This window comes from Candidatus Polarisedimenticolaceae bacterium (assembly GCA_036376135.1).
GTDB lineage: Bacteria > Acidobacteriota > Polarisedimenticolia > Polarisedimenticolales > DASRJG01 > DASVAW01.
Map to the genome: position 1 here is coordinate 1 of DASVAW010000094.1, position 54,483 is coordinate 54,483.

Genomic DNA, 54,483 nt, shown 5'->3' on the forward strand with positions numbered 1-54,483 from the left:
TGGTGCTGGTCGTCCAGATCCTCCTGATCGTGGGCGTCTTTTATTTCCTCGTGATCCTCCCGGCGCGCAAGCGCCAGAAGCGCCATCAGGAGATGCTCGACAATCTGAAGAACGGCGACCGTGTCGTCACCACCGGCGGCATCTTCGGAACGGTGGTCGGCGTCGAGGAGCAGAAGGTGCAGCTCCGGATCGCCGACCAGGTCAAGATCGAGGTCGCGAAATCCGCCATCTCCGGAATGCAGGAGCGGCCGGAGTAGGCCGGAGGTCCGTCGATGAAGCCTCTTCACTGGAAACTCTCGCTGATCGGAGGGCTTCTCGCCCTCTCCGTCTTCCTCTTCTACCCGCCCGAGGAGAAGATCAGCCTCGGCCTCGACCTGCGCGGCGGCTCGCACATCGTCATGCAGGTGGACACCGAGTCCGCCGTCACGAACGAGGTGAGCCTCAATGTCAGCCGCATCGGCCAGGCGCTCAAGGAGAAGGGAATCGCCTTCGGTTCGGTCGCCTCACCGGAACCGGGAGTGATCGAGGTCGTCGGCGTCGATGCCGCCCGGATGGCCGACGCGGACCAGATCATGAAGGACTGGGTGGGCCAGTGGAGCCTCGGCGCGACCGCCGGCGGCCTGCGCGCCGAGATGCCGCCGACGCTTCGCACGGCGACGGAGCGCCTCGCGGTCGACGCGACTCTCGAGACGCTTCGGAACCGCGTGGACGCGCTCGGCGTGAAGGAGCCCATCGTCCAGAAGCAGGGAGCGGCGGGCGACCGCATCCTCATTCAGCTCCCGGGCGTCGAGGACCCGCAACGCGCCAAGGAGATCCTGCAGGACCCGGCCCGGCTCGAGTGGAAGGCCGTCATCTACCCGCCGGGAGTCGTCGACTACGGCCAGTGGATCCCACCGGCCTCCGAAGAAGCCGTACGCCAGATGTTCGGGGGCTCGCTGCCCGCGGGCGTCGAGCTGATCGGCCAGCGTTTCGCGTCCGCCGAAGGCGGCGGCACGGCCCAGATCTACTGGCCGCTCAGCTCCGTGTCCGTCGTCGTCGGGAACGATCTCCGCTCGGCCAATCGCGGCGCCGACCAACTCGGGCGCTCGACGGTCGACTTCCAGCTCACGCCCGAAGCCGGCCGCCGTTTCGGCTCGGCGACCCGCGAATACGTCGGCAAGAAGATGGCGATCGTCCTCGGCAACAGCCTCCGACGCGAGGTGATCTCGGCGCCGGTGATCCGCGACGAGATCCGGGACCGCGGCCAGATCTCCGGCTCCTTCGACGTCAAGTCCGCCGAGGACCTGGCGCTCAAGCTGCGCTCCGGCGCGATCCCGGCGAACGTCTCCATCATCGAGGAGCGCACCGTCGGGCCGTCGCTCGGCCGCGACTCGATCCGGGCCGGCGTGCTGGCGTCGATCGTGGGCTTCGTGGGCGTGGCGGCGTTCATGTTCATCTACTACCGGCTGTCCGGGGTGAACGCGGTCGTGGCGCTCCTGATGAACGTCGTGCTCCTGCTCGGGGCCCTCGGCTACTTCGGCGCGACGCTCACGCTTCCCGGGATCGCCGGCCTGATCCTGACCGTCGGAATGGCCGTCGACAGCAACATCCTCATCTTCGAGCGCATCCGCGAGGAGCTGCGGGCGGGCAAGGTGGTGCGGTCCGCGATCGAGCAGGGATTCCAGCGCGCCTTCGGGACGATCATCGACACGCACGCCACGACCCTCATCTCCGCCTTCTTCCTCTTCACGTACGGCACCGGCCCCGTCCGCGGGTTCGCGGTGACGCTCGTGATCGGCCTGATCCTGTCGATGTTCACCGCGGTCTTCGTGTCGCGCGTGATCTACGACCTCGTCCTCGGCGACCGAAAGGTCGAATCGCTGAGCATCTAGCGACGGCGGACCGGAGGTTACCGTGTTCGAGTTCTTCCATGAACCCAAGTTCGACTTCGTCGGCAAGACCAAGATCTGGGCCGGCGTCTCCATCGCCATGGTGGTCCTCGCCGTGGCGGTGCTGTCCACGAAGGGTCTCCACAAGGGGATCGAGTTCACGGGCGGCACCGAGGTCCAGGTCCAGTACGCCTCGAAGCCCGACATCGGCGCGGTCCGCGCGATCCTCGAGCGCTCGGGGTTCACCGGCGCGGTCGTGACCTCCATCGGCAAGGCCGAGGAGAACGAGGTCTACATCCGTGTTCCCCTCGCCGAGGGGAGCGCGGAGCGGGACATCTCCAAGGAGATCGTGACCGCGCTGCAGCGGGACGGCGCCCAGCTCGCGCTCCGCGGTCAGTCGTATATCGGACCGGTCATCGGCGAGGAGATCGTCACAAAGGCGATGTGGGCGATCTTCGGGTCGCTCGCCGGAATGCTCGTGTACATCTGGATCCGGTTCGAGTTCCAGTGGGGCGCCGCCGCGGTCATCGCCCTCGTGCACGACACGATCGTGACGCTGGGAATGTTCTCGTTGTTCGACTTCGAGATGAGCCTGCCCGTCGTCGCCGCGTTCCTGACCCTGATCGGCTACTCGGTGAACGATACCGTCGTGGTGTTCGACCGCGTTCGCGAGAACATCAAGCTTCGAGGGGGCGAGTTGCCGACCCTCCGGGTCCTCATCAACGACTCGCTGAACCAGACCCTGAGCCGGACGATGCTGACCTCCTCGTTGACGTGGATCTGCTGCCTGTCGCTCTTCTTCCTCGGCGGCCCGGCGCTCCGCGACTTCTCCATCGTGCTCGTGATGGGGATCGTGATCGGGACATACTCGTCGATCTACGTCGCGTCGCCCGTGCTCGTGGCGTGGCGCGAGTGGATCTCGCGCCGCGCGACGGAGGGCGGCAAGACGGGGGCGGCCGCGCCCGCGAAGCCGGCCGCCCGGAAGGTGCGGACGTCCGGGAAGGCCTGACGCGTTCGTCCGGCGCCTGCCTATAATCCCCCTCGGGAAGGCAGGGACGCCGCGTGCGCCGGTTCGAGGACATCGTCGAGCGGGTCGAGTCGTACAGCCCGCAGGCGGACCTTTCGCTTCTGCGGAAGGCGTACGTCTTCTCCGCGCGCGAGCATCGCAACCAGGTCCGACGGTCGGGCGAGCCCTACCTCATCCACCCCCTCGAGGTGGCGTACATCCTGGCGGAGCTCCACCTCGACGTCTCGAGCGTCGTCGCCGGGCTCCTCCACGACGTGGTCGAGGACACCCTCACCACCCCCGAGATGGTCGCGTCGTATTTCGGGGCCGACGTCGCCCACCTCGTCGACGGCGTGACCAAGATCTCCAAGCTCCAGTTCCAGACGCGGGAACAGGCCCAGGCCGAGAATCTCCGCAAGATGATCCTCGCGATGGTGGACGACATCCGGGTGATCCTCGTCAAGCTCGCCGACCGGCTGCACAACATGAGGACGCTCGAGCACCTCGACGCGGACAAGCGGGAGCGCATCGCCCGGGAGACCGCCGAGATCTACGCGCCGCTGGCGAACCGCCTCGGGATCGGCCGCGTCAAGACCGAGCTCGAGGACCTCGCCTTCCGCTACCTGGAGCCCGAGGCCCACGAGTCGCTCCAGCGCGCCCTCGAGGCGCGGCGCAACGCCAGCGAGGCCTTCATCGGAGAGATCCGCGGGAAGCTCTCGGAGGCCCTCGAGGAGCAGGGGATCCGCGCCCAGATCTACGGCCGGGTCAAGAACATCGCCTCGATCCACAAGAAGATCCGGCGCCAGCGCATCGAGGTGGACCAGGTCTACGACTACGTCGCCTTCCGCATCCTCACCGACAGCGTCCGCGATTGTTACGGGGCGCTGGGCATCGTGCATTCGGTCTGGTCCCCCGTGCCGGGACGGATCAAGGACTTCATCGCGATGCCCAAGCCGAACATGTACCAGTCGCTGCACACCTCGGTCATGACCGAAGTCGGCCAGCCCTTCGAGGTCCAGATCCGGACGCACGAGATGCACCGGGTCGCCGAGGACGGCATCGCCGCGCACTGGCAGTACAAGGAGGGCGGCTCGGTCGCCGCACGCGACGGCGAGAACGTGACGTGGCTCCGTCAGATCCTCGAGTGGCAGAAGGAGACCAAGGACTCCCGCGAGTTCCTCGAGCTCGTCAAGGTGGACCTCTACCCCGAGGAGGTCTACACCTTCACGCCGAAGGGGAAGGTGCTCTCCTTCCCGCGCGGGGCGACTCCCGTGGACTTCGCCTACGGCATCCACACCGAGGTCGGCCACCGGCTCTCGGGCGCGAAAGTCAACGGTCGCATCGTGCCCCTGCGCACGGAGCTGCAGAACGGCGACATCGTCGAGATCCTCACGCAGCCCGCCGCGAAACCGAGCCGGGACTGGCTCGCGTTCGCGCGGACCTCCCGGGCGCGCGGGAAGATCCGCGCATGGCTCAACGCCAACGAGCGCGCCCGGGCGATCGACCTGGGCCGGGAGCTCGTCGAGAAGGAGTTCCGGAAGTACCGGCGGCCCGCGAAGGACCTCGATTCGGCGAGCGGGGAGGCGTTGCGGCGCATCGGCTTCTCGAGCCTGGACGACTACCTCGCCGCCGTCGGCTACGGGAAGGTCACCCCGCACCAGCTCCTCGCCTCGCTCGTTCCGCCGTCGGAGCTTCAGGCTCCCAAACCCGACGGCCCCGTGGCGCGGGTGGTGAAGCGGGCGCTGGGCATCGGGGACCGCGGGGTGAAGGTGCGGGGGCTCGACGACGCCCTCGTGACGCTGTCGAAGTGCTGCAACCCGGTGCGCGGCGAGGAGGTCGTCGGGTACATCAGCCGGGGCAGGGGCGTGACGGTGCATTCGGTCCACTGCCCGAACCTCCAGTCGCTCATGTACGACCCGGAGCGACGGATCGACGTCGAGTGGGACGGAGCGGAGGGCGACCGCGCGCTCTACGACGTCAAGCTCTCGCTCGACGTGCAGGACCGGCAGGGACTCCTCGCGAAGATCGTCTCGGCGATCGCCGACGAGAAGGCCAACATCCGCAACGTGGACGCGAAGACGTTCGAAGCGAAGGACGCCCGCATCGACCTGACCCTCGCGGTGGCCGACCGGCAGCAGATGGAGAGGGTCATGGCCCGCATCCGGAAGATCGAAGGCGTCCGGGACGTGGAGCGCGTGCTCCGCTGAGCGCGCCGCAGGGAGGTATCGTGAGACGACCCGTCAACACCCATCGGGCGCCCGCCGCCGTGGGGCCGTACACCCAGGCGATCGTCGCGGACAATCTCGTGTTCGTGTCCGGACAGATCCCGCTCGACCCCGCCTCCGGCCAGCTGGTGGACGGGGGTGTGGAGGAGCAGACCCGGCAGGTCCTGCGCAACATCGCGGCGATCCTGGCGGAGGCGGGATCGAGCATGGACCGCGTGGTCCGCGCGACCGTCTACCTCACCGACCTCGGCGAGTTCGAGGCGATGAACCGCGTCTACGGCGAGATGTTCACGGGGATGCGCCCCGCGCGGGTCACCGTCGAGGTGTCCAAGCTGCCGAAGGGTGCACGCGTCGAGATCGACGCGATCGCGATCCTGAAGTAGGGGAGAGGGGTCGCCTCAGCGGACGGTCTTGCGGATCGCGCCCGTGCGGATGCACCGGGTGCAGACGCGCATCCGGCGCGTGCCCCCGCGCTCGAGGTGAACGCGGACGCGCTGCAGGTTCGGCATGAACGTGCGCGAGCTCACGTTGTGCGCGTGGGACACGGTGTTCCCGAAGATCGTCTTCTTCCCGCAGAGCGTGCATACCCTGGCCATGGCTCGACTCCTGATTCCGCTCAAAAGCCGCGAAATCCTATTGGAGGGGTCCACGGTTGTCAAGACGGCCCGGGGGTCGCTCGAGGTCCGCGATTTGCGCGGCTCGCATGCCTAGGGCGATGACCGAATGCGTACAGTCGTCCGGACGCCATGTCCATGGTTGCTTTCGTCGAACCGCCTCCTATATTTGTGCCGCGTGCGATTGTGGAAGCTCCGTAAAAAGCCGACGGCGCCGCCAACCGATGGTCGCGGCGGAGGCGGAATTCTCCCGGCTCGAAGGTGCATGTCGAGGAGTGGAGCAGGGGTTGTTTTCGGCTTGACTCCCCGAGTTTCGGTGCCTTAGGTTTAGGCGACAGTTGGGGTTAGGGCTTTTCACCCCTGACTCGAACGCATGTGGAAGGGGCGAGGCAACCATGTTCTTCGGACGCAGCCGTAACCTGGTCGGACTGGACATCGGCGACAGTTCCATCAAGGTCGTCGAGCTGAAAGACCTAGGAAAAGGCCGGGGTTACGCCTTGGCCAAAGCCGGCTGGGAGCCGTTGTCCCCGGATGCCATCGTGGATGGCGCCATCATGGACTCCCAGATGGTGATCGAGGCCATCCAGCGGCTCTTCCAGAGGCTCCGGATCAAGAACAACCAGGTGGCAACCGCATTGTCGGGCCACTCGGTGATCGTCAAGCGGATCAGCCTGCCGACGATGAGCGAGGCGGAGCTCGCCGAGTCGATCCACTGGGAGGCCGAGCAGTACATCCCGTTCGACATCGAGGACGTCAATCTGGACTACCAGATCCTCGAGGGTTCCTCGCTCTCGGGCGAGGGGAACATGGACGTCCTGCTCGCCGCCTCGAAGAAGGACAAGATCAACGACTACACGAGCGTCGTGACGCAGGCCGGCCTCCAGCCGACCACGGTCGACATCGCCGCATTCGCGTTGCAGAACGCATTCGAGGCCAATTACGAGTTCGAGCCCCACCAGATCATCGCACTCGTGGACGTGGGCGCGGCGGTCAGCTCGATCTCGGTGCTCCACGGCGGGACCTCGGTCTACTGGCGCGACATCAACATCGGGGGCAACCAGTACACCGACGCCGTCCAGAAGGAGCTCAACCTCTCCGCCGAGCAGGCCGAGCGCCTGAAGAGGGGCGAGGAGATCGACGGCATCCCGTACGAGCGCGTCCTGCCGATCCTCTCCGGGGCCAACGAGGACGTCGGCTCCGAGATCCAGAAGACGCTCGACTTCTTCAAGCAGATCTCGGCGACGGACGAGCCCCTGGACCGTCTCTACCTCACCGGCGGCTCCGCCCAGGTCGTGCACCTGAAGGAGTCCCTGGGGGAGCGGCTCAAGACCCAGGTGGAGCTCCTCAACCCGTTCCGGAAGATCCAGCCCGCCGGCCGGGACGTGAGTCCGGAGATCGTTCACGAGATGGCGCCGACGGCCTCGGTGGCGGTCGGTCTCGCGCTCCGAAAGATCGGGGATTGAACCGATGATCAAGATCAACCTGCTCGCCGAACGGAAGGCCGCGAAGGCGAAGGCGCCCGGCGCCGGCCTGAAGCTCGAGGGATTCTCCGGCGGCTCGAACATCCTCCTGCTCGGCGTGTTGCTCGTCGGCGTGCTCGTCGCGGGCGGCTGGTACCTGATGACGAGCAACGAGCTGAAGGCCCAGCAGGAGCGCAAGCGCGAGGCCGAGGCCGAGGTGGCGCGACTGGTCGAGATCCGCAAGAAGGCGGACGAGTTCAAGCGCCAGAAGGAGCTGCTCGAGCGCAAGATCAACCTGATCACCGAGCTCAAGAAGAAGCAGAGCGTTCCGGTCCACATCCTCGACCAGGTGTCGCGGAACCTCCCCGACTTCCTCTGGCTCGACTCCATGACCGCCGCCTCCAACCAGGTCCAGATCGCCGGCAAGGCGACGACCTACAACGCGGTGTCGAACTTCTACGACAACCTCATCGCGTCGGGGCAGTTCCAGAACGTCGTCCTCGGGCGCACGTCGGAGATCACCGAGGGCGTCACGTTCAGCCTCACGTGCACCTACCAGGCTCCGGCCGAAGCCGCCGCGACGTCGGCACCGGCTCCCGAGGCGCCCGCGTCGACCCCGGCGCCGGCGACCAAGGGCTGACCCCGGGACGACGGGCGAAAGGACGAGGGAGTCGAAGCGATGCTGGAGAAACTTCCGTTCTGGGGCCAGGTGGCGCTCGCGCTGGCGTTGGCCGCGCTGATCGTCGCCGCGGTGTACTTCATGGGCATCCAGGGCATGCGCGAGGAGATCGCGGTCCTGCACGCCGACATCGAGCAGCTCGACGCGAAGATCCGCGAGGGTCGGGCGATCGAGCAGAAGCTCCCCGAGTTCGAGCGCGAGGTCGCGAACCTCCAGCGCAAGCTCGGCGACATCCAGCAGATCCTTCCGACCGGCACCGAGACCGGGGATCTGCTGCGCTGGATCAAGAACATGAGCGACCAGTCGAACCTGGAGCTGAAGGTCTTCGCTCCGGGGAATCTGGTGCCGCGCGACTTCTACAAGGACTTCCCGATCGACATGGACGTCGTGGGGCGCTACCACGACCTGGGCATCTTCCTCGATCGCGTCAGCAAGTACTCGCGCATCATCAACGTCGACAACCTGCGCATGGCCGCGACCCCGCCGGGGAGCGAGAAGACCATTCGCGCGACGTTCACCGCGACGACCTTCGTGTACGACGAACAGGCCGCCGTGGCTTCGGAGGGGCAGCGATGAGGGCCCGCAACGCGATGTTCTGGGCGGCCGCCGTCGTGCTCACGCTCGCCGCCGCGGCGACGACGCCGGCGTTCCCCCAGGGCGCCACGCCCGGCGCGTCGGCGCCGGAGCAGCAGGGGCAGGCGCCGTCGAGCGAGACGCAGAAGGAGGGGCAGCAGACCGTCGAGACGATCCTCCGGCAGCAGGAGGAGCTCCTGAGCGGTCAGCGCTTCTCCTACGATCCCGGAGGGCGGCGCGACCCGTTCCGCTCGCTGACCGACGAGATCAGCGCCCGGAAGAAGGGGCCTCGCCCGAGGGGCGTCGCCGGGATGCTCGTGAGCGAGATCGACCTCACCGGCATCGTGCGCGACGCTCAGGGTGGGAACGTGGCGGTCTTCATCGGTTCCGACAACAAGGGTTACTTCCTGCGCGCGGGCGACGAGGTCTACGACGGGACGGTGCTCGCCATCGATCCCGCGTCGGGAAGCGTGACGTTCCGGCAGCAGGTCGACGATCCGAGGCTCATCAAGCCGTACCGCGACGTGGTCAAGCGGCTGACGCCCGTGGACGTGGAAGAGGAGAAGGCCAATGAGTAAGTACGGCAAGTGGTTCCCGGCCGCGCTGGCCGCGTGCGCGCTGGCCGGCCTCGCGATCGCCGAGACCGGCGAGGCTGCCGCGCCCGCGACAGGGCCGCAGGCCGAAGCCGCGGCCGAGGGGAAGGCGGCCCGCGCCTCCGTCCTGAGCGAAATCGTCGTCGGCACGGAGGGTGAAGGCCGGCCGCGGGTGACGCTCGCCGGCGACGGCGCCTTCGCGTTCGACACGCAGACGCTCGAGAACCCGAAGCGCCTGGTGGTGGACCTGAAGGGGGTGACGAGCAGGCTCTCCGCCCCGCAGGTCGCCGTCGCCGAGGGCGGCGTGGTCCGCGTCCGCGCGGGCCAGTTCCGGCGTCAGCCGGACGCCGTCTCGCGGGTGGTCTTCGACCTCGAGGGGGACGTGGCGTGGACGATCCGCGAGGAGGCGTTCGGCCTCGTCGTGGAGTTCGCCCCCGCGGCGGCCGCCGTCGAGTCCGCCAAGGCGGCTCCGGCCGCCGAGCCGCCGGCCGCCGAGCCGGTCGCCGCCTCCCGCGCGCTCGCCCCGGAGGCCGTCGACGCGCTTCTCCGGCAACCGGCCCTCGCGGCGGAGCCCGAGTCCTCGGCGCTGCGCGTCCCCCAGGGGAGCTTCGACACCAAGACGATCTCGTCGGATGCCCCGGTCTACTCCGGCAAGCGCATCTCGATGAACCTCGTGGACACCGACATCAAGCAGATCTTCCGGCTGTTCCACGAGATCTCGGGCCTGAATTTCGTCCTCGACCCCGGCGTCGACGGCAAGGTCACGATCGTGCTCGACAACGTGCCGTGGGACCAGGCCCTCGACATCATCCTGAAGAACAACGGGCTCGACAAGGTCCTCGAGAACAACGTCATCCGCATCGCGACGACGCAGAAGCTCGCGTCGGAGGCTCAGGCGCGCAAGGCGCTCCGCGAGAACCGCGAGCTCGAGGTCGAACCGGTCACGATCACGCGGACCCTCTCCTACGCGAAGGCGAAGGACGTGGAGAACGTGATCAAGAACGGCGGCATCCTCTCGGCGCGCGGCAAGGTGATCGTCGACGAGCGCACCAACGCGTTGATCGTCAGCGACATTCCCAAGCGCATCGAGCCCCTCGACGTCCTGATCGACACGCTCGACGCCGAGACGCCGCAGGTCATGATCGAGGCGCGGATCGTCGAGACGTCCAAGGACTTCTCCCAGGACGTGGGCGTGAAGTGGGGCTTCAACGCGATCGCGGACGCCTCGCGCGGCACGGCGACCCGCCTCAATTTCCCGCGCAACGCATCCGTCAAGTACGCCCTGAATCTGCCCGGCGAGGGCGGCGCGAACGCGATCAACTTCAAGTTCGGCAACATCCTCGACTCGTTCACCCTCGACCTCGCCCTCAATGCGCTGGAGACCGAGGGCCGGGGCCGGATCCTCAGTTCCCCGAAGATCGCGACGCAGAACAACGAGAAGGCCGAGATCGAGCAGGGCGTTCGCATCCCCGTCGTGAACACGACCGCGACCGAGATCAACGTGGAGTTCGTCTCCGCGTCGCTGCGCCTGTCCGTGACGCCGCAGATCACCGCGGAAGGCACCGTGATCATGGACGTGACGGTCGAGAACAACCAGCCGGACTTCCTGAACCGCGTCGGCGACGTGCCCCCGATCACCACGCAGCGCGCCCAGACCAAGATCCTCGTCGGGGACGGCGGGACGGCGGTCATCGGCGGCATCTTCGTGGTCAACGAAGGCGTCAGCGACGTGGGCGTGCCCTGGTTCCGCAAGCTCCCCGGCGTCGGGTGGCTGTTCCGGAACAAGGTCGTGACCAACACCAACCGTGAGCTGCTCATCTTCCTCACGCCCAAGATTCTCAAGGTCGGCTAGGGAGGCCTGATCCATGCGCCATCAACTCCGCATCCTCTCGGTACTTCTCGCGGCCGCCGCGTTGCTCCAGCTTCCGGCGTGCAACAGCACCCAGCTCGACGACGGCGACAGCGCCGACGTCGTGCTCGAGACCGGCACGATCACGATCCCCCCGATCCAGGGGCAGATCGATCAGCTGACCGGCGTGTGCACCTTCACCGTCACCGACGCGACGGCCCAGCTGTTCAACAAGCCGAAGAACGAATTCGCGGTGACGTCGCCGTTCAACGACATCCGGAACCTGTACCTGCAGGTCGCCTACACGTGGGATGACGCCCTCGTCGCCCCGACGCCCGATCGCGTGATCCTCCTCCCGGGCACCGTGCCCGCGAACGGGTCGTTCACCACGCAGTTCAGCGCGATCCTGCTGGGCGATCTCACGCCCGACAAGGAAGGGCACACCGCGAACCTGTACATGCGCTTCCACGGGGAGACCGTGGACGGCACCCCGGTGAGCGCCCTCGGCCTGGGCCGGACGCTCTCGATCGGTTCCTGCCAGTAGCGTTGCGTCCGATTCCCCGGGGCCCCTCCGCGAGCGAAGCTCGCGGAGGGGCCCGTCGTTTCAGAGCGAGGTGAGGCGCGTTGTCCGGCTTCGAGACGCTCACCCACGCCCGGATCCGCGCCGCTCAGGGCGACCTGACGGGGGCGCGCCGCATCGCGCGGGCGATCCTCGATCGCGACCCCGAGGACTCCGCCGCCCGCGAGCTGCTCACGACGCTGGGATCGCACGGCGACGCGCCGTCGCGAGAAGCGGACGAGCCCGTTCCCGACGCGCCGACGACCGCGGCCGCCGACGACCTTCGTGAGAGTTTCCGCGCCCGACTCGGCCTCGCGCCCGCGCTCGGCCCCCGGGAGCGGCTGACGGCATGGCTCGAGCGCGTGCGCGCCAACCGGAGCGGGAACGCATGAACTTCGATCGCCCTCTGGAGAAGCTGCGCAAGGACTCCCCCGAGGTCCGTGACGCCGCGCTGATCGGCCTCGACGGCGTCGTGATCGCGCGCGCCGGGAGCGGCGACGGCGACGCGGTCGAGGCGGCCGCCGCGGCGCTGGCCGACGTCCTGCGCAAGGCGGCGGCGGCCCATCGCGTCGCCGAATTGGGGGAGCCCGAGGAGATGGTCCTGGCCACTCCGGACGGGACCGTCGTCGTCCGGCCCGTCGGCACGGAATACGCGGTCCTCGCGCTGGTCGAGTCCGGCGGATTGTCCGGGCGCGCCCGACACGCCGTGCGGCTCGCGGCGGCGGCCTTCGAGCCCGAGCTCGCCTGATCCCCTTCCGCAACCGCCTTCGGAGCGTCGTTGCCCGCGCCGGGGAGCGGGTGGTACGCTTCGCCGCCGTTTTCCGCAGGAGGCGTCGGTGGAAGCCAGAGAGCTCCGCGATCTGATCGAGCTCATCTCGCGCAGCAACTTCTCGACCTTCGAGCTCGAGCGCGAGGGCTTCAAGCTCCGCCTCGTGAAGGGCGGGGGGGCGGTCCCCGGGGCGCCCGCTCCGGAGGTCGTCGCGCCGGCGTCCTCCTCGGCGTCGCCCCTGCCCGCCGTGCCCCCGGCCGTGGCCGCCGCGCCGATCCTGGTGGAGTCGGGGCTCGTCGACGTCGCCTCGCCGATCGTCGGCACCTACTACCGTCAACCCAGCCCCGGCTCCGACCCGTTCGTCGAGGTCGGCTCCCGCGTCAAGAAGGGGCAGGTGCTCTGCATCATCGAGGCGATGAAGCTGATGAACGAGATCGAGGCGGAGATCGACGGCGAGGTCGTCGAGATCTGCGTTCAGAACGCCCAGCCGGTCGAGTTCGGGGAAGTGTTGTTCCGGATCCGACCGGCCTAGGGGCGCCGTCGTGTTCCGCAAGATCCTCATCGCGAATCGCGGCGAGATCGCCCTGCGCATCATCCTCGCCTGCAAGGAGCTGGGCATCCGCACGGTGGCGATCCACTCGACCGCCGACGCCGATTCCCTGCACGTCAAGTTCGCCGACGAGGACGTCTGCATCGGCCCCCCGCCCAATCGCGATTCCTACCTCAACGTGTCGGCGGTCCTGAGCGCCGCCGAGATCACGGGGGCGGAGGCCGTGCACCCCGGATACGGGTTCCTTGCGGAATCGGCGCATTTCGCCGAGGTCTGCCGGGAGTGCGGGCTCACCTTCATCGGACCGCCGCCCGACGTGATCCGGCGCATGGGGGACAAGGCCGAGGCGATCCGTACCGTGACCGCGGCGGGGGTTCCCACGATCCCCGGAAGCGGCGGCATCGTCGAGGACGAGGGGGCGGCCTCCGAGGTCGCCGATCGGATCGGGTATCCCGTGCTCATTAAGGCCTCCGCGGGAGGCGGGGGGCGCGGGATGCGGATCGTGCAGGAGCCGTCGGAGCTCGGGCGGATGTTCGATGCGGCCCGGACGGAGGCGGGGGCGGCGTTCGGCGTTCCGGACGTCTACATGGAGAAATACCTCGTCCAGCCTCGTCACATCGAGTTCCAGGTGCTCGGGGACACCCACGGGAACCTCCTTCACCTGTTCGAGCGCGAGTGTTCGGTGCAACGGCGGCACCAGAAGCTCGTCGAGGAGTCCCCGTCGACCGCCCTCGACGACGGGTTGCGCGCCCGCATGGCCGACGCCGCGCTGCGGGCCGCCGGGGCGGTGGGGTACGTCAACGCCGGCACGGTGGAGTTCCTGCTCGACGTCGACGGGTCGTTCTACTTCATCGAGATGAACACGCGCATCCAGGTGGAGCACCCGGTCACCGAGATGGTCACGGGGATCGACCTGATCAAAGAGCAGATCCGGATCGCGGCCGGCGACCCGATCTCGTTCACCCAGGAGGAGGTTCGTCTCCAGGGGCACGCCATCGAGTGCCGGATCAACGCGGAGGACCCGGACACGTTCGCCCCGAGTCCGGGGAAGATCCGCACGTTCCACGTCCCCGGGGGCCCGGGCATCCGGGTCGACACCGCCGCGTACGCGGAGGCGGTCATTCCTCCGTACTACGACTCCATGATCGCGAAGGTGATCGCGCACGGGAATACCCGCGGGGAGGCCATCCTCCGCATGCGACGGGCCCTCGAGAGCTTCGTCGTGGAGGGGATCAAGACCAACGTCCGCCTCCAGCAGCGGATCCTCACGGACGAGGACTTCGTCCGGGGACGGCTCTCCACGAGGTTCATGGACCGTTTCCTGCCGCCGCCCAAGAAATCCCCCGAGCCCGAGCGTGCCTGATCCTCCTGCGGATTTTTGTCACCCCGCAGGATTCCTTGACAGAAATTTTCACGGAACCTAGATTCCCGCTGTCCCGCGATAAAAGGCCGAAAACGCGGGAAATCTGGGCCAACTCGCCCCTTTCTTGCGGAGGTCCGGGCGCGCCATGGCGGTCAAGCTGGGTGAGATGCTGCTGAAGGCCGGGTTGATCTCCCAGGCCCAGTTGCAGGAGGCCCTTGAAGCCCAGAAAAAGAACGGGGGGAAGCTCGGCTTCAACCTCGTGAAGATGGGCTTCGTCAAGGAAGACGACATCACCCAGCTGCTGAGCGATCAGTACGGGGTGCCGTCGATCAACCTGCGGCATTTCGAGATCGACGAAGGGGTCGTCAAGCTGATCCCCTCGGAGGTGTCTCAGAAGTACCTCGTCGTGCCGGTGAACCGGACGGGGGCCACGCTCACGATCGCGATGGCCGACCCGACCAACGTGTTCGCGATGGACGACATCAAGTTCATGACCGGGTACAACGTCGAGCCCGTCGTCGCGAGCGAGGTCGCGATCCGGGAGGCGATCGACAAGTACTACGGCTCGACGCACGCCCTCGAGCTGAAGAAGGTCATGGACGAGATGGCCGAGGCCGACACCGAGGCCCTCGAGCTGATGGAGGAGGACGAGGAGCTCGACGTCCACAAGCTCGAGCAGGTGTCCGAGGAGGCGCCCGTCGTCCGCCTCGTGAACATCATCCTCACCGACGCCATCAAGCGCTCCGCCTCGGACATCCACATCGAGCCCTACGAGAAGGACTTCCGGGTCCGCTTCCGCATCGACGGCGTGCTCTACGAGATCATGCACCCGCCGATGAAGCTCCGGGACGCGATCACGAGCCGCCTGAAGATCATGGCGAAGCTCGACATCTCGGAGAAACGCCTCCCGCAGGACGGCCGCATCAAGGTCAAGATGAAGCTGCAGGGCAAGGCCAAGGAGATGGACTATCGCGTCTCCGTCCTGCCGACGCTCTTCGGCGAAAAGATCGTCATGCGGCTTCTGGACAAGGACAACCTCGTCCTCGACATGACCAAGCTCGGGTTCGAGACCGAGTCGATGGCGAAGTTCGAGCGCGCGATCCTCAAGCCGTACGGCATGGTGCTCGTGACCGGGCCGACGGGGTCGGGGAAGACGAACACCCTCTATTCGTCCATCGCGCGGGTCAACACCCCCGAAACGAACATCATCACCGCCGAAGACCCGGTCGAGTTCAATCTGCACGGCATCAACCAGTGCCAGATGAAAGAGCAGATCGGGCTGAACTTCGCGACCGCGCTGCGCGCCTTCCTGCGGCAGGACCCGAACATCATCCTCGTCGGCGAGATCCGAGACTTCGAGACCGCCGAGATCGCGGTGAAGGCGGCGCTCACCGGCCACCTCGTCCTCTCGACGCTCCACACCAACGACGCGCCCTCCACGATCAACCGCCTCATGAACATGGGCATCGAGCCGTTCCTCGTCGCGACCTCCGTGAACCTGATCTGCGCCCAGCGTCTGGTCCGCAAGATCTGCAAGGAATGCAAGGAAGAGATCCACATGCCCGCCCAGGCGCTCGTGGACGTGGGTTTCTCGATCGAGGAGGCGCCGCGCGTCAAGTTGTTCAAGGGGCGCGGCTGCGCGAACTGCAACAACACCGGCTACCGCGGCCGCGTCGGGCTGTTCGAGGTCATGGAGATGACCGACGAGCTGCGCGAGCTGGTGCTGTCCGGCGCCTCGGCGATGGAGCTCCGCCGCAAGGCGATCGACGAAGGCATGATCACGTTGCGGGCCTCCGGCCTGCAGAAGCTCCGCGAAGGCTCGACCAGCGTCGAGGAAGTCGTCCGCGAAACCGTACTGTAAGGAGACGCGCATGGGCGTCACGATGCACCAGCTGCTGAAGACCCTCGTCGATCAGGGAGGGACCGACCTCCACATCACGACGAACTCCCCGCCGCAGATCCGGATCGACGGGAAGATGGTCCCCCTGCAGCTCCCTCCGCTGACCGCCGCCGAGACGAAGAACCTCGTCTACAGCGTGCTCACCGACAACCAGAAGCACCGCCTCGAGGAGACCCTCGAGCTCGACTTCTCGTTCGGCGTGAAGGGGCTCGCGCGATTCCGCGCGAACGTCTTCTTCCAGCGCGGCGCGACCGCGGGAGCGTTCCGCACGATCCCCTGGGAGATGCGCAGCTTCAAGGAGCTCGGCCTTCCCGACGTCGTCGCCACCCTCTGCGAGAAGCCGCGCGGCCTCGTGCTCGTCACCGGGCCCACGGGCTCGGGGAAGTCGACGACGCTCGCCGCGATGCTCGACAAGATCAACGCGGAGCGGCACGAGCACATCGTGACGATCGAGGATCCGATCGAGTACCTGCACTCGCACAAGAAGTGCCTGATCAACCAGCGCGAGCTGCACGCCGACACCCACAGCTTCCCCAACGCCCTGCGTTCGGTGCTGCGCCAGGACCCGGACGTCGTGCTCATCGGCGAGATGCGCGACCTCGAGACGATCGAGTCGGCCCTCCGGATCGCCGAGACGGGCCACCTCACGTTCGCGACGCTGCACACGAACTCCGCGTCGCAGACGATCAACCGCATCATCGACGTCTTCCCCGCGCACCAGCAGTCTCAGGTGCGCGCGCAGCTGTCCCTCGTTCTCGAGGGGATCCTCTGCCAGTCGCTGCTGCCGCGGGCCAACGGTCACGGGCGCTGCCTGGCCATGGAGATCCTGGTCCCGAACTCCGCGATCCGGAACCTGATCCGCGAGGACAAGGTCCACCAGATCTACTCCGCGATGCAGACCGGCCAGGCCCAGTACGGGATGCAGACCTTCAACCAGTCGCTCGCGACCCTCTACTTCAAGAAGCAGCTCACCCTGCAGACCGCGTTGTCGATGTCGTCCAATCCCGACGAGTTGCAGGACATGATCAACCGCGGGGCCGGCGTGGTGGGGCAGTCCGCGGGGAGCCCGGCGACGGCCGCCGCCGCGCGCCGGCCGGACGTGCGGCGCTGAACGCGCGGGAAAGCTGAGGAGCGAACATGCCGAACTACGCTTGGAAGGGCCGCACCCGCGCCGGGAAGACCCAGGAAGGGGTGCTCGTCGCCGACAACAAGGACGCCGTGGTCGCGATGCTGCGCAAGCAGCAGATCATGGTCACCGCGGTCACGGAGAAGGGCAAGGAGTTCGCGCTCCCGAAGTTCGGGGGCGGGATCAGCAAGAAGGAGATCGCGATCTTCACCGGTCAGTTCTCGGTGATGATCGACGCCGGCCTTCCGCTCGTGCAATGCCTGGAGATCCTCGCGTCGCAGAACGAGAACCGGGTCTTCCAGAAGATCCTCTTCCAGGTCCGCTCGGACGTCGAGTCCGGCGCGACGCTGGCCGACTCGCTGCGCAAGCACCCGCAGGCGTTCGACGACCTCTTCTGCAACATGGTCGCCGCCGGCGAGGCGGGCGGTATCCTCGACACGATCCTCCAGCGCCTCTCGCAGTACATCGAGAAGATCGTCAAGCTGCGCGCGGCCGTCCGGTCCGCGATGGTGTACCCGACCGCGGTCATCCTGATCGCCGTCGGCGTGGTGTGGATCATCCTCTGGAAGGTCATCCCGACGTTCGCCGCCCTGTTCCAGGGACTCGGCGCGCAGCTGCCGCTCCCGACGCGCATCACGATCTGGCTCTCGGAGTTCATCGGGCGCTGGTGGTGGGCGATGTTCGCGGCAATGGGCTTCGCGGCCTTCGCGCTGAACCGGTACTACAAGACGCACGACGGGCGGCGGGTCATCGACCGCCTGCTCCTGAAGGCGCCGGTGCTCGGCATGGTTCTCAAGAAGATCGCCGTGGCCCGCTTCTGCCGGACCCTCGGAACGCTCGTCTCGTCGGGCGTCCCGATCCTCGAGGCCCTCGAGATCACGGCGAAGACCTCCGGCAACGCGGTGGTCGAGGACGCGATCATGGCGACGCGCAAGAGCATCGAGGAAGGCAAGACCATCGCGGAGCCGCTGCGCGGAACGGACGTCTTCCCGTCGATGGTCGTGCAGATGGTCTCGGTCGGCGAGCAGACCGGCGCCCTGGAGACCATGCTCAACAAGATCGCGGACTTCTACGAGGACGAGGTGGACGAGGCGACCGCGAACCTGCTCGCCCTCCTCGAGCCGATCATGATCTGCTTCCTGGGTATCGTGATCGGCGGCATCGTCATCTCCATGTACCTGCCGATGTTCGACCTCATCAGCAAGATCGGCTGATCCCGGGTTCCGGGCCGCCGGGCGGGGGTCTCCCGCCCGGCGGCTCCGCCCGCTCTCGCCCCCGGCGGCGAGGTTTTCGGACGCGTCATGAGCCGCAACGAGACCGAGCGACAGCTGCGCCTGCTGATGATCGTGCGCGTGGTGACCGTCACCACGCTGCTGGTCCTGGCGTTCGCGGTCGAGACGGTCGTCAACCCGGGTCCCACCCTCCGGCCGCTGTTCCTGCTGTCGGCGGCCGCGTTCGCGATGGTCCTCGCGTGGGCCGTCCTCGACCGGTGGTTGTCGGGCCGGCGCGTGTTCGTCTACCTCCAGCTCGTCGGCGACGCGCTCCTGGTGACCGGGCTCGTGGGCATCACCGGGGGCATCGACAGCCCGATGTCCTTTCTCTATCTCCTCCCGATCATCGTGGCCGCGATGCTCGAGTACCGGCGAGGCGGGCTGGCGATCGCGATGGCGAGCTTCGCCCTCTACTTCGCCACGGTGGTCTTCGTGCGCGGGGGATTCCCCCTCGGAACCCTCGTGGAGACGGCGCCGGTGGTGGCCGGGGGGCGCGTCTGGTACGTCCTCGCCGTGCACCTGGTCGCCTTCGCGGCCGTCGCGATGCTCGCCTCCTACCTCGCGGACCGCGTTCGCGTCCAGGGTTACGAGCTCGTCGAGCGGCGCGGGGCGGTCGCCCGGCTCCAGGCGCTCAACGAGAACATCATCGAGTCGATCCACAGCGGCCTGTTGACGACCGATCTGTCGGGGCGGATCAACTTCGTCAACCGGGGGGGGACGGAGATCCTGGGCCGCACCGCGGACGCGGTGGAGGGGACGCCCGTCGAGAGCCTCCTCGGTCTCGCCCCGGAGTTCCTGCACGATGCGCGCCGGCAGCTCGTGGAGCGGCGGCGCTTCCGGTTCGAGACGCACCACGACGCGCCGGGCGGGCGGCGGATGTTCCTCGGGATCGCGGTGTCGAACCTCATGGACCGCTCCGGCGTCCCCCTGGGGTACATCTTCATCTTCCAGGACCTGACCGAGATCCACGCGCTCGAGCAGGAAGTGCGCCTCAAGGAGCGCATGGCCGCGCTGGGAGAGATGGCGGCCGGCATGGCGCACGAGCTCCGGAACCCGCTGGCCGCGATCTCGGGCTCGGTGCAGTACCTCAAGGGGGACCTGAGGCCCAAGGGCGAGACGCTCGAGCTGATGGACATCATCCTTCGGGAGTCGCAGCGCCTCGACCAGGCGATCAAGGACTTCCTCATGTTCGCGCGGCCGGGCACGTTCAACCCGCAGCCGTGCGACCTCGTGAGGCTGGTCGAGGACAACCTCAAGCTCCTGACCAAGAGCCGGGAGTTCCGGCCGACCCACCGCATCGACACGCGCTTCGACGCGCCGGAGATCTGGGCGGACGTCGACCAGAACCGCGTGAAGCAGGTGTTCTGGAACCTCGCCACGAACGCGCTCAAGGCGATGCCCGGGGGAGGCACGTTCACGGTGGCTCTCGAGACCCGGGGCGCCGAGGAGGTCACCCTCGCCTTCCGCGACGAGGGGATCGGCATGGACGAGAAGACCCAGGCCGGCTACTTCCAGCCGTTCCGCAGCTTCTTCGAGGAAGGCACGGGCCTCGGCGCCGCGATCGTGTATCGCCTCGTCGAGGAGCACGGCGGCCGGATCGCCATCGACAGCACGCCGGGGGCGGGAACCCGCGTGCGCATCGTGTTGCCGCGAAGGCAGGGGGCGTCCGTCACCCCCGCGCCCGCGTCGCAGGGAGCCGGGAAGTGAACAGGATCCTGGTCGTCGAGGACGAGCGCAGCATGCGCGACCTGCTCGCGCTGATGCTCCGCAAGGAAGGCTACGACGTCGAGACCGCCGAGTCCGGCAAACACGCCCGCGACCGGATCGAGAAGGACGCGGCGTTCGAGCTCGTGGTGACCGACATCTCGATGCCCGGGATGACCGGGCTCGACCTGCTCCGGTTCTGCCGGCGCAACGCCCCGGAAACCTCGGTGATCCTGATGACCGCCTACGGGTCGAAGGAGACGGCGATCGAGGCGCTCAACGAGGGGGCGGCCTACTACGTCGAGAAGCCCTTCGATCTCGACGAGATGAAGGTCGTCGTCCGGAAGACCTTCGACCAGAAGCGCCTCGCCCGCGAGAACGCGGACCTCAAGACGCAGAACCGGGACCTGCGGGCCGAGCTCCAGGGGAAGTACCGCTTCGAGGGGATGGTCGGCCGCTCCGCGAAGATGCGCGCGATCTTCCAGCTGATCGAGCGCGTGGCCGGCACCGGCAGCACGATCATGATCCAGGGGGAGTCGGGGACCGGCAAGGAGCTCATCGCGCGCGCGATCCACTACAGCTCCGGCCGCGGCGAGAAGCCCTTCGTCTCCATCAACTGCGGCGCCCTTCCGGACGAGCTGCTCGAGAGCGAGCTGTTCGGTCACATGAAGGGTTCGTTCACGGGGGCGAGCGCGACCAAGAAGGGTCTGTTCGAGGCCGCCGACGGCGGCACGATCTTCCTCGACGAGATCGGCGAGACCTCCCCCGCGATGCAGATCAAGCTCCTGCGCGTGCTGCAGGAGCGCAAGATCCGTCGCGTCGGCGGGACCGAGGAGATCGACGTCGACGTCCGCGTGATCACGGCGACGAACCAGGATCTCGAGAAGATGGTGCGCGAGCGCCGCTTCCGGGAGGATCTCTTCTACCGGATCAACGTGATCCCGATCCGCATGCCCGCCCTCCGCGAGAAGCCGGAGGACATCCCGCCGCTCGCCGAGCACTTCCTCGAGAAGTACCGGAAGTCGATGGGCAAGAGCCTGCGCTCCGTTTCGGAGGAGGCGATGGAGCTCCTCGAGGCCTACCACTGGCCCGGAAACGTCCGGGAGCTCGAAAACGTCCTCGAGCGGGCCGTCGCCCTCGAGATGGGGGACGTGATCCAGCCCGACAGCCTTCCCCGGGAGATCCGCGCCGGGCGGGGGCGTCGCGGGGAGGTGGACGTCGTCCTCCCGGAATCCGGGATCGACCTCGATCGCCACCTGGAGGAGCTGCGCGGCCGCTACATGGCCGAGGCGCTCGAGCGCTGCAATGGGGTGCAGACCCGGGCGGCGGAGCTGCTCGGCATGACCTTCCGTTCGTTCCGGTACTTCGCCAAGAAGTACGGGCTCAACGTGCGGGACGCCGGGGCCGGCGCCGAGATCGACGAGACGCTGGACGACCTCGAGGGGGTCGACGCCGGCGCGGGCCCGGAGAACTGACGTGGAGCGTCATCCGGAAAGCCGGCGACCGACAACGGGGGGAACCCGTACGGCCCGCAGGCGGCCGCCGCTGGGATCGACGGAGCTTGCTGCAGGCATGAAAGATGTTGCAAACAAACGAGTTACCAATTGAGCCCGGACGCAACGCGGTGCTGGCACCGACGTTGCTCCTTCCGGGGCGGACCTGAAAGGAGGCCACTCAAGATGCTGAACCGGAACCAGAAGGGCTTCACTCTGATCGAGCTGCTGATCGTCGTGGCGATCATCGGCATCATCGCGGCCATCGCGATCCCGAACCTGCTCAACGCGATCGATCGCGGCAAGCAGAAGCGCACCATGGCCGACCTGCGCTCGATCGGTACCGCCATCGAGTCGTACGCCGTCGACGCCAACTACTACCCGACGGCCACCGACGCCGCCGGGCTCGAGGCCGTGGTCGAGCCGGTGTACATCAAGTCGATGCCGACCGAGGACGGCTGGGGCTACGCGGTCCAGGTCACCTCGACGACCGTCGCCTACACCGTGAACTCGTTCGGTAAGGACGGCGCGGGCACGACCTGCACCGCCGGCGTGACGAACTCGTTCAACGACGAGATCTGCTTCTCGGGTGGCTCGTTCATCCGTTACCCGGACGGCGTCCAGCAGTAAGGCCTCGTGACGATGCGGCGGCGGGGGGTTACCCCCGCCGCCGCTTTTCGTCTCGGTGCACCTGAAGCGAGCGACGCCATGAACAGCTCGACCCCCTCCCGAGGCTTCACCCTCATCGAGCTCCTCATCGTCGTCGCCATCGTGGGCATCCTCGCGGCGATCGCCCTCCCCGCCCTCCAAGCCGCGATCGACAAGTCCAAGCAACGCGCTACCATGGCGGACATGCGGATCGTCGGCCACGCCGTGGAAGTCTACGGGATCGACCAGGGGCGTCTTCCCGCGGGCGGTTCCGACTACGCCACGCTCAACGCGCTGCTCGTCCCGTACGCCACGACCGCGCTCCCCCAGCACGACGCGTGGCTCCACGAGTACGGCTACGACAGCGACGGCCTCCATTCCTACTCCGTCATCTCGTACGGCAAGGACGGGCTGGACGGGGTGGACATCTCCCCCGCGACGCGATTCGACTTCGACCGGGACCTGATCCTCTCGGACGGCGTCTTCGTCGCCTCGGTCGAGTGACCGGGACCGTTCCACCCGCCGCCTCCGCCCCCCCCCGCGCCGCGGGTTTCCTGCTTCTCGCTCTCCTCTCGCTCGTCGCGCTCCTCCCCCCGGAGGTTCACGGAAGCGCCCTCGCCGGAGCCTGCGCCCTCGTCGTGCTCGCCGCGCTTCTCGCACCGGCGTCGACGACGCACGCCGCGATCGCGGCCGCCGCGGTCGCGGTGCTCGCCCTCGCCGCCCGTTTCGCCGCCGCCCCCGGGGAGGCGGTCGAGCCGGCGGCACTTGTCGGCGTGGCGCTCGTCGCGGGACTCGCGAGCTCCCGGCTGAGGCCGAGCCCAGGCGCCGTCGGGGGGGGCTCGGCGGCTCTCGTCGCCGTGCTCGGGATGCGCGGGCTCGCCGACGTCGCGTGGGGGCTGCGCGCGGCCGCCGAGGCGATCCGGTCCGGCGCGTCGGTCGCCGACACCGACGCGGTGCTCAACCGGCTGGAGCAGGGGAGGGCCTACGGTGGCTTCTCGACGCCGGCCGCCCTCGCCGGATTCCTCGTGATGCTGCTTCCCGTCGCCTGCGTCTGGACCGCCTCCCGAACGGGGCGCATGCGCGCCGCGGGGATCGCGGCGTGCGGGATCGGGCTCGCGGGCGTCGTGGCCACGCGCTCCCTCACCGCGGTCGCCGCGGCGGGGGGAGCGCTCGCCCTGGCTGCGGTCCGGCGTCGCCTCGGCGCCCGCACGCTCGGGTGGATCCTCGGGGCCGTCGCGTTGCTCGCGCTGGGCGTCGCACTCGCGCGCCCCGACGGGGTCTTCTCCCTCGGCCGGCAGGACAGTCCGTGGCGGCTTCGCGCCGGGAACGTCCGCGTCGCCCTCGAGATCGCCCGCGAGCACCCCGGCATGGGCGTCGGTCCCGGCGGCTATGCCGAGGCGTACCCGTCCCATCGACGCGCCGTCGACAACGAGTCGCGCTTCGCGCACGACCTGCCCGCGCAGCTGGTCGCGGAGTGGGGCGTCCCGGCGGGCCTCGCGATCGCCGCGGCGTTTTTCGGACTCTTCCTCGGGCCGCTGCTCTCGCGTGCCGCCCCCTGGCGCGAGCCCGGGGGTGCCGTCGCGCTGGGCCTCGCCGCCTTCGCGATGCACAACCTCGCGGACTTCACCGCGTTCCTCCCCTCGTTCGCGATCGCGGCCGCCGTGTTTCGGGGAACCCTGGCCGGCCCTCCGCCCCCCGCCCGCTCCGACCCGTCCCCCGCACCGCGGGCGGCGCTCGCGGCGGTCGCGGTCGCGGCGGCGTTCGCGGCGGGCCTCTCGGGTCTCGCCCGGGACGCGTTGTTCGAGGCGCGCGAAGCGGCGGCGGCGGGGGAACACGCTCTCGCGGCGCAGCGCGCGCGGCGAGCCGCCCGGCTCGCGCCCTGGGATTGCGATGCGCGAATGGCCGCGGCGCAGCTCGACGGGCGCGACGGACCGGCGGAGCGGGAGGCGGCGCTCGGCCATGCGAACGCGGCGGTCGCCGCGTCGCCGGTCCGGGCGTCGGCGCGCGCGGTTCGCGCGGAGCTGCGCGCCGCGCTGGGCGACGTACCCGGCGCGTGGGGCGATCTCACGACCGCCGCGGCGCTGCACCCGATGCGCGAGGCGTACGCGGTGCGGCGCGACGAGCTCGGTCGCGCCCTCGAAGCGGCGGGACAGCGACGATGAGCGTGGCGTTCGCGCTGCTCTCCGCGCTGCTTCTGGTCGCCACGCTCGGCGAGGGGGGCTCCGTTCCGGACGTCCTGCTCGCGGTGCACCTTCTCGCGCTTCTGGCGGCCGCCGCCGCCTGGCTCGGCGCGGGAGGCGGTGCCTTCCGCGCGGGCGGCCCGCTGCGGATCGCGCTCGCGGCGTTCGCGGCGCTCGCCCTCGCCGGAGCCGCCGCCGCGCCGTACGCATACGCGGCGCTTCTGACCCTCGTCGAGGTCGCGGTCGTCGCCCTCGTCGCGTTCGCCGCGTGCCGGTCGGGCCCGGCTTTGCCCGGACGGCTCGCGCCGATCCTCGCGGTGGCGATCCTCGTGCACGCGGTCGTCGCGGCCGTGCAGCGCGTGGGCGGGTGGCAGACCCGTCCGGCGTCGACCTTCCTGAATCCGAACCACCTGGCCGCCTGGACCGTCGCCGCCGGATTCGTCGTCGCCGGAAGGCTCGCGGCGGGACGTCGGGACCGGTTCTTCCCCCTCGGCGCGGCGGCGCTCGTCGCGGGGGCGGCCGCGTTCGTGCTCCTGGGCTCGCGGGGCGCCGCCCTCGGGGCGCTCGCGGGGGCCGCGGTCTGCTCCGCGCTCGTGTGGCCGGCGCTCGCCCCGAAGGCGCGCCGCGCCGCGCTCGCGGCGACGCTGGCCGCCGCGGCGTTGGGGGCCGCAGGGGTCGCCTGGCGGTTCCGGACCGCCGCCGACCCGTTCGCCTTCCAGCGGGTGGACATCTGGCGCGCCTCGCTGTCGGCGGGGCTCGAGCATCCGTGGCTCGGGCTCGGGCCGGGCCAGTTCAAACACGAGTCGCGTCGATTCAACTTCCCCCTCGAGGACGGCACGCTGCGCTTCGCGCGTCATTTCGCATCGACGGACTCGGACGCGATCCGCGTGGCGGTCGAATTCGGACTCCCCGCCGCCCTCGTCGCGCTCGTCGGCGCGGGGCTGGTGGCGGCGACGGTCGTGCGGCGCCGTCGCGAGGGAAGCCTCGACCCGGCGTCGGCCGGGGCGTGCGCGGCGATCGCGGCGCTGTTCGCCCAGAGCCTCGTGGACAACCTCGCCTCGCGCCCGGCCGTCGCGCTGCTCGCCGCGGCCCTGGTGGGATCGGTCGTCGCGGTCCCTTCGGACACGGTCTGCGCTCCCGCGCGGAGGACGAGGTGGGGGGTCGTCCTGGCGGTCCTCCTGGTGTGGGGGGCGGCCGACCTCGCGCCGTGGCTTTCGTGGCGGGCGCGAAGCGATCCGGCCCGCGCGCTCGCGTGGAACCCGCACGATCCCCAGCTCCACCTGCGCGCGGCGGAGGCGCTCGCGGCCCGTGCTCCCGCGTGGAGCGCGCAGGACTTCGCGCGCGCCGCCGAAGCGGCCCAGGAGGCGGTGCGCCTGAGCCCGCGCGATCCCCGTTACCTCGGGGCCCTCGCGGGGATCGAGGCGACCGCGTGCCGCACCTTGTTCCCGTTCGCGGCGTACCGCGACCGCGTGGGTGCGAGGTACGCCGCCGCACTGGCGTTGAGCCCTCACGACCCGGCGATCGCGCTCGAGGCCTCGCTGTTCCTCCAGGCGTCGGGGGACGCCGCCGGGGCGATCCGCTTCGCGCGGGCGGCGGTGGCGATCGAGCCGCGCGCCGCCGTCCCCCGTCTTGCGCTCGCGGAGGCCCTCGAAGCGTCGGGGGACCGGACGGGCGCGGCCTCGGAGCTCGAGCGGGCGGTCGCGCTCGAGCGCGCGGGGGCCGCCGTCGCCGGGACGAGCGGCTACCACGCGAGGTTGTTGCGCCTGCCTTCCGGGCGCGTCACCCGACTCTTGCGGCTGCTCTCAGACCCGATGGGACTCGCGCCAGGACTCGAGCATCAGGACGTCCCACAGGTAGTAGTGCCAGTTCCGCCTGCCGGATAGGTGCTCGGCCCACTTCTCGCGCACCGGCGCGGGATCGATCAGCCCCTCGCGGCGCAGGCGTTCCTCCGACAGGAGGTCCTCCGCCCACGGCCGCAGCGGACCCCGGAGCCAGCGGTCGATCGGCAGCCCGAAACCCATCTTGGGGCGATCGACGAGCTCGCGGGGGAGGTGACGGTACAGGAGCTGGCGCAGCGCCCACTTTCCCTTCCCGTCCCGGAGCTTCGACGCGTACGGCAGCCGCCACGCGAACTCCACGACCCGATGGTCGAGCAGCGGAACGCGCGCCTCGAGTCCGACGCTCATGCTCGTGCGGTCCACCTTCACGAGGATGTCGTCGGGGAGGTAGGCGAGGGTGTCGTCGGCCATCCCCCGCTCGACCGCGCCGCGAAGCGCATCCGGCAGGCCGATCGCGTCGGCGAGGCGCGGGAGCTCCCGCGCGCCCGGAACCACCTCCGCCGGCCGCTTCCAGTGCGAGAGCAGGTCGAGGTAGACGGCGCGCCCGTCGCGAAGCGCCAGCAGTTCCGCGAGCTTGCGGATCTTGTCGCCGGCGGCGCCGCCGCTCCCGTAGCGGCGCAGCCACGGATCGAGGCACCCCAGCAGGCGGTTCGCCGGGCCGACGGGGACGGCGCCCAGCGCGGCGGCCAGCACGCGGCGAAGCGGGAAGGGCACGCGCCCGAGGCTCCGCTCCAGGTCGGCCGCGAGCACGTACCGCTTGTATCCGCCGAACGACTCGTCGCCGCCGTCCCCCGAGAGGCTCACCGTGACGTGCCGGCGGGCGAGCTCGCTCACGAGCAGCGTCGGGATCTGGGAGGAGTCCGAGAACGGCTCGTCGAACAGGGCGGCGACGCGAGGCACCGCGGCGAGCGTCTCGCCGGCCCCGAGGATCCGCTCGGTGTGCTCGGTGCCGAGGCGGCGCGCGACCTCGCGCGCGAATGCGGACTCGTCGTAGTCGGGCTCCTCGAACCCGATGGTGAACGTCCGGACGGGGCCCGTCCCCGCGCGGCGCATCAACGCGACGACCAGCGACGAGTCGATCCCGCCGGACAGGAACGCTCCGAGGGGGACGTCGGCGATCATCCGGAGGCGCACGGAATCCTGCAGGCGGCGCTCGAGCTCGTCGAGCGCCTCGCCGTCGGTGCCCTCGAAGGGGTCCTCGAGACCTCGCTCGACCACCTCGCGGAACGACCAGTAGCGTTCGAGGGCGCCCTCCGGAGGGGCGGTGCGTCCCGAGAGATCGAAGGTGCGGATCGAGCCCGGCTCGAGCTTGCGGAACCCCGAGAACGCGCAGCCGGGCGACGGGACGAAGTTGAAGCGCAGGAAGCTCGCGATCGCGTCGCGGTCGAGCGGCGCCGCGAACGAGGGGTGCCGCCGGACCGCGGTCATCTCCGAGCCGAACAGGAGCGCGGAGCCGCTCCGCCCCCAGTACAGCGGCTTGATGCCCAGCCGGTCGCGGACGAGGTGCAGGCGACGCTCCCGCCGGTCCCACAACGCGAACGCGAACATCCCCACGAATCGGGAGACCGCGGGGACGAGGCCCCACGCCTCGATCGCCGCGAGCATCACTTCGGTGTCGGAGTGCCCGCGCCAGTTGCGCTCCCCCGGCGAGCCGAGCTCGGCGCGAAGCTCGGCGAAGTTGAACACCTCCCCGTTGAAGGCGATGACGTAGCGCCCGCTCGCCGAGGCCATGGGCTGGTGCCCCTCGGCCGAAAGGTCGAGGATCGCCAGGCGCCGGAAGGCGAGGCCGACGCCGGCGTCGGCATCCCACCAGAGCCCCTCGTCGTCCGGGCCGCGGTGGGCGAGCGCCGCCGCCATCGCGCCGAGGTTTCCCCGCCAGGCGTCGTCGTTGGTGTCGGGGGCGAACGCCCCGGCGAATCCGCACATCAGCGGGGCTCCCGTTCGAGAACGCGCCGGAGGAACGAAGCGTGGAGGTCCGCGCAGGCATCGAGGGAGAACTCCCGCTCGATCCGGGCGCGGGCGCCGGCGCCGAGCGTCGACCGCGCGTTCGCGTCGAGATCGAGCAGCGCCCCGAGCGCGCCGGCGAGCTTCGCCTCGTCCCCGACGGGTACGAGGCACCCCGCGTCGCCGACGAGCCTTGCGGTGTCCCCGGCGTCGGTCGCGACCACGGGGAGCGCGCAGGCCATCGCCTCGCCCACGGCGTTGGGAAACGCCTCGCCGCGCGACGCGGAGACGGCGCCGTCGCACGCCGCGAGCAGCGAGGGGACGTCGTCGAACTCGCCGAGGGCCCTCACGCGCCCCGCGAGCCCGCATCGGCGGGCGGCCTCGCCGGCGACGCGGTCGGTCGCACCGCTCCCCGCGAGGAGCAACCGCGACCACGGCCTCGTGGATGCGGCGGCGGCGAACGCCGGGAAGAGGAGGTCGTGGCCCTTTACCGGGTGCCATCGCGCCAGGCACGCGACCACGAGCTCGTCGTCGCCGTACCCCAGCCGGGCGCGGGTCGTGCGTCGGGCCTGGGCGTCGGGGCGGAATCGCCGCGTGTCGAACCCGTTGGGGATCACCTCCGCGCGGTCGCGGGGAAAGCCCAGGCGGGCGTGATCTTCCAGGGCCACGTGCGCATTGTAGAGGAACGCGTCGGCGCGCCCGGACGTCGCCGCGCAGGCACGGACGACCGCGCGCGTTCGCGCGCGGGTCGTGCCCCAGTCCGCGAGCGATTGCCGGATCCCCCAGACGACGCGGGGACCCCGGGGGAGCGCGAGGGTGGCGAGATTCCCGTGGTACATCCACCCGTGGACCAGCGCGGGAGCCCGCTCCCGGAAGAGTCGGCGCAGACGGGCCCAGGCCAGGGGCCACCGGGTGGGCGAAGCGAGGTCCAGCGACTCGACCGGGACGCCGGCACGCTCGAGCTCGGGGCCGAATCGTCCGGGGCCGCGAAGGCTCGCCACGCGCACCCCGAAACCCCGCGCGGCGAGGGCGGGGGCGAGAAGCGAGAGCGCGCGCTCGGCGCCTCCGGCTTCGAGCCCGGTCGTGACGTAAAGGACCGGGCCCCGAAGGCTCATCGACCCACCGCCTCGAGCAGGAGCGCCTCGGTGCGCTCGGCGAGCTTCGCGATGGAGTAGCGCGAGACGACCCGGTCGCGCAACGCCGTGTCGGGAGCGCGACGGGGGACGGCCGCGGCGTCCATGGCCGCCGCGAGCGCCCCGGCATCGCCGGCGGGGACGACGCGCGCCGGATCGCCCACGAGGGCGGCGCTGTCCCCGACGCGCGTGACGACCGCGGGGACGCCGCAGGCCATCGCCTCCGCGACGACGTTGGGGAACCCTTCCGACGACGACGACGAGACGAGCAGGTCGAGCCCCGCGTAGACGTGCTCCACCGCGGCGGTCGGCGCCACCTCGATCCAGCTCCGGGCAAGGCCGGCCTCCCGGACGCGCTCGCGAAGATCCGCGAGCGCCCGAGCGGAGCCGGTGGCGAGCGCGGCGATCCGCCGCCTCGGGGAGGCGCCCACGAAACGGCTCGCGGCGGCGACGAACGTCGGCCAGTCCTTCGCCGGGTCCAGGCGGGCGACGATCCCCGCGACGGTCTCCTCCGGCCCGATCCCCCACGCGGCGCGGGACGCGGCGCGCCGCGTCGCGTCGGGCCGGAAACGATCGACGTCGATCCCGTTCGGGACGACCCGGAGGCGCTCGCCGGGGAAACCCGCGTCGGCGTGCCGGCGGGCGCCCGTCTCCGAGTTGGCGATCAGGAGGTGCGCCGCGGGAGCGACGACGCGGGTCGCGTGGAAGTTGAGCTCGTCCCAAGCCCCGTAGGATCCGAACGCGACGTCGGAGGCCCGCAGTCCCCAGACCACCGCGCACCCGGGTGCGAGGACGCGGGTGCTGGCGGCGAGCAGGTTCCCGGCCGAGAGGAAGCCGTAGACGGCGTCGGGACGGATCCGGCGCAGCGTCGCCGCGAAGCGCCGCAGGGGCCCCGCGACGTCGAGCCGGCCCCGCTTTCCCAGGGGGACGCGCGCGACACCCGCCCGCTCGAGGCGCTCGCCGAGCACGGTGCCGTCGGGGTAGAGCGTGGCGACCGCGATCCGGTGCCCGCGACGCCGCAGCGCCTCGGCGAGGACCACGAGTTGCGTCTCGGCCCCGCCGAACTCCAGATTGCGGATGACGAAAAGAACGGTCATGGGCGGGGGTGGATGATAATCCCGCCCCGACCCCCGGAGGCACCTCGCGTTGCGGATCGTCTTCTTCATCGCCTCTACGCAATGCGGCGGGGCCGAACGCGTCGCGGCGACCCTCGCTTCGGCGTGGGCGCGTCGCGGCCACCGGGTGGCGCTCGCGACCTGGGAGGCGCCGGGGACGGTCCCTTTCTTCCCGCCGTCCGACGACGTCGAGCTCGTGCAGCTCGGGGTGGCCGGGGCCACCGACGGCGTGGTCGAAGCCGTGGCGGCGAACCTGCGCCGGCTTCGCGCCGTTCGGGCGTGCGTGCGCGCGCGCCGCGCGGAGGTCGTGGTCTCCTTCGGCGACACGACGAACGTGACGGTCCTGCTCGCGCTCACCGCGCTCGGCGTGCCGGTCGTGGTCGCCGAGCGCGTCGATCCCGCGCGATGGCCGCTCCCCGCTCCGTGGCCTTCGTTGCGCCGACGCCTCTACCCCCGTGCCTCGCGGGTCGTCGTGCAGACCCGTGGGGCGGCGGGGTACTTCGACGCGTTGCCGCGTCCTCCCGTCGTGATCCCGAACCCCGTCGCCGCGCGGCGGGGTCCGCCCGCGAACGGATCGACACCTCGGCGAATCCTCGGCGTCGGCCGGCTGGTTCCCCAGAAGGGGTTCGACCTGCTGATCGAGGCCTTCGCGCGGGTCGCGCCCCGTTTCCCCGACTGGGATCTGCGCATCGTGGGGGACGGCCCCGAACGGCCGTCGCTGCTGGATCTCGCGCGCCGGGCGGGACTCGAGTCACGGATCGGGTTTCCCGGACGGGTGGGGCCGATCGGCGACGAGCTCGCCCGCGCGGGGGTGTTCGTGTTGTCCTCCCGTTTCGAGGGATTCCCGAACGCGCTCGCGGAGGCGATGGCGCACGGGCTCGCCGTGATAAGTTCCGACTGCCCGTCGGGCCCGCGCGATCTCGTGCGCGACGGCGTGGACGGCCTGCTCGTCCCTCCGGAGGACGCGGACGCGCTCGCGCAGGCGCTCGCCGCGCTCCTCTCCGACCCCGCGCGGCGGGCCGGCCTCGCCGCCCGCGCGATGGAAGTCGTCGCGCGGTTCTCCGAGGACGCCGTGGTGGACCGCTGGTGCACGCTGCTGGAAGACGTGGCGGGGGCGCGGGGGTGAGGTCGCACGCCGAGGAGGTCCGGGCGGGGGAGCGGTTCCCGTTCGGGGAAAACTGGCGGCGACTGCTCGCCTCGGTGGGCCCCGAGCGCATCGAGCACGCGTCGGCGTCCCTCACCGGGGTCCTCGGCGCGAAGGCCCTGGAAGGGCGCCGGTTCCTCGACGCCGGGTGCGGGAGCGGGTTGTTCTCCCTCGCGGCGAGCCTGCGTGGGGCCCGGGTCGTCTCGTTCGACTTCGACCCCGCCTGCGTCGCCTGCGCGGTCGAGCTGCGCGCGCGTTTCCACCGGGACGCGCCGGACTGGAGGATCGAGCGCGGCTCGGTCCTGGACGCGGAGTATCTCGCGCGACTCGGGACCTTCGACGTCGTGTACTCGTGGGGTGTGCTCCACCACACCGGGCGGATGTGGGATGCGATCGACCTCGTCGCGGCGCGGGTCGCCCCGGGCGGTCGCCTGTGGATCGCCCTGTACAACGACCAGGGGGCGTGGAGCCGCGCCTGGCTCGCGATCAAGCGCGCCTACAACCGCGCGCCGCGCCCGCTGCGCGACCTCCTTCTCGGCGCCTGCTTCGTGCGCCTGTGGGGCCCGACGCTCCTGCGCGACCTCGCGAAAGGGAGCGCGCTTTCCACCTGGCGCGGCTACGCGAGGACGGGGCGCGGGATGTCGCCGTGGCGCGACGTCGTGGACTGGGTCGGCGGTCTGCCGTTCGAGGTCGCGTCGATCGCGGCCGTCGAGGACTTCCTCGCCGCGCGCGGATTCGAGCGCGAGCACGTCGTGTCGGTCGGGCGAGGTCACGGCTGCAACGAGTTCGTCCTGAGGCGCCGTTGACCGTCACCGCGCGGCTGCTCCGGGGATTCGCGACCGTCGGCGCCCTGGCTGCGGGGGTCAAGGTCGTCTCGCTGGCGAAGGAGCTGCTCGTCGCCTCGTCGTTCGGACGCGCGGGGGAGCTCGACGCCTTCCTCCTCGCGCTGGTCCTGCCGACGACGGTCGCCGGGATCGTGGGAGGGGCCTTCCACCAGGCCACCGTCCCGCTCTACGCGAGGTGGCGGTCGGAGGGGGGAGGGCCCCGCGCCGAGGCGGCGATGGGCGCGGCATTCGGGTTGGGGCTTTCCGCGGCGGCGGGGGCGGCGTTCCTCCTCGCGGTGGCGGGAGGACCCCTGATCGGCACCTTCGCCGCGGGATTCGATGCCGGGAAGCTCGCCGTGACGGCATCGATGGCCCTCGCCCTCGCGCCGCTCGCGCTTCTCGCCGCCTGGTCGTCGATGGCGGCGGCGCCCCTCCACGCGGTGGAGCGTTACGGCGCGGTCTCGCTCGTCCCCGTCTTCACCCCGCTCGCCACGATCGCGGCCCTCTCGGCCTTCGGGCCGTCGGGAGGATGGCCGCTTGTGGCGGGGGCGGTCTCGGGCGCGGCGCTCGAGGGGGCGGTGCTCGCCGCGGTGCTGCGTTCGCAGGGTCTTCCGTGGCGGCCGTCGCTCCGGGGATTCTCCGACCCCGAGCTCCGCAGCGTCGTCGCGCAGGCCGCCCCCGCGATGGGAGGCATGCTCCTCCACACCGCGACCGGCATCGTGGACCAGGTGATGGCCTCGAGGCTCGAAGCCGGCAGCGTCGCCGCCCTGGGGTACGCGTCGCGCCTGGTCAGCGCTCCGCTGGGACTCGCGACGCTGGCGCTGGGGACCGCCTCCTTCGCGGTCCTCTCGTCGCTCCGGGCGGCCGAGGGGGCGGAGCGGTTCGGCCGCGTCGTCCGCCGACTCGTCGCGCGGGTCGCCCTGCTGACGACGGCGGGCGCGGCCGTCCTCGCCGCGGCCGCGCCCTGGATCGTCCGGGCGCTCTACGAGCGCGGGCGGTTCCAGTCGGCGGACACCGAGCTCGTCGCGTCGCTCGTCCGCATCCTCGCCTTCATGGTCCCGCCGTTCGTCGTGGGGGTGCTCGGCGTGAAGGTCCTCGCCGCCGCGGGGCGCAATCGGAGCATCGTGCCGATCGCGGCGGTGAACCTCGCGGCGAGCGTGGGCCTGAACCTCACGTTGGTACACTTCCTCGGGATCCGGGGGATCGCCGTCGCGAACGTGGCGGTCTACTCGCTGTCCTGTGCCCAGATCTGGTGGGCCGTGTTCCGCGGCCTGCGCGAGGATCGGTGACGATGGACCAGACGCGCATCTGGGAGCACTTCCAGAACGAGGGCGCGGACTCGTTCGCCGGCGCCCGCCCGAGGCTGGCGTGGCTCGCGTCGCGCCTGGCCCGCGGCGAGCAGGTGCTGGACATCGGGGTCGGGGACGGGGCTTTCGAACGATTCGCCGAGGCGCGCGGGGCGCGCGTGCACGTCCTCGATCCCGACGCGAAGGCGATCGCGCGCGTGCGCGAGGCGCTCGATCTCGGCGAACGGGCGCGCGCGGGGTACGCGACCGCGATCCCCTGGCCGGACGCCGCCTTCGACACGGTCGTCGTCTCCGAGGTCCTCGAGCACCTGGACGACGCCACCCTCGAAGGCAGCCTCGCCGAGATCCGCCGCGTGCTCCGGCCCGGCGGCCGCATCCTCGGCACCGTCCCGGCCGACGAGGACCTCGCGGCGCAGGCGGCGGTGTGCCCGGACTGCGGCAAGCGCTTCCACCGGTGGGGACACGCGCGCCGCTTCGATCGGGACGGACTGGGCGCGACGCTCGCCTCGCGGTTCGCGTCGGTCGACGTCTCCCGACGGTGGTTCTTCGCCTGGGAGCGGCTGAACGTCCGGGGCAAGCTCCAGGCGGCGGCCCGGCTCGCCCTCGCGACGGTGGGGGTCTGGGGGAGCGGGCACAACTTCGTCTTCGAAGCGAGGCGCGATTGAGCCCGCTGGCTCTCTATCCGGCGGCCTTTGCCCTCGCGGCCGCCGTCGCCTGGGGGTTCACGCCGCGCGTGCGCGCCGCCGCGATCCGCTTCGGGATCGTGGACAAGCCGGACGGGTTGCTCAAGCAGCACCGGGAGCCCGTCGCGTACCTCGGGGGGCTCGCGATCTACCTCAGCTTTCTCGTCGCGTGCGCCTTCGTGCTGGACTTCGAGCGGGACGTGTTGGGACTCCTGCTCGCCGGCGCCATCGTGGTGCTCGTCGGACTGATCGACGACCTGGGGTCGCTGACCCCCTGGACCAAGCTCGCGGGTCAGGCGGTCGCGGTGGGCGTGCTGATCAAGTCGGGGATCTACATTCAGCTCGGGTTCGTTCCCTTCTGGATCGCCATCGCCCTGTCGGTCCTCTGGCTCCTTGCGACCACCAACGCCTTCAACCTGATCGACATCATGGACGGGCTGTCCGCGGGGACGGCCTCGGTCGCGGCGGTGGCGCTCGTCGTCGTGGCGCACCTCAACGGACGCGTCGGGGCGGCGACGATGCTCGCGGCGCTCGCCGGGGCCTGCGCGGGGTTCCTGCGATGGAACTTCCAGCCGGCGCGCATCTACATGGGCGACACCGGGAGCCTGTTCCTCGGCCTGATGCTCGGTGCCTTCGCGATGGACCTCGCGTACACCGAGACGAATCCCGTCGCGGCGCTGGCGCCGGCCCTGATCCTCGGCGTGCCTCTGTTCGACATGCTGTTCGTGATGTACGTCCGCTGGCGCCGCGGCATGCCCGTGATGCTCGGGAGCCCCGACCACGTCGCGCTGCGCCTGCGGAAGTGGCGCCTGACGACCCGTCAGACCGTCCTCGCCTCGTACGCGGCGACCGCGGTGCTGGGAGGCGCGTCGGTGGCGATGATCGGCGCCTCCGCCACCGGGGCCCTGGGCATCCTCGGCGGCCTCGTGGCCTCGGCGCTCGTCCTCGGCGTATGGCTGCGCCGGATCGACATGTCCTTGTGACGGAGGCTCGCGCATGATCGTGATCCTCGGCGGCGGCCTCGCGGGGCTCGCCACCTCGCTCTTCCTGAAGGACGTGCCGCACGTCGTGCTGGAGGCGGACGCCGTTCCGGGCGGCCTCTGCCGCACGCGCGCCGTCGACGGTTTCCTGTTCGACTACACGGGGCACCTCCTGCACCTGCGCGACCCGAGGATCGTCGCGCTGGTCGAGGAGTTGCTCCCGGGCGGCCTCGAGACGGTCGAGCGGCGCGCGTACATCCGCACGTGCGGCGTCACCCTCCCGTTCCCGTTCCAGGCGAACCTCCACGGCCTCCCGCGGGAGGTCGTCGCCGAGTGCATCGTCGGATTCGCCGAGACCCTCGGCACCGCCGTCCCCGCCGATCCCGAGATCTCGTTCCGCGACTGGTCGCTCGCCGTGCTCGGTCGCGGGATCAGCGAAGCCTTCATGTTCCCGTACAACGCGAAGCTGTTCCGGCGCGAGCCCGCGGAGATGACCGCGGACTGGGTCTCGTGGGCGATCCCGAAGCCCAACCTGCGGGAGGTGGTCCAGGGGGCGCTGGGCGTCGTGAACCGCGGGATGGGATACAACGCGACGTTCCGGTACCCCCGATCGGGGGGGATCGGTGCGCTCCCCGAGGCGTTGCACCGTCGCGTCGCCGACCGCGTGCGCTGCGGCGCCCGTGTGACGACGGTCGACCTCGACCGCCGGACGGTCCGCCTCGAGGGGGGCGAGACCCTGGCCTGGGACCGTCTCGTGTCCACGGCCCCGCTCCCGGCGCTGCTCGGGATGGTCGGGGAGCCGGCGCCCGAGCTCGACTGGACCGTCGTGGGCTGCCTGAACCTCGGGTTCGACCGCCCCGGTCTCGGCGGCGACGCCCAATGGATCTACTTCCCCGACCCCGAGGTCCCGTTCTACCGCGTCGGGTTCTCCCACAACATCGTTCCCGGCGTCTGCCCGGAGGGAACGTCGTCCCTCTACGTCGAGTTCGGGATGAAACGCGGCGAGGCCGCGGACCCCGAGCATCTCGAGGCGGCCACGGTCGCGGCGCTGCGCCGGGAAGGGTTCCTCGACGGGGACGAGCGCGTCGTGGTGAGGGACTTCGTGAGGATCGACCCGGGTTACGTGATCTTCGACCGCGCGCGCCGGCGCGTCATGGCCGAGGCCGTGCCGCGGCTCGAGGCGAGCGGGGTGATTCCCATCGGGCGGTACGGCGCCTGGACCTACTCGTACATGGAGCGCGCGATGCTCGACGGGCTCGACGCCGCAGAACGCCTGCGCCGGGGGGCCTGACCCCGCGTGTGCGGCATCGCCGGGATCGTCGCGCTCGACGCGCGTCCGGTCGATCGCGCGGCCGTCGCGCGGATGCTCGACGGGATCGTGCATCGGGGGCCCGACGCCCACGGCCTGTACGAAGGACCGGGGATCGCTGCGGGGATCCGCCGGCTGCGCGTCGTCGACCTCGCGACCGGCGACCAGCCGATCGCCAACGAGGACGGCACGGTCGAGGTGGTCTTCAACGGGGAGATCTACGGATTCACCGCGCTTCGCGAGGAGCTCGAGGGGCGCGGGCACCGGTTCCGAACCCGCTCGGACACGGAGGTCCTGGTCCACCTTTGGGAGGAGCACGGCCTCGGGATGCTCGACCGCCTGAACGGGATGTTCGCGTTCTGCCTGCTCGACCGGCGGACCGGGGACGTCCTGATCGCGCGCGACCCGATGGGGATCAAGCCGCTGTACCTGCGCGAGACTCCGGCCGGGCTCGCGTTCGCGTCGGAGCTCCCGCCCCTGCTCGCGCTTCCCGGGCCCCGCCCGAGCGTGGACGCGGAACGATTGCTCGACCTTTTCCTCCTCCAGTACGTCCCCGGCGACGCGACCGTGCACGCGGGGATCACCACGCTCGCGCCGGGGCACCTGCTGCTGCGCCGCGACGGCCGGTGGGATCGGCGCCGGTACGCGTCGCCCGCGCACGGGGGCGATGCGCAGCCCGGCGCCGCGCGGCGCCTCCGGGAGCTGCTCGAGGACGCGGTGCGCCTGCAGAAGGTCGCGGACGTCCCGGTCGGCGTCTTCCTCTCGGGGGGGCTCGACTCGACGGCGGTCGCGGCGCTGCTCTCGCGCGAGACGGGGGCGGTCGAGACCTTCTCGGTCGGCTTCCCCGACCCGCGCCACGACGAGAGCGGACACGCCGCCGCCGCGGCGGCCGCGGTGGGCTCGCGCCACCACGCGCTGCGCCTCGACGCCGGCGAGACGGCGGCGAGGCTTCCGGAGCTCGTCCGCCATCTCGGCGAACCGCTCGTCGATCCCGCGCTGATCCCGACCTGGCTCCTGTCGAAGTTCGCGAGGGAGCGGGTTACCGTGGTGCTGACCGGGGAAGGGGCCGACGAGCTCTTCGGCGGATACCGGCGTTATCGCTGGCAGCGCCGGTACGGAGCCGGCGGCCGGCTCCCCGGCGCGCGCGCGCTCGCGCGCTGGCTCCCCCGGCGCGCCGCGCAGGCGGTCGAGGCCCTCTCGGAGCCCGATCCCGCGTTGTCGCACCTCGCGTGGGCGTCGACCTGCGGCCCCGCGTTCGCGCGGACGTTGTTCGGGGACGACCGCGTCGACCGCTGGCGGAGGTCGACGCGCGAACGCTTCGCCCCGTACTTCGACGGCGTCGATCGGGTCGAGGGGTCGCTGCGGGCCGACCTCGCGACGTGGCTCCCCAACAACCTGCTCTCGAAGGTCGATCGCGCGAGCATGGCGTTCTCGCTGGAGGCGCGCGTCCCCTTCCTCGATCGGCGCATCGTGGATCTCGCGTCACGCCTGCCTCTCGATGCGAAGGTGACCTCGAAGGAGGGGAAGATCGTCCTCCGTCGCGCCGTGGCGGACCTGGTGCCGCCCTCGGTGCTTCGGCGGCCCAAGCGCGGCTTCGACCTTCCGCTCGCGGCGTGGCTGAGGGGGCCCCTGGCCGGGCCGGCGTCCGAGCGGTTCGCCTCCGGCGCGCTCGAGCGCGGCCTCGGCCTGAGGGAGGGAGCCGCGCGACGGCTGCTCGACGACCACCGCGCCGGTCGCGTGGATGCCGGGCTTCCCTTGTTCTCGCTCCTGTCGATCGCCATCTTTCTCGACGACCATGCGTGAGCGTCGCCGCGTCTGTCACCTGATCACGCGCCTGGAGCTGGGCGGCGCGCAGCAGAACACCCTGTTCTCGACGGCGCATCACGACCGCGCTCGCTTCTCGGTGTCGCTGTGGGCGGGCCGGGGGGGGATCCTCGACGACGAGGCGCGGGCGATCCTCGAAACCGACTTGCGCCTGCTCCCGTTTCTCAGACACCCGATCTCCCCGGTCGCGGACGCGATCGCGGTCGTCCGCCTCGCGGCGATGCTGCGCGCGTCGCGGATCGAGCTCCTGCACACCCACTCGTCGAAGGCGGGGATCGTCGGCCGCCTCGCCGCGGCTCTGGCGGGAACTCCCGCGGTCGTGCACACGGTGCACGGATGGAGCTTCAACGACACCCAGGCCCCCGCGCTGCGTCGCCTTTACGTGGCGCTCGAGCGCCTGGCCGCGCGCCGCACGCACGCCCTCGTTTTCGTCGCCGAGGCCGACCGCGCCCGCGGCGCGGATCTGGCGATCGGCGATCCGGCGCGTTACCGCCTTTTCCGCAGCGGGATCGACCGCGATCGGTACGTCGCCCCGGCGGGGGTGCGCGACGCCACGCGCCGCGCGCTCGGTTACGGTCCGGACGAGGTGGTGGTCGGCTCCCTCGCGTGCCTGAAGGCGCAGAAGGCGCCGCTCGACTTCGTCGCCGCGGCGGATGTCGCCGCGCGGTCGGACCCGAGGCTGCGATTCTTCATCGCGGGGGACGGGGAGCTCCGTGGCGAGGTCGAGCGGGAGGTCGCCTCGCGCGGGCTCGAGGATCGGTTCCGGCTGCTCGGCTGGCGCCAGGACGTCGCCGAGTTGCTCGCGGCGATGGACGTGTTCGTGTTGACGTCGAGGTTCGAGGGGTTGCCGCGAGCGGTCCTCCAGGCGATGGCGGCGGGGGTCCCCGTCGTGGCGACGGCGGTCGGCGGCACGCCGGAGGTCGTGCGCGACGGCGCGACCGGGCGGCTCGTTCCCCCGGGCGAGCCCCGGACCGCCGCGGCCGCGATCCTGGGGCTTGCCGCCGATCCCGAGTTGCGGAGGCGGTGCGTCGCCGCAGCGCGCGCGCGTCTCGGGGAGGAGTTCGACATCCGTCGGATGGTGGCCGGGTTGGACGACCTCTACCTCAGCCTGCTCGAAAAGCCGAAAACCACCTGAGCTCCTGCGTCTTATTCTGAAAAGGAATGGGCGGAATCTCTTGCCCGTCCCTTCCTTCCTATTTAGATTCGGCGTCCCGGAGGAAGCCCCAGGACCATGGATGCCCCGATCTCCGTCCGCGAAGTCCACAAGAGCTTTCGCGGCCACCTCGGGATCGGCGCCACCGTCGCGGTCGCCGGTCTGAGCTTCGAGGTCCGGCCGGGGGAGATCTTCGGACTGCTCGGCCCCAACGGCGCGGGGAAGACCACGACCCTCAAGATGCTGATCGGATTGCTGCGTCCCGACGCCGGGGAGGTGCGCCTGTTCGGCGGGTCGCCGAGCTCGGCGAACGCCCGCCGCCGGCTCGGGTTCCTTCCGGAGCAGCCGTATTTCTACGACTACCTCACCGCCGAGGAGTTCCTGCGTTTCTACGCCCGGCTCCAGGGCGTCCCGTCGGCGGAACGGGACGGTCGGGTGCGCCGCGCGCTCGATCGGGTGGGCTTGGGCGACCGAGGCGCGACGCCGCTCCGGAAGTGCTCGAAGGGGATGCTCCAGAGGGTCGGCCTGGCGCAGGCGATCCAGCACGACCCCGACCTCGTCATCCTCGACGAGCCGATGTCCGGCCTCGACCCGATCGGCCGTCGCGAGGTGCGCGATCTGATCCTCTCCCTGCGCGCCGCCGGGAGGACCGTGCTCTTCTCGAGCCACATCCTCTCCGACGCCGAGCTGCTGTGCGACCGGGTGGCGATCGTCTTCCGGGGACGCGCGCGCGCGGTGGGGCGCCTGGACGAGCTCGTCCCTCCCGACGCCCGGTGGTACGAGGTCGAGATCGACGGCGACGTTCCCGACCTGGCCGGAGCCGAGCGGGTCGCCGCCTCGGGGAGGGAGTCTCTGGTGCGCGTCGACGACGCGAGGGATCTCCCCCGGGTCCTCGCGGCGGTGGAAGCGGCGGGCGCGAAGGTCGTTTCGGTCTTCCCGCGGCGGCGGACCCTCGAGGACCTCTTCCTGGAGGAGATCGGCCGGGCGCGCGCCGAGGAGGCGGGGTCGTGATCGGCACCGTGCTCACGATCGCCGCCAACTCGTTCCGCGAGGCGGTACGCGATCGGATCCTCTATCTCCTCCTCGCGTTCGCCGCGATCGTGATCGGCGTGTCGCGGTTCGTCTCGCTGCTCACCGTGGGCGACGAGGCGAAGATCGTGAAGGACTTCGGCCTGTCCGCGATCTCGGTCTTCGGCGTGTTGACCGCGATGTTCGTCGGCGTCTCCCTCGTCTTCAAGGAGATCGAACGGAAGACGGTCTACACCCTGCTCGCCAACCCCGTCCGCAGGTGGCAGTTCGTCGCCGGGAAGTTCCTCGGGCTGCTGATGGTGCTCGCGATGAACGTCGTCGCGATGGCGGCCGTGCTCGCCCTCGCGATCGTGTGGATCGGCGGCACGGCCCTGGAGTTGTGGCCCGCCGTGCTCCTCACGTTCGTCCAGCTCGCGCTCGTCGCGGCCTTCGCGATCCTCTTCTCCTCCTACACGAACCCGATCCTGGCGGCGGTGGGGACGGGAGCGGTGTACGTCGTCGGGCATCTCTCCTGGAGCTTCGAGCTGCTCAAGGCCCGCGCGAGCGGAGCCGCCGCGCGCGCCGCCTGCGACGCCCTGCACGCGCTGCTCCCGAACCTGGACCGACTCGACGTGAAGGCCCAGGCGGTGCACGGCATCGCGCTCCCCCAGGGCTACGTCGCGGCGGGGGTCGTCTACGGGCTGGCCTACGCGCTGGCGGTCGTCGTCCTCGCCTGCGTCGTCTTCGAGCGACGGGAGTTCGCGTGAGGCGGGGGCTGATCGCGGCGGGACTCGTCGTCGCGCTGGGGGCGGGCGCCCACGTCGCGCGGGCGAGGCTGGACGCGTTGGCCGCCGCGCCGCCGTCGGGTCGGCCGCTCCTGTACCTGCCGAACGGGCGCTACCTGAAGGCCGCGAGCCTGGGGCACGCGCCGCTCGTCGCCGATTTCGTCTACCTCTGGGCGATCCAGTTCTACTCCGACTACGAGCGTCGGGACCGGTTCCGCTACGTCGAGCACCTCTTCGGTCGCGTGATCCCCGAGCTCGATCCGCGCTACGTCGATCCGTACTGGATCGGCGCGCTGATCCTCACCGTCGAGGCGCGGGACCTCGAGGGGGGGCTGCGGATCCTCGAGACCGGCTTCCGCAACAACCCCCGGCAGTGGGTGCTGCTCTACCTCGCCGGCTGGGAGTGCTCGACCGCCGGGCAGCCGGCGCGCGCCGCCGAGTACTTCGGGCGTGCGGCGGCGATTCCCGGCGCGCCCGCGCAGCTGCGTCGTCTCCAGGCGGGGATGGTGGCCAAGTCCGGCGATCTCGAGGAGGCGCTCCACACCTGGCGCGCGCTTCTCGACGACCCGGCCTCCGATCCCACCACGCGCGGGATCGCCGACCGCCAGGTGCGCGACCTCACCGTGAAGCGGGACGTCCAGTCCCTCGAGCAGGCGGTGGCCCGGTTCCGCGAGCGGGCGGGACGGCCGCCGCGCACCCTCGAGGAGCTCGTCGCGCGCGGCGTCGTTTCCCGGCTTCCGCTCGATCCCGACGGCCTCCCTTACGCGTACGACCCGGCGAGAGGCGTCGTGTCCAGCTCCGCCGGACGCATCCTGGGGGACCGTTGAGCGCGCTCGTCTTTCTCGTCGGGCTGATCGTGGGGAGCTTTCTCAACGTCTGCATCCATCGGCTCCCGCTGGGGGAGAACATCGCCTTTCCCGGGTCGCACTGCCCGAAGTGCGGGGCCGCGATCCGCTGGTACCAGAACGTCCCCGTCCTCTCGTGGCTCGCGCTGCGGGGACGGTGCGCCGCCTGCCGGGCTCCGATCGCCTGGCGGTACCCGATCGTCGAGCTGCTCTCCGGGATCGCCGCGCTCTCGGCCTTCGCCGCGTACGGTCCCACGCTCGCGTTCGCGATCGCCCTCGCGTACGCGTGGATGCTGCTCGTCCTGTTCTTCACCGACTGGGACCACCACCTCCTCCCCGACGCGATCACCCTGACCGGTTTCGCGGCGGGGATGGCGATCGCCGCGTTCAACCCGTTCCTCGCCGGGGAGGGCAGCTGGGGACGGATCTGGACGGCGCTTCTCGGCGCGGCGCTGGGCTCGGGCATCCTCTGGGGGATCGGCGCGGTGTGGAAGCGACTCCGCGGCGTGGACGCCATGGGCCTGGGCGACGTGAAGATGATGGCGATGGTCGGCGCCTTCACGGGGCCCTCGGGGGTGTTGTTCACGCTGTTCTTCGGGTCGATCGTCGGCGCGATCGTCGGGGTCGCGAGGATCCCGTTCCGGGGCGGATCGCTCCGCGACGAGCTTCCGTTCGGATGTTTCCTCGCCCCGTCGGCGCTCGTCGCGATGCACGGCGCGAGGCGCGCGATCGACGCCTACCTCGCCTTCGTCGGGTTCGGGGCGTGAGGTGGCGGAACCGCGCCTGGGCCGGTTCGGTTTCCAGCTCCGCGTGACGCTCGTCCTCCTCGTCCTTTTCCTGGCCGCCGCCGACCTCGTCAACCTGATGCTCCTCGGTCAGGCCCGGGAGGCGCTGGAGGTCGCGGAGTCGGAACGGGTGCGGTCCCGCGCGCGCGAGGTGGCCCGGGCGCTCGGGTCGGCGCCCATCGACGCCGCGGGGCTCGCCCGGACCGCGCGCGACTTCGACCTGCGCCGCCTCGCTCTGTTCGAGCCCGGCGGGAACATCCTCGCCGCTTGGCCCGAGCGCTCCCGGTTCTGGCCCGAGCTCGACGCGGACACGCGTGCGGCGCTCGCCGCAGGCCGCGCCGCGTCGTTCCGGGACTCCGGGGAGGGGAGGGACGGGATGGTGGCGCTCGTCCCGGTGCTCGATCCGTCGGGCGTGTGGCTGCGCGGGGTGGCGGTGGAGCAGGCGGCGCCCGCGCTCGCGACGGTCGAATCACGCGCCCGGACGCTCCGGGTGGTCCAGGCGATCGGCATCGTCGTGATCGGAGGGCTGGCGCTGGTCTTCGCGCGCTGGGTCAGCCGTCCCTACCGCAGCCTCGTCGCGGCGGCGGGGGACGCGGGACTCGCCCCGGTCGCGCTCGACGCGGACGGCGACCCCGACGCTCTCGCGCAGGCGTTCCGTCGCGTGGCCGAGAAGCTCCGCGAGCAGGAGGCCGCGCTCGGCCAGGCGGGTCGCGAAGGGGGCGGGCTCGGCGACCTCGTGCGATTCGCGACGGGGCCGGCGCGCGGGATGACGACGGGGGTCGTCGTGGTGGACCGCCGCGGAAAGCTCGCGGCGCTCAACGCCTCGGCCGAGGCGCTGCTCGGCGTGCGCGGCGTCGACGTGGCCGGTCAGCCGCTCGACGCCGCCGCGCGGGAGGTCGAGGGGTTGCGCGAGCTCGTCGTGGCGTGTCTCGAGCGCGGCCGGTCGGCCACGCGCGAGGTGCTCGAGGTGCGACGCCCCGACGGCCGCGGTGCGCACCTGGGGGTCTCGGTTTCTCCGGCGACGGCGGGCCCGTCGGGGGAGGTCGCCGGCGCGCTCGTCCTGATGACCGACCTCACCGAGATCCGGCGCCTCCAGGAACAGGCACGAACGCGCGACAACCTCGCGGCGGTCGGCCAGCTGGCGGCGGGAATCGCGCACGAGTTCCGCAACGCCCTCGGCACGATCCTCGGCTGGGCGCGGATGCTCGAAAAGCGCGACGACCCCAGGGTTCGCGGGCCCGCGCAGGAGATCATCAAGGAGGTCGACGCCGTGCGCGCCTCGCTCGACGAGTTCCTCCTCTACGCGCGCCCGCAGGAGCCGGCCCGCGTGCCGGTGGATCTCGACGACCTCGTCCGGCGTTGCGTGGCGAGCGCCCCGGAGGGGCTCGGCGTCGACGCGGAGGGGGAGTTCGGCACGGTCGTCGGGGACGAGGCCCTGCTCCGCCGGGTCTTCGGGAACCTCCTGCAGAACGCCGCGGACGCCGGGCGCGAGGCGGGGCGCGCCGTCTCGGTGAGGATCGTCGGCCGCAGGAGCGGATCCGGACGGCACGTCCAGATCGACGTGGAGGACGACGGCCCGGGCATCCCCCCCGAACGCCGCCGCGAAGTCTTCGTGCCGTTCTTCACCACGCGGGCGAAGGGGACGGGGCTCGGGCTCGCCCTGGTGCAGCGGACGCTGGTCGACCTCGGCGGAAGCGTGGAGGTGGGGGACGGGCCGAGGGGCGGGGCCTCCTTCCGGATCCGGCTTCCCCTGCACGACGGCGACGGCGCAGTGTAACGAAATGTAACAGGCACTCCCGGCCGAGGGAGGACAGCCGCTGCGCCGGCAGCGGAGCCATCCTCGCAAACCATTGAATCTTATCGTCTTGTGTTCGGCGCGGACCCCGGATCGCCGTGGCACGCCGGATGCTGTTCCGTCTCGTCGATCGGAGGGACGTGATGAACCCGAGGGTGCGGAGTACATCGAGGGGCTTCTCGGCGGCCGAGCTGCTCATCGTCATCGCCATCATCGGCCTGCTGGTCGCCGTGGCGGTGCCGCTCGTGAACAACCAGGTCCGTCAGGCCAAGGCCCGCGGCGCGGCGGACGCGATGGGGGTCGACCTCCGGGCCGCACGCATGCTCGCGGTCACCAAGCAGCAGGACATCCCGTTCGTCCTCGAAGTCGATCCGGTCAACGCCTACCGGTACACCGGCAACGACGGAAAGGTCCGCCGGTTCGTGCTCCCGGTGGGGGTCCGCATCCTCGGATCGTCCACCCCCACGACGATCACCTTCCGCCCGAACGGCTCGATCGCCGCCCAGGCGACGACCGTGGTCGAGATCGCGATGTCGGGATCGGCGACGGCGAAGGAGACCTACACCATCGTGACGTCGACGGCGGGGATCCCGAAGACGACCAAGACCCGGACGAACTGAGGAGGGGGCGATGCACTCGAGGAACGAACGCGGATTCAGCCTCGTCGAGCTCATCCTGGCGCTCGGTCTCCTGGCCGGCGTCATGCTCGCGATCGCGGGGATGTTCTCCATCGGCGGAAAGCAGGTGAAGAGCGGACGGACCTCGAGCGAGGCCCTCGCCGTCGGCCGGCAGATCCTCGAGGAGATGAACGGCTGGGCCTACCGGCAGACCTACGAGAATTTCGGGCTCGACGGGGCGGCGGCGAGTTATTCGGTCGACACGCGTGCGAACACGAGCACCTTCGCCCAGAAGTGGCACGCGACCCTGCAGTCGAAGCTCGGGGCGAGCGCCTACGCCACGATCGCGCTCTCGTCGGTCGTGGGCACCGGCACCGCTCCCGTCATGAACAGCGCCGTCGCGAAGAACTACCGCGTCACGGTCACCGTGCACTGGAACGAGATCACCCGTCCCCGGACGGTGACCGTCGCCACGGTGCGCATGTGAGGAGGACCGCCATGGATCCCGCGAAACTCGCCCGCCGCCGACCCGACAGCGGTCTCACGCTGGTCGAGATCCTCGTCGCGACCGCCGTGCTCGCGATCGCGATCGTGATCGCGCTGATGATCTACGACCAGTCCCGGCGCTCGTTCAAGCAGGGCGAGAACGCCGTGGAGCAACAGCAGGCGGTCCGCATCGCGTTCGACCGGCTCAACGCCGACCTGCGGATGGCGGGGTACAACTACAACCCGGACGGCAACGTCGCTTCGGTCGACGAGCAGATCGAAGCGGCGTACGACGGCGCGATCGTCATCCGCGGCGACTTCGACGGCCAGGAGGAGCCCGCGCTCGTCGGCCCCGCGGCGGCGTCGGTCTCGGTCGGCAACGACGAGATCGTGATCTACGCGCTGAGCAAACCCGAGTGGATCTCCTCCGGGACCGGCGGCCAGACGCTCACCTTCAGCGCGGACGTCCAGGAGGAGCCGCGCGACGGCGAGGTCGAGACGGTCAGCGTCCCCAACGTCGCGCTCGTCCAGACCGCGGCGGAAGCGCCGTACACCCTCTACCGGATCACGCTCAACGCGGACGAGAGCACCTGGGGGAGCGGCGGGTTCATCACCCGAACGCCGCTCGTCGAGAACATCCGCTCGATGACCTACCGCTACTTCGGGCAGACCCAGACCCAGATCAACACGCTCGACCTCGGCTCGGCGACCGACGACATCGGCGGCGCCGAGACCGCCGCGTCCAAGGCGACCCGGCTGGGAATCCGCCGCGTGAACGTGTCGCTCATCGGATTGACCCGCGATCCCGACATGAACTACGTCGACCCCGCCGACGCGGAGCCGAGCACGCGGAGGTACCGGAAGTTCGAGCTCGTCGGCGACGTGACCCCGCGCAACCTCGGGATGAAGGGGATCCGCGACCTGATCGGCGATTCCAGCCCCCCGTCGCAGCCGGGAGCGCCGACCCTGCTCGCCGGCCACTGCGGGGGGCTCTACGTGTCCTGGCCCCCGAACGACGCGGAGGAGGGCGTGACCTCGTACCGCGTGCTCATCGGCACGACGGCGGGAAGCCCGACCTCCTCGCGCAGCTCGAGCACGAACGCCGCGTACGTTTCGGGGCTGACCACGGGGACGACCTATTACGTCGCGATCACCGCGCTCGACGCCGCGGGCAACGAGTCCATCCGGTCGAGCGAGCGCAACGCCGCGGTCACGAACACGACGGTCCCCTCCGCTCCGGCGACGGTGAGCGCGACGGACTCCCAGCCGGACGCCGTCAACGTGACGTGGACCGCCGTGACGACGAACACGGCGGCGCTCGCCGGAGATCCGCAGTCGCCGACCATCCGCGACCTGGCGGGTTATCGCATCTACCGCGGAACCTCGGCGAACTTCAGCCCCGCGGCCGGGAATCGGATCGTCGACGAGACCGTCTCGAAGCCGAGCCCCACCCCTTCGGCTCCGGACACGACGGTCGTCAACTGCCGCGACTACTTCTACAAGGTGCGCGCGGTGGACTCCTGCGGGACCGAGTCGGACGACGCCCCCGGGGCGCTCGGCGAGGCCGGGCGCGCGGAGAGCGAGGTCGAGCCGGCGACGCCGCAGAACGTGCAGGCGTTCATCACGGGAGTGAGCCGCGTCACGGTGTCGTGGGACGTCGTCAACGAAAACATCAAGGGCCAGCCGATCCGGATCGACGACTACGAAGTCATCGGCCGGCGCTGCCTGATCCTCGACACCGACTGCCAGAACGATCCCAGCGGTTACACCCCCGTCGGCACCGCGACCAACGGCAATCTGAGCCTGGTGGACACCGGTGCCTCCGGGATCGACGTCCTCAGATCCTGGTACTACCGGGTGCGGGCCAAGGACGATTGCCCGAACTACTCGAGCTGGTCGGAGCTGGCCACCGCGCGGTGCACCTTTCTGGGCAGCCTGACCTGGGTCACGCCCAACGACGGCGACCCGGTGTCGGGAGTGACGCCGATCCGTGTCGCGGCGTACAGCGCGGGCGTCGAGACCTACGCGGACGCCAGCCTCACGATCGTCCACGGCGCGTCGGGGGCGACGGAGACGCGCATCCTCAGCCCGCGGGTCGTGGGCGACACGACGTATTTCGAGTACGACTGGCTGGCCACCCCTCCGGGGCAATACACGCTGACGATCACGGTACCCAACGCGGGGGGGTGCACGAAGTCGAGCTCGATCCAGCTCAACGCCGCTCCCACGGTGGCCTGTTGCCTGTCGTTCAACCCCGGAGTCGCCGGTGCGGCGCGGTTCCTCAGCTGCACGAACGAGACCACGGACGGGAACGATCAGGAATGCCGGGACCTGAACTACAAGTTGTGGAACAACGCGTGCCTGACCTCCGTGAGGGTCGACTCGCTGACGATCGCCTGGACCAACGTGAAGGCACCCCAGCTGACGCGTCCCGCGCTCCTGGAGGAGGTCTTCTTCGGCGGCAGCAGCGTCTGGGTCCCCGGGAACGCGGCGACGCCGGCGTCGACGACGTTCTCCTCCAGGCCACCGCTGGTGCCGTACACCCGCAACGCGGCGAACACGGTCGATGTGACCTACCGGTTCGCCGACGAGATGTCGCGGGAGGCGGGCGGCAAGCATCAGCCCGTCGACACGACGTTCAACTTCACCCTGCTCGATTCGGCCGGCGCGCCCACGGGGATCACCGGAACGTGCGGCGTCCCGAACGGATTCAGCTTCTCCGTGCCCGATCCGCTCAGCACGACCACCCCGTAACCGGAGGACGACGATGACGAACCCGACGATGCGACTGCCTTCCCCGCGCGCGCGGGAGCGCGAGCGCGGATCGGCTCTCGTGATCGCCGTCCTGGTGACGGTGATCCTGACCCTGCTCGGCGTCGCGTTCCTGCTGATGGGCGAGACCGAGAACAAGATCGCCGAGAACGAGAAGCTCTCGGCGCAGGCCCTCTACTTCGCCGAGGCGGGGACGCGACAGGTCAAGCGCTGGTTCGACCGCCCGCGGGGCACGACCGGGTACAACTGGAACCTGCACAACCCGCCGCCGGGCGTGTTGCGGCGGGACCTCCGGATCCTCGATCCCGACGGTCCGGGGCCGACGGCGGCGGCGGCGACCGACGGCAACGCGGGAGGCGCCCTGCCGAACTACAAGCAGGGGGTGGACGTCAACCTCGACGGGTTCGACGATGTCTTCGACCGTCCCTACCGGCCGACCCCGCTCGACATGTTCATGGGGACGGCCGACGGGCCGGACATCCGCATCGACCGCGCGTTCAACAACGCGTCGAAGGCCTTCCTCGACACGTTGTCCGAGCGCCTGCTCGCGAACTTCCCGGTCGCGGCGGCGAACATCGCCGCCCGGATCTCGCGCATCGACGTCTACTCGGCGCCGTACCTGCAGATCGGGCCGAACTGGACCCGTTACGGCGTGGCGACCGTCGCCGTCACCGCCCAGATCGTCAAGACCGAGAACGCCGTGGAGCGCGTGCTCGCGCAGCGCACCATCCGCGCGGTGATCAACGAGACCCCGTACCCGGGCCCGTTCGGCCCGCTGCACTCCTGCGACATGCTGAACTGGAACGGATCCTTCCGGGTCCACTGGGGCGCGGCGACGGCCAAGGGGCCGGGAGTCTCCGACATCCCGAGCAACATCAACTCGAAGTTCGACCGGAGCCTGTCGCGCCTGAAGCCCCCGAACGGGAAGGCCGAGGCGTTCTACAACGGCGATTCGGCGACCTTCACGGCGATGGCGACGGCGCTGGAGACGGCCGGGACCACGATCCCGGATCCCTGGTTCCGCTTCCTCGCCGGAGGCAACGTGGACGACTGGCCGTCGGCCGACGACCAGTACGAGCCGCCCGACGCCCCTCCGGCGGCCGGGGCGGACTACATCGATTACTCCAACATCATCCGGAACGTCCCCAACGTCGGGTGCCCGGACTTCGACTACGAAACCTGGAAGACGATCGCGCAGTCCGGGGGGAGCGACGTCTACTACTACACGTGGGTGTCGGGCGACCAGTTCCGCCTCAACAGCTCCGGCCCGCCGACGGCCTTCGCCACGATCACCGGCGGGAAGACCGGCCTCTACTTCTTCGACACCAAGAACTCCGCCCGGCCGGCGGACGACTACAGCAACCTCACCCCCGAGGTGCAGGTCCAGGGCGGCTGGCAGGGGTTCCGCGGGTTCATGTACCTGAACTCCGAGACCTTCACGATCAACGGCGCGCAGGCCGTCGCCGCCACGTACACCTTTCCCGGGGAGCCGTACTTCGACACGAACACGAACGGCAAGTGGGACACCGGCGAGCCGTACGTGAATCTCAACTACAACTCCCTGGCCGCACGGGGCGACGACCTCGAGGCGGATCCGGCGGACACGTACGGGTCGGGCGCCGGCCGGGTCTACAACCGGAAGGGCGCGTCGGTCCCGGGCACCGCGGACATCTGGGGGATCGTCTACAACACCGGGGAGTTCGACGCGCAGGGCAACCCGGTGATTCTCGGCTCGATGATCACGAAGAAAGGGCAGTCGAAGTCCGCCGGTACGGCCGATCTCTACTGGGACCCCAAGCTGATCGACGAGTGGCCGCCGTCGGACTGGGATCTGCCGCGCGTGGTCATCACCCGGTACGAGACCGATCCGTCCACGAACTGATTCCGGCGCTACAGTAGGCGCATGAGACCTCTTCTCGCACTCGTCGCCCCGCTCGCGCTCGTCGCGTGCGGGGCGCCCGCGCCCTCCCAGCCGAAAGAGCCCCCTCCGATCGTCGAGATGCCGCGGCGGGCCGCCGAGCCGGCGAAGCCGGCGGAACCTCCGGCGCCGCCGGCGGAACCGGCGCCGGGGCCGCCCCCCACCGCGACCCTGATCGACCTGGGAGGCACGCCGCCCCCGGCGCCGCCTCCCGCGCCGCCCCCGACCCCTTCCGCCGCGGCGAACGAGAAGCCCGACGCCGCGGCCGTCGCGATGTCGAACCGGCTCGAGCGCGAGCGCCGGGAGCAGCGGGTGAAGGAGGCCGAGGCGACGATCGCCGAGCTCGAGAAACGCCTGCTCGCGATCGCGAACCCGTTCCTCCCGCGGCCGCAGCTTCCCCCCGAGGAAGCCGAGGCCTGGCAGGGGCTCGACGGGGTCAAGCGGCGCGAGCGCGTGAACAAGCAGCTCGAGGAGGCGAGGACCGAGCTCGAGGCCGCGCAGCAGTCCCTGAAGGCGCTCGGGGGCAACTGACCTGCCGCGTCTTGCCAAGATCGTCGCGCGGCCGGTACCCTTCGCGCCGATGCCCCCCATCCTGCTCGTCGAGGACCGCGATTCCCTCCGGGCGGTGCTCCGCCAGACCCTCGAGGCGGAGGGGTACGAGGTGGAGGAGGCCGCCGACGGCAAACGCGCCGTCGCCGCGCTCGGCGCCTCGCGCTACCTCGCGGTCGTCACCGACCTGAAGCTCCCCGGCGCGGACGGTCACGCGGTGCTCGCGGCGGCCCGCGAGGCCGATCCCGACCTCCCCGTCGTCGTGATGACCGCGTACGGCACCGTGGAGGACGCCGTCGGCGCGATGAAGCAGGGGGCGTTCGACTTCCTCTCGAAGCCCGTCGACCCCGATCACCTGGTGCTCCTGCTGCGGCGCGCGGTGGAGCGCCGCCACCTGCTGGACGAGAACCTCCTCCTCAAGAAGGAGTTCGCGGAGCGCCTCGGGTTCCCGAGCATCATCGGCGAGTCCTCGGCCCTGGTGGAGGTGATCCGGCGGATCCGGAAGGCGGCGCCCGCGGACGCGACGGTGCTGCTCGAAGGGGAGTCCGGAACCGGCAAGGAGCTGTTCGCCCGCGCGATCCACCACCTCAGCCCGCGCAAGGACGCTCCGTTCGTCGCGATCAACTGCGCGGCGATCCCCGAGACCCTCCTCGAGAGCGAGCTGTTCGGCCACGAGAAGGGGGCCTTCACCGGCGCGTCGTCGGCGCGCGCGGGGCGCTTCGAGCTCGCGGATCGCGGCACCCTCTTCCTCGACGAGATCGGCGAGCTCGGCGCGGGGGTGCAGGCGAAGCTCCTCCGCGTGCTGCAGGAGCGGAAGTTCGAGCGCGTCGGCGGGAACCGGACGATCGCGGTGAACGTGCGGATCGTCGCCGCGACCAACCGCGACCTCAAGGCGGAGGTCGGCGCGCGGCGCTTCCGCGACGACCTCTACTTCCGTCTCGCCGTGGTCACCGTGACGATCCCCCCGCTGCGCGACCGTCGCTCGGACGTCGCGCTCCTCGCGCGTCACTTCCTCGAGAAGTACCGGCGGGAGATCGGTCGTGACCGACTCGAGTTCTCGCCCGAGGCGCTCGAGGCGCTGCGCGCCCATCGCTGGCCGGGCAACGTCCGCGAGCTCGAGAACCTGGTCGAGCGGGTGGCGATCCTCGCCGAGGGGGATCGACTCGAGCCGGGCCATCTCGGCCTCGAGGGAGTCGCCGCCACCCCGACCGACCTCGCCGCCTTCGCGCGCGTCGTCGGGCTGGACGGCGGTCTCGACGCCGTGTCCACGCGTGCGCGGGACCTCGCCGAGCGGCTCATGGTCGAGCGCGCCCTCGCGGAGACGGGCGGCAACAAGACGCGCGCCGCCCAGATGCTCGACGTGAACTACAAACGCCTCCTCGTCCGCATCCGCGAGCTCGGGCTCGAGAGCGAGCGCGAGGAAGAGCCCTCCAAGGAGACGCCGTGAGCCGACAGGAACTGGCAGGACGCGACGTGATCTCGCTGCTCGACTTCACCCCCGACGAGGTGGCGTGGCTGATCGAGCTGGCCGGGGAAGTCAAGGCCAACCCCAAGCATTACGCGCAGGCGCTTTCCGGCCGGACGCTGTTCATGTATTTCGAGAAGCCCTCCCTCCGCACGCGCGTGACGTTCGAGGCGGGCATGACCCAGCTCGGGGGCCACGCGATCTACTACACCGCGCAGGAAGGGAAGATCGGCGTTCGCGAGAGCGTCGAGGACGTCGCGCGCAACCTCGAGCGGTGGGTGGACGCGGCGATGTGCCGGACCTTCAGTCACAAGCTCGTCGAGGACCTCGCGCGCCACGCCGAGATCCCGCTCGTCAACGGACTGACGGACTGGCTTCACCCCTGCCAGGCGCTCGCGGACTTCCTGACGCTGTCGGAGGTCGAGGGGGAGCTCGCCGGCAAGCGCCTCGCCTACGTCGGAGACGGCAATAACGTGGCGCACTCGCTGATGGAGGCGGGCGCGAAGCTGGGCGTGCACGTCGCCGTCGTCACCCCTCCCCGCTTCGAGCCCAACGCCGCGTTCGTCGAAAAATGCCGGGCGGCGGCGGCGGAGACCGGCGCGCGGATCGAGGTCGGCACCGACCTCGCGCTCGTGGAGGGCGCGGACGCGGTCTACACGGACGTGTGGGCCTCGATGGGGCAGGAGGCCGAGGCGGCCGCCCGCATCGCGGCGTTCCGCCCCTACCAGGTCAACGCGGCGCTGATGGCGCGTGCGGGGAGCGACGCGATCTTCATGCATTGCCTCCCCGCCCATCGCGGCGACGAGGTCACCGACGAGGTCGCGGACTCGCCGCAGTCGGTCATCTTCGAGGAGGCCGAGAACCGGCTCCACGCCCAGAAGGCGGTGCTGCTGGCGGTGATGGGGGGAGGCTAGAGGCCTTTCATCGCGGTGTGGACGCAGACCACCCCGCCGGTGAGGGGTTTCCACCCGGCGGCCGCGAACCCCGATTCCCGGAGCAGTCCCGCGAGGGCGGGGGGCTCCGGGAAGTCCCCGATCGTCCGCGCGAGATACCGGTAGGGGCCCTCGTGCCCCGCGGTCGCGTCCCCGATCCGGGGGAGGACGCCGTTCAGGTAAAGACGATAGAGCCGGCCGAAAACCGGTCCGGTCGGGGTGCTGAACTCCAGGATCACGAGGCGTCCTCCGGGCTTGAGCACCCGGAGGATTTCCCGGAACCCCCGGCTCCGGTCGGCGAAATTCCGGACTCCGAAGCCCACCGTCACCGCGTCGAACGAATCGTCCGCGAAGGGAAGGCGAAGCCCGTCCCCCTCCACCAGACTGCAGCGGTCGGCGACCCCTTTCCGGCGGAACTTCGGGGCCGCTCGGGAGAGCATGGGGTGGGCGAAGTCGCAACAGACGACCCAGGCGGCGGGTTCCGCGCGGGCGGCCGCGACCGTGAGGTCGCCCGTGCCCCCGCAGAGATCGAGGATCCGGCCGGGCTCTCCCATCGCGACCTCGCGGACCGCGAGGCGTCGCCACCTCACGTCGAACCCCAGGCTGAGCAGACGGTTGAGGAGGTCGTAGGTCTTCGCGATCGCCCCGAACATCGCGCGGACGCGTCGGGGATCGCGCCTTTCGGGGGACGGCAGCACGGCGCGACTATAGCAGCGGGAACGGGAGGGTCCCTTGACGGTCCGCGAGGGGGCGTGCTAGAAAGTCGCGTTCGTCCCGGGCATTTCCGTGTCCATGGCCCGTCCGCGGAAGGGTTTGCATGAAGACGTACGTTCCGAAGGCCG

49 protein-coding genes are annotated in these 54,483 nt (G+C 70.6%); 44 read left to right on the forward strand and 5 right to left on the reverse strand.

Going from position 1 to position 54,483, the window contains the following annotated elements:
- The 5 genes from yajC to VF139_09370 all read left to right on the forward strand — a co-directional run.
- Positions 1-257: preprotein translocase subunit YajC (yajC, locus tag VF139_09350; protein HEX6851600.1), on the forward strand; the 257-nt coding region annotated here is incomplete at its 5' end.
- A 15-nt stretch (positions 258-272) separates the two neighbouring features.
- Positions 273-1,871, forward strand: a complete 1,599-nt coding sequence (secD, locus tag VF139_09355) for a protein translocase subunit SecD (GenBank protein HEX6851601.1) — start codon at positions 273-275, stop codon at positions 1,869-1,871.
- Positions 1,872-1,893: 22 nt separating this feature from the next.
- Positions 1,894-2,877, forward strand: coding sequence for a protein translocase subunit SecF (gene secF / locus VF139_09360; protein ID HEX6851602.1), 984 nt, complete (start codon positions 1,894-1,896; stop codon positions 2,875-2,877).
- A gap of 53 nt (positions 2,878-2,930) precedes the next feature.
- Positions 2,931-5,081, forward strand: coding sequence for a bifunctional (p)ppGpp synthetase/guanosine-3',5'-bis(diphosphate) 3'-pyrophosphohydrolase (locus VF139_09365; GenBank protein HEX6851603.1), 2,151 nt, complete (start codon positions 2,931-2,933; stop codon positions 5,079-5,081).
- Between the two features lie 20 nt (positions 5,082-5,101).
- Complete coding sequence (locus VF139_09370; GenBank protein ID HEX6851604.1) at positions 5,102-5,482, forward strand: RidA family protein; 381 nt, start codon at positions 5,102-5,104, stop codon at positions 5,480-5,482.
- Between the two features lie 15 nt (positions 5,483-5,497).
- On the opposite strand, the gene rpmB is transcribed toward VF139_09370, so the two are convergent.
- Complete coding sequence (gene rpmB / locus VF139_09375; GenBank protein HEX6851605.1) at positions 5,498-5,695, reverse strand: 50S ribosomal protein L28; 198 nt, start codon at positions 5,693-5,695, stop codon at positions 5,498-5,500.
- Positions 5,696-6,108: 413 nt separating this feature from the next.
- On the opposite strand from rpmB, the gene pilM reads away from it, so the two are divergent.
- The 19 genes from pilM (at position 6,109) to VF139_09470 (ending at position 26,313) form a co-directional block, all read left to right on the forward strand.
- Positions 6,109-7,176, forward strand: coding sequence for a type IV pilus assembly protein PilM (gene pilM / locus VF139_09380; GenBank protein HEX6851606.1), 1,068 nt, complete (start codon positions 6,109-6,111; stop codon positions 7,174-7,176).
- A 4-nt stretch (positions 7,177-7,180) separates the two neighbouring features.
- On the forward strand, positions 7,181-7,813 hold the full coding sequence (locus VF139_09385; protein HEX6851607.1) for a PilN domain-containing protein: 633 nt from the start codon (positions 7,181-7,183) through the stop codon (positions 7,811-7,813).
- A gap of 39 nt (positions 7,814-7,852) precedes the next feature.
- Positions 7,853-8,428 (forward strand): type 4a pilus biogenesis protein PilO, encoded by a 576-nt coding sequence (gene pilO, locus VF139_09390; protein HEX6851608.1) that lies wholly within the window; start codon positions 7,853-7,855, stop codon positions 8,426-8,428.
- Positions 8,425-9,003 (forward strand): hypothetical protein, encoded by a 579-nt coding sequence (locus VF139_09395; GenBank protein ID HEX6851609.1) that lies wholly within the window; start codon positions 8,425-8,427, stop codon positions 9,001-9,003. The genes pilO and VF139_09395 overlap by 4 nt, the downstream gene beginning before the upstream one ends.
- Positions 8,996-10,870 (forward strand): type IV pilus secretin PilQ, encoded by a 1,875-nt coding sequence (pilQ, locus tag VF139_09400; protein ID HEX6851610.1) that lies wholly within the window; start codon positions 8,996-8,998, stop codon positions 10,868-10,870. The genes VF139_09395 and pilQ overlap by 8 nt, the downstream gene beginning before the upstream one ends.
- Before the next feature lie 13 nt (positions 10,871-10,883).
- Entirely contained in the window at positions 10,884-11,411 is a 528-nt protein-coding gene (locus VF139_09405) for a hypothetical protein (protein ID HEX6851611.1), read from the forward strand.
- An 80-nt stretch (positions 11,412-11,491) separates the two neighbouring features.
- A complete protein-coding gene (locus VF139_09410) occupies positions 11,492-11,818 on the forward strand; it encodes a hypothetical protein (GenBank protein HEX6851612.1) in 327 nt (108 codons plus the stop codon).
- Positions 11,815-12,174, forward strand: a complete 360-nt coding sequence (locus tag VF139_09415) for a roadblock/LC7 domain-containing protein (protein ID HEX6851613.1) — start codon at positions 11,815-11,817, stop codon at positions 12,172-12,174. The genes VF139_09410 and VF139_09415 overlap by 4 nt, the downstream gene beginning before the upstream one ends.
- Before the next feature lie 88 nt (positions 12,175-12,262).
- Positions 12,263-12,727, forward strand: coding sequence for an acetyl-CoA carboxylase biotin carboxyl carrier protein (gene accB, locus VF139_09420; GenBank protein HEX6851614.1), 465 nt, complete (start codon positions 12,263-12,265; stop codon positions 12,725-12,727).
- Between the two features lie 10 nt (positions 12,728-12,737).
- Positions 12,738-14,108: an acetyl-CoA carboxylase biotin carboxylase subunit gene (gene accC, locus VF139_09425; GenBank protein HEX6851615.1), complete on the forward strand. Its 1,371-nt coding sequence runs from the start codon at positions 12,738-12,740 to the stop codon at positions 14,106-14,108.
- A gap of 145 nt (positions 14,109-14,253) precedes the next feature.
- Complete coding sequence (gene pilB / locus VF139_09430; GenBank protein ID HEX6851616.1) at positions 14,254-15,969, forward strand: type IV-A pilus assembly ATPase PilB; 1,716 nt, start codon at positions 14,254-14,256, stop codon at positions 15,967-15,969.
- Positions 15,970-15,979: 10 nt separating this feature from the next.
- Positions 15,980-17,119: a type IV pilus twitching motility protein PilT gene (locus tag VF139_09435; protein ID HEX6851617.1), complete on the forward strand. Its 1,140-nt coding sequence runs from the start codon at positions 15,980-15,982 to the stop codon at positions 17,117-17,119.
- Between the two features lie 26 nt (positions 17,120-17,145).
- On the forward strand, positions 17,146-18,348 hold the full coding sequence (locus VF139_09440; GenBank protein HEX6851618.1) for a type II secretion system F family protein: 1,203 nt from the start codon (positions 17,146-17,148) through the stop codon (positions 18,346-18,348).
- Positions 18,349-18,435: 87 nt separating this feature from the next.
- A complete protein-coding gene (locus VF139_09445; protein ID HEX6851619.1) occupies positions 18,436-20,112 on the forward strand; it encodes an ATP-binding protein in 1,677 nt (558 codons plus the stop codon).
- A complete protein-coding gene (locus VF139_09450) occupies positions 20,109-21,584 on the forward strand; it encodes a sigma-54 dependent transcriptional regulator (protein HEX6851620.1) in 1,476 nt (491 codons plus the stop codon). Before VF139_09445 ends, VF139_09450 begins: the two co-directional genes overlap by 4 nt.
- A gap of 204 nt (positions 21,585-21,788) precedes the next feature.
- Complete coding sequence (locus VF139_09455; GenBank protein ID HEX6851621.1) at positions 21,789-22,232, forward strand: prepilin-type N-terminal cleavage/methylation domain-containing protein; 444 nt, start codon at positions 21,789-21,791, stop codon at positions 22,230-22,232.
- A 78-nt stretch (positions 22,233-22,310) separates the two neighbouring features.
- Positions 22,311-22,754 (forward strand): prepilin-type N-terminal cleavage/methylation domain-containing protein, encoded by a 444-nt coding sequence (locus VF139_09460; GenBank protein ID HEX6851622.1) that lies wholly within the window; start codon positions 22,311-22,313, stop codon positions 22,752-22,754.
- The gene (locus VF139_09465; GenBank protein HEX6851623.1) at positions 22,751-24,412 is read left to right on the forward strand and encodes an O-antigen ligase family protein; all 1,662 of its coding nucleotides are present in this window, start codon (positions 22,751-22,753) and stop codon (positions 24,410-24,412) included. The genes VF139_09460 and VF139_09465 overlap by 4 nt, the downstream gene beginning before the upstream one ends.
- Positions 24,409-26,313, forward strand: coding sequence for an O-antigen ligase family protein (locus VF139_09470; protein ID HEX6851624.1), 1,905 nt, complete (start codon positions 24,409-24,411; stop codon positions 26,311-26,313). Before VF139_09465 ends, VF139_09470 begins: the two co-directional genes overlap by 4 nt.
- Here the strand turns inward: VF139_09470 and asnB (VF139_09475) are convergent.
- Genes asnB (VF139_09475) through VF139_09485 form a run of 3 tightly spaced genes read right to left on the reverse strand, consistent with a single transcriptional unit; the run spans position 26,233 to position 30,442 of the window.
- Positions 26,233-28,194, reverse strand: coding sequence for an asparagine synthase (glutamine-hydrolyzing) (gene asnB, locus VF139_09475; protein HEX6851625.1), 1,962 nt, complete (start codon positions 28,192-28,194; stop codon positions 26,233-26,235). The genes VF139_09470 and asnB (VF139_09475) overlap by 81 nt on opposite strands.
- The gene (locus tag VF139_09480) at positions 28,194-29,327 is read right to left on the reverse strand and encodes a glycosyltransferase (protein ID HEX6851626.1); all 1,134 of its coding nucleotides are present in this window, start codon (positions 29,325-29,327) and stop codon (positions 28,194-28,196) included. The genes asnB (VF139_09475) and VF139_09480 overlap by 1 nt, the downstream gene beginning before the upstream one ends.
- Positions 29,324-30,442 (reverse strand): glycosyltransferase, encoded by a 1,119-nt coding sequence (locus VF139_09485; GenBank protein HEX6851627.1) that lies wholly within the window; start codon positions 30,440-30,442, stop codon positions 29,324-29,326. Before VF139_09485 ends, VF139_09480 begins: the two co-directional genes overlap by 4 nt.
- Before the next feature lie 49 nt (positions 30,443-30,491).
- Here VF139_09485 and VF139_09490 point away from each other — a divergent pair, with 49 nt between their 5' ends.
- From VF139_09490 to argF, 20 genes are all read left to right on the forward strand, one after another.
- Positions 30,492-31,586: a glycosyltransferase family 4 protein gene (locus VF139_09490; protein HEX6851628.1), complete on the forward strand. Its 1,095-nt coding sequence runs from the start codon at positions 30,492-30,494 to the stop codon at positions 31,584-31,586.
- Positions 31,583-32,410, forward strand: a complete 828-nt coding sequence (locus VF139_09495) for a methyltransferase domain-containing protein (GenBank protein HEX6851629.1) — start codon at positions 31,583-31,585, stop codon at positions 32,408-32,410. Before VF139_09490 ends, VF139_09495 begins: the two co-directional genes overlap by 4 nt.
- Positions 32,407-33,717, forward strand: coding sequence for a lipid II flippase MurJ (locus VF139_09500; protein HEX6851630.1), 1,311 nt, complete (start codon positions 32,407-32,409; stop codon positions 33,715-33,717). The genes VF139_09495 and VF139_09500 overlap by 4 nt, the downstream gene beginning before the upstream one ends.
- Positions 33,718-33,719: 2 nt before the next feature.
- Entirely contained in the window at positions 33,720-34,400 is a 681-nt protein-coding gene (locus tag VF139_09505; protein ID HEX6851631.1) for a class I SAM-dependent methyltransferase, read from the forward strand.
- Entirely contained in the window at positions 34,397-35,401 is a 1,005-nt protein-coding gene (locus VF139_09510; GenBank protein ID HEX6851632.1) for an MraY family glycosyltransferase, read from the forward strand. The genes VF139_09505 and VF139_09510 overlap by 4 nt, the downstream gene beginning before the upstream one ends.
- A 13-nt stretch (positions 35,402-35,414) precedes the next feature.
- Positions 35,415-36,689, forward strand: coding sequence for an FAD-dependent oxidoreductase (locus VF139_09515; protein ID HEX6851633.1), 1,275 nt, complete (start codon positions 35,415-35,417; stop codon positions 36,687-36,689).
- A 6-nt stretch (positions 36,690-36,695) separates the two neighbouring features.
- Complete coding sequence (gene asnB / locus VF139_09520) at positions 36,696-38,510, forward strand: asparagine synthase (glutamine-hydrolyzing) (GenBank protein ID HEX6851634.1); 1,815 nt, start codon at positions 36,696-36,698, stop codon at positions 38,508-38,510.
- Entirely contained in the window at positions 38,503-39,666 is a 1,164-nt protein-coding gene (locus VF139_09525) for a glycosyltransferase family 4 protein (protein HEX6851635.1), read from the forward strand. The genes asnB (VF139_09520) and VF139_09525 overlap by 8 nt, the downstream gene beginning before the upstream one ends.
- Positions 39,667-39,762: 96 nt before the next feature.
- Positions 39,763-40,695, forward strand: a complete 933-nt coding sequence (locus VF139_09530; GenBank protein HEX6851636.1) for an ABC transporter ATP-binding protein — start codon at positions 39,763-39,765, stop codon at positions 40,693-40,695.
- Positions 40,692-41,459 (forward strand): ABC transporter permease subunit, encoded by a 768-nt coding sequence (locus tag VF139_09535; protein ID HEX6851637.1) that lies wholly within the window; start codon positions 40,692-40,694, stop codon positions 41,457-41,459. The genes VF139_09530 and VF139_09535 overlap by 4 nt, the downstream gene beginning before the upstream one ends.
- Positions 41,456-42,304 carry a tetratricopeptide repeat protein gene (locus VF139_09540; protein ID HEX6851638.1) on the forward strand — a complete coding sequence of 283 codons (849 nt, stop codon included), beginning with the start codon at positions 41,456-41,458 and terminating at the stop codon, positions 42,302-42,304. Before VF139_09535 ends, VF139_09540 begins: the two co-directional genes overlap by 4 nt.
- The gene (locus tag VF139_09545) at positions 42,301-43,089 is read left to right on the forward strand and encodes a prepilin peptidase (protein ID HEX6851639.1); all 789 of its coding nucleotides are present in this window, start codon (positions 42,301-42,303) and stop codon (positions 43,087-43,089) included. Before VF139_09540 ends, VF139_09545 begins: the two co-directional genes overlap by 4 nt.
- Position 43,090: 1 nt before the next feature.
- Positions 43,091-44,884 (forward strand): ATP-binding protein, encoded by a 1,794-nt coding sequence (locus tag VF139_09550; GenBank protein ID HEX6851640.1) that lies wholly within the window; start codon positions 43,091-43,093, stop codon positions 44,882-44,884.
- A 161-nt stretch (positions 44,885-45,045) separates the two neighbouring features.
- The gene (locus VF139_09555; GenBank protein ID HEX6851641.1) at positions 45,046-45,522 is read left to right on the forward strand and encodes a GspH/FimT family pseudopilin; all 477 of its coding nucleotides are present in this window, start codon (positions 45,046-45,048) and stop codon (positions 45,520-45,522) included.
- Between the two features lie 10 nt (positions 45,523-45,532).
- Positions 45,533-46,006, forward strand: coding sequence for a prepilin-type N-terminal cleavage/methylation domain-containing protein (locus VF139_09560; GenBank protein ID HEX6851642.1), 474 nt, complete (start codon positions 45,533-45,535; stop codon positions 46,004-46,006).
- A gap of 11 nt (positions 46,007-46,017) precedes the next feature.
- Positions 46,018-48,759 (forward strand): prepilin-type N-terminal cleavage/methylation domain-containing protein, encoded by a 2,742-nt coding sequence (locus tag VF139_09565; protein HEX6851643.1) that lies wholly within the window; start codon positions 46,018-46,020, stop codon positions 48,757-48,759.
- Between the two features lie 13 nt (positions 48,760-48,772).
- Positions 48,773-50,659, forward strand: coding sequence for a pilus assembly PilX N-terminal domain-containing protein (locus tag VF139_09570; protein ID HEX6851644.1), 1,887 nt, complete (start codon positions 48,773-48,775; stop codon positions 50,657-50,659).
- Between the two features lie 21 nt (positions 50,660-50,680).
- The gene (locus VF139_09575) at positions 50,681-51,226 is read left to right on the forward strand and encodes a hypothetical protein (protein HEX6851645.1); all 546 of its coding nucleotides are present in this window, start codon (positions 50,681-50,683) and stop codon (positions 51,224-51,226) included.
- Positions 51,227-51,275: 49 nt separating this feature from the next.
- Positions 51,276-52,691 carry a sigma-54 dependent transcriptional regulator gene (locus VF139_09580; protein HEX6851646.1) on the forward strand — a complete coding sequence of 472 codons (1,416 nt, stop codon included), beginning with the start codon at positions 51,276-51,278 and terminating at the stop codon, positions 52,689-52,691.
- The gene (gene argF / locus VF139_09585; protein ID HEX6851647.1) at positions 52,688-53,623 is read left to right on the forward strand and encodes an ornithine carbamoyltransferase; all 936 of its coding nucleotides are present in this window, start codon (positions 52,688-52,690) and stop codon (positions 53,621-53,623) included. Before VF139_09580 ends, argF begins: the two co-directional genes overlap by 4 nt.
- Here argF and ubiE read toward each other — a convergent pair.
- Positions 53,620-54,339 carry a bifunctional demethylmenaquinone methyltransferase/2-methoxy-6-polyprenyl-1,4-benzoquinol methylase UbiE gene (ubiE, locus tag VF139_09590; GenBank protein HEX6851648.1) on the reverse strand — a complete coding sequence of 240 codons (720 nt, stop codon included), beginning with the start codon at positions 54,337-54,339 and terminating at the stop codon, positions 53,620-53,622. The two genes, argF and ubiE, sit on opposite strands and share 4 nt — an antisense overlap.
- Between the last annotated feature and the right edge of the window lie 144 nt (positions 54,340-54,483).

Coding starts and splice junctions, on each gene's coding strand:
- VF139_09570 (HEX6851644.1), top strand. CDS start 48,773: ATGACGAACCCGACGATGCGACTGCCTTCCCCGCGCGCGCGGGAGCGC.
- VF139_09435 (HEX6851617.1), top strand. CDS start 15,980: ATGGGCGTCACGATGCACCAGCTGCTGAAGACCCTCGTCGATCAGGGA.
- VF139_09515 (HEX6851633.1), top strand. CDS start 35,415: ATGATCGTGATCCTCGGCGGCGGCCTCGCGGGGCTCGCCACCTCGCTC.
- asnB (HEX6851625.1), bottom strand. CDS start 28,194: ATGTGCGGATTCGCCGGGGCGTTCGCCCCCGACACCAACGACGACGCC.
- VF139_09525 (HEX6851635.1), top strand. CDS start 38,503: ATGCGTGAGCGTCGCCGCGTCTGTCACCTGATCACGCGCCTGGAGCTG.
- VF139_09560 (HEX6851642.1), top strand. CDS start 45,533: ATGCACTCGAGGAACGAACGCGGATTCAGCCTCGTCGAGCTCATCCTG.
- VF139_09405 (HEX6851611.1), top strand. CDS start 10,884: ATGCGCCATCAACTCCGCATCCTCTCGGTACTTCTCGCGGCCGCCGCG.
- secD (HEX6851601.1), top strand. CDS start 273: ATGAAGCCTCTTCACTGGAAACTCTCGCTGATCGGAGGGCTTCTCGCC.
- VF139_09505 (HEX6851631.1), top strand. CDS start 33,720: ATGGACCAGACGCGCATCTGGGAGCACTTCCAGAACGAGGGCGCGGAC.
- VF139_09480 (HEX6851626.1), bottom strand. CDS start 29,327: ATGAGCCTTCGGGGCCCGGTCCTTTACGTCACGACCGGGCTCGAAGCC.
- VF139_09455 (HEX6851621.1), top strand. CDS start 21,789: ATGCTGAACCGGAACCAGAAGGGCTTCACTCTGATCGAGCTGCTGATC.
- VF139_09565 (HEX6851643.1), top strand. CDS start 46,018: ATGGATCCCGCGAAACTCGCCCGCCGCCGACCCGACAGCGGTCTCACG.
- VF139_09575 (HEX6851645.1), top strand. CDS start 50,681: ATGAGACCTCTTCTCGCACTCGTCGCCCCGCTCGCGCTCGTCGCGTGC.
- VF139_09580 (HEX6851646.1), top strand. CDS start 51,276: ATGCCCCCCATCCTGCTCGTCGAGGACCGCGATTCCCTCCGGGCGGTG.
- pilQ (HEX6851610.1), top strand. CDS start 8,996: ATGAGTAAGTACGGCAAGTGGTTCCCGGCCGCGCTGGCCGCGTGCGCG.
- VF139_09460 (HEX6851622.1), top strand. CDS start 22,311: ATGAACAGCTCGACCCCCTCCCGAGGCTTCACCCTCATCGAGCTCCTC.
- VF139_09385 (HEX6851607.1), top strand. CDS start 7,181: ATGATCAAGATCAACCTGCTCGCCGAACGGAAGGCCGCGAAGGCGAAG.
- VF139_09470 (HEX6851624.1), top strand. CDS start 24,409: ATGAGCGTGGCGTTCGCGCTGCTCTCCGCGCTGCTTCTGGTCGCCACG.
- VF139_09555 (HEX6851641.1), top strand. CDS start 45,046: ATGAACCCGAGGGTGCGGAGTACATCGAGGGGCTTCTCGGCGGCCGAG.
- VF139_09440 (HEX6851618.1), top strand. CDS start 17,146: ATGCCGAACTACGCTTGGAAGGGCCGCACCCGCGCCGGGAAGACCCAG.
- VF139_09395 (HEX6851609.1), top strand. CDS start 8,425: ATGAGGGCCCGCAACGCGATGTTCTGGGCGGCCGCCGTCGTGCTCACG.
- pilO (HEX6851608.1), top strand. CDS start 7,853: ATGCTGGAGAAACTTCCGTTCTGGGGCCAGGTGGCGCTCGCGCTGGCG.
- VF139_09415 (HEX6851613.1), top strand. CDS start 11,815: ATGAACTTCGATCGCCCTCTGGAGAAGCTGCGCAAGGACTCCCCCGAG.
- pilM (HEX6851606.1), top strand. CDS start 6,109: ATGTTCTTCGGACGCAGCCGTAACCTGGTCGGACTGGACATCGGCGAC.
- pilB (HEX6851616.1), top strand. CDS start 14,254: ATGGCGGTCAAGCTGGGTGAGATGCTGCTGAAGGCCGGGTTGATCTCC.
- rpmB (HEX6851605.1), bottom strand. CDS start 5,695: ATGGCCAGGGTATGCACGCTCTGCGGGAAGAAGACGATCTTCGGGAAC.
- VF139_09485 (HEX6851627.1), bottom strand. CDS start 30,442: ATGACCGTTCTTTTCGTCATCCGCAATCTGGAGTTCGGCGGGGCCGAG.
- VF139_09445 (HEX6851619.1), top strand. CDS start 18,436: ATGAGCCGCAACGAGACCGAGCGACAGCTGCGCCTGCTGATGATCGTG.
- VF139_09530 (HEX6851636.1), top strand. CDS start 39,763: ATGGATGCCCCGATCTCCGTCCGCGAAGTCCACAAGAGCTTTCGCGGC.